Source organism: Halomonas sp. ISL-56 (genome assembly GCF_018612805.1).
Taxonomy (GTDB): Bacteria; Pseudomonadota; Gammaproteobacteria; order Pseudomonadales; family Halomonadaceae; genus Vreelandella.
Map to the genome: position 1 here is coordinate 57,672 of NZ_JAGGRO010000015.1, position 57,129 is coordinate 114,800.

The 57,129-nt window shown below is 54.1% G+C and carries 51 protein-coding genes and 1 tRNA gene (2 of these 52 running past the window's edge); 30 read left to right on the forward strand and 22 right to left on the reverse strand.

Translation table 11 applies throughout. The features are described 5' to 3' along the window. From J7J49_RS12655 to J7J49_RS12665, 3 genes are all read right to left on the reverse strand, one after another. On the reverse strand, positions 1-149 hold the 5' portion of the coding sequence (locus tag J7J49_RS12655) for a hypothetical protein (RefSeq protein ID WP_064232975.1). Its footprint begins 133 nt before the window's first position; the window shows 149 of its 282 coding nt (coding positions 1-149); the start codon lies at positions 147-149; its stop codon lies beyond the left edge, outside the window. Between the two features lie 127 nt (positions 150-276). Further along, the gene (locus J7J49_RS12660; protein ID WP_215093056.1) at positions 277-1,458 is read right to left on the reverse strand and encodes a 1-acyl-sn-glycerol-3-phosphate acyltransferase; all 1,182 of its coding nucleotides are present in this window, start codon (positions 1,456-1,458) and stop codon (positions 277-279) included. 111 nt (positions 1,459-1,569) lie between these two features. Then, positions 1,570-2,499 carry a recombination-associated protein RdgC gene (locus J7J49_RS12665; RefSeq protein WP_064232973.1) on the reverse strand — a complete coding sequence of 310 codons (930 nt, stop codon included), beginning with the start codon at positions 2,497-2,499 and terminating at the stop codon, positions 1,570-1,572. Between the two features lie 142 nt (positions 2,500-2,641). Between J7J49_RS12665 and J7J49_RS12670 the strand changes: the two genes are divergently transcribed. The 8 genes from J7J49_RS12670 to J7J49_RS12705 all read left to right on the forward strand — a co-directional run bounded on the left by J7J49_RS12670 (position 2,642) and on the right by J7J49_RS12705 (position 13,709). After that, positions 2,642-3,091 carry an acyl-CoA thioesterase gene (locus tag J7J49_RS12670; protein ID WP_215093058.1) on the forward strand — a complete coding sequence of 150 codons (450 nt, stop codon included), beginning with the start codon at positions 2,642-2,644 and terminating at the stop codon, positions 3,089-3,091. Between the two features lie 152 nt (positions 3,092-3,243). Next, entirely contained in the window at positions 3,244-6,000 is a 2,757-nt protein-coding gene (gyrA, locus tag J7J49_RS12675; protein WP_064232971.1) for a DNA gyrase subunit A, read from the forward strand. After that, positions 5,984-7,087, forward strand: coding sequence for a 3-phosphoserine/phosphohydroxythreonine transaminase (gene serC, locus J7J49_RS12680; RefSeq protein ID WP_215093060.1), 1,104 nt, complete (start codon positions 5,984-5,986; stop codon positions 7,085-7,087). Before gyrA ends, serC begins: the two co-directional genes overlap by 17 nt. Before the next feature lie 5 nt (positions 7,088-7,092). After that, positions 7,093-8,184, forward strand: coding sequence for a prephenate dehydratase (gene pheA, locus J7J49_RS12685; protein ID WP_035579064.1), 1,092 nt, complete (start codon positions 7,093-7,095; stop codon positions 8,182-8,184). A 5-nt stretch (positions 8,185-8,189) separates the two neighbouring features. Further along, positions 8,190-10,460 (forward strand): bifunctional prephenate dehydrogenase/3-phosphoshikimate 1-carboxyvinyltransferase, encoded by a 2,271-nt coding sequence (locus J7J49_RS12690; RefSeq protein ID WP_215093300.1) that lies wholly within the window; start codon positions 8,190-8,192, stop codon positions 10,458-10,460. Next, a complete protein-coding gene (gene cmk, locus J7J49_RS12695) occupies positions 10,453-11,148 on the forward strand; it encodes a (d)CMP kinase (RefSeq protein ID WP_215093062.1) in 696 nt (231 codons plus the stop codon). The genes J7J49_RS12690 and cmk overlap by 8 nt, the downstream gene beginning before the upstream one ends. 183 nt (positions 11,149-11,331) lie before the next feature. After that, a complete protein-coding gene (gene rpsA / locus J7J49_RS12700) occupies positions 11,332-13,011 on the forward strand; it encodes a 30S ribosomal protein S1 (RefSeq protein WP_008957327.1) in 1,680 nt (559 codons plus the stop codon). A gap of 323 nt (positions 13,012-13,334) precedes the next feature. Beyond that, on the forward strand, positions 13,335-13,709 hold the full coding sequence (locus tag J7J49_RS12705) for a histone-like nucleoid-structuring protein, MvaT/MvaU family (RefSeq protein ID WP_064232967.1): 375 nt from the start codon (positions 13,335-13,337) through the stop codon (positions 13,707-13,709). Between the two features lie 86 nt (positions 13,710-13,795). Here J7J49_RS12705 and J7J49_RS12710 read toward each other — a convergent pair whose 3' ends face one another. Further along, a complete protein-coding gene (locus J7J49_RS12710; RefSeq protein WP_215093064.1) occupies positions 13,796-14,629 on the reverse strand; it encodes a helix-turn-helix transcriptional regulator in 834 nt (277 codons plus the stop codon). A gap of 373 nt (positions 14,630-15,002) precedes the next feature. On the opposite strand from J7J49_RS12710, the gene J7J49_RS12715 reads away from it, so the two are divergent. Beyond that, positions 15,003-15,344, forward strand: coding sequence for a hypothetical protein (locus tag J7J49_RS12715; RefSeq protein WP_064232966.1), 342 nt, complete (start codon positions 15,003-15,005; stop codon positions 15,342-15,344). A 42-nt stretch (positions 15,345-15,386) separates the two neighbouring features. Here the strand turns inward: J7J49_RS12715 and J7J49_RS12720 are convergent, their stop codons facing one another. From J7J49_RS12720 to pilB, 6 genes are all read right to left on the reverse strand, one after another. After that, a complete protein-coding gene (locus J7J49_RS12720) occupies positions 15,387-16,274 on the reverse strand; it encodes a DNA replication terminus site-binding protein (RefSeq protein WP_215093066.1) in 888 nt (295 codons plus the stop codon). A 13-nt stretch (positions 16,275-16,287) separates the two neighbouring features. Continuing rightward, positions 16,288-16,521: a DNA gyrase inhibitor YacG gene (gene yacG, locus J7J49_RS12725; protein WP_064232964.1), complete on the reverse strand. Its 234-nt coding sequence runs from the start codon at positions 16,519-16,521 to the stop codon at positions 16,288-16,290. A gap of 34 nt (positions 16,522-16,555) precedes the next feature. After that, positions 16,556-17,158: a dephospho-CoA kinase gene (gene coaE, locus J7J49_RS12730; RefSeq protein ID WP_215093068.1), complete on the reverse strand. Its 603-nt coding sequence runs from the start codon at positions 17,156-17,158 to the stop codon at positions 16,556-16,558. Positions 17,159-17,239: 81 nt separating this feature from the next. After that, positions 17,240-18,085, reverse strand: a complete 846-nt coding sequence (locus J7J49_RS12735; protein WP_215093069.1) for a prepilin peptidase — start codon at positions 18,083-18,085, stop codon at positions 17,240-17,242. Between the two features lie 48 nt (positions 18,086-18,133). After that, positions 18,134-19,366 (reverse strand): type II secretion system F family protein, encoded by a 1,233-nt coding sequence (locus J7J49_RS12740; RefSeq protein ID WP_215093071.1) that lies wholly within the window; start codon positions 19,364-19,366, stop codon positions 18,134-18,136. A 3-nt stretch (positions 19,367-19,369) separates the two neighbouring features. Next, a complete protein-coding gene (gene pilB / locus J7J49_RS12745; protein WP_215093073.1) occupies positions 19,370-21,127 on the reverse strand; it encodes a type IV-A pilus assembly ATPase PilB in 1,758 nt (585 codons plus the stop codon). A 238-nt stretch (positions 21,128-21,365) separates the two neighbouring features. On the opposite strand from pilB, the gene J7J49_RS12750 reads away from it, so the two are divergent. From J7J49_RS12750 to J7J49_RS12765, 4 genes are all read left to right on the forward strand, one after another. Next, positions 21,366-21,860, forward strand: coding sequence for a pilin (locus J7J49_RS12750; RefSeq protein WP_215093075.1), 495 nt, complete (start codon positions 21,366-21,368; stop codon positions 21,858-21,860). Positions 21,861-21,992: 132 nt separating this feature from the next. Then, the gene (locus J7J49_RS12755; protein ID WP_215093077.1) at positions 21,993-22,421 is read left to right on the forward strand and encodes an anti-virulence regulator CigR family protein; all 429 of its coding nucleotides are present in this window, start codon (positions 21,993-21,995) and stop codon (positions 22,419-22,421) included. Between the two features lie 94 nt (positions 22,422-22,515). Further along, entirely contained in the window at positions 22,516-23,337 is an 822-nt protein-coding gene (locus J7J49_RS12760) for an inositol monophosphatase family protein (RefSeq protein ID WP_215093079.1), read from the forward strand. A 132-nt stretch (positions 23,338-23,469) separates the two neighbouring features. Continuing rightward, a tRNA-Pro gene (locus tag J7J49_RS12765) sits at positions 23,470-23,546 on the forward strand. Positions 23,547-23,753: 207 nt separating this feature from the next. On the opposite strand, the gene J7J49_RS12770 is transcribed toward J7J49_RS12765, so the two are convergent. The 5 genes from J7J49_RS12770 to J7J49_RS12790 all read right to left on the reverse strand — a co-directional run bounded on the left by J7J49_RS12770 (position 23,754) and on the right by J7J49_RS12790 (position 30,232). Continuing rightward, on the reverse strand, positions 23,754-25,247 hold the full coding sequence (locus J7J49_RS12770) for an MFS transporter (protein ID WP_215093081.1): 1,494 nt from the start codon (positions 25,245-25,247) through the stop codon (positions 23,754-23,756). Between the two features lie 56 nt (positions 25,248-25,303). Then, positions 25,304-25,762 (reverse strand): universal stress protein, encoded by a 459-nt coding sequence (locus J7J49_RS12775; protein ID WP_215093082.1) that lies wholly within the window; start codon positions 25,760-25,762, stop codon positions 25,304-25,306. A gap of 72 nt (positions 25,763-25,834) precedes the next feature. Further along, positions 25,835-27,427: an MFS transporter gene (locus J7J49_RS12780; RefSeq protein WP_215093084.1), complete on the reverse strand. Its 1,593-nt coding sequence runs from the start codon at positions 27,425-27,427 to the stop codon at positions 25,835-25,837. A 238-nt stretch (positions 27,428-27,665) separates the two neighbouring features. Continuing rightward, positions 27,666-28,334 (reverse strand): two-component system response regulator NarL, encoded by a 669-nt coding sequence (narL, locus tag J7J49_RS12785; RefSeq protein ID WP_215093086.1) that lies wholly within the window; start codon positions 28,332-28,334, stop codon positions 27,666-27,668. Next, positions 28,334-30,232, reverse strand: a complete 1,899-nt coding sequence (locus J7J49_RS12790; RefSeq protein ID WP_215093089.1) for a type IV pili methyl-accepting chemotaxis transducer N-terminal domain-containing protein — start codon at positions 30,230-30,232, stop codon at positions 28,334-28,336. The genes narL and J7J49_RS12790 overlap by 1 nt, the downstream gene beginning before the upstream one ends. Positions 30,233-30,408: 176 nt before the next feature. Here J7J49_RS12790 and J7J49_RS12795 point away from each other — a divergent pair, with 176 nt between their 5' ends. The 3 genes from J7J49_RS12795 to J7J49_RS12805 are packed head-to-tail and all read left to right on the forward strand — an operon-like array spanning position 30,409 to position 31,809. Then, positions 30,409-30,978, forward strand: coding sequence for a hypothetical protein (locus tag J7J49_RS12795; protein ID WP_251048291.1), 570 nt, complete (start codon positions 30,409-30,411; stop codon positions 30,976-30,978). A 42-nt stretch (positions 30,979-31,020) separates the two neighbouring features. Continuing rightward, positions 31,021-31,413, forward strand: a complete 393-nt coding sequence (locus tag J7J49_RS12800; protein WP_215093093.1) for a ribonucleotide reductase subunit alpha — start codon at positions 31,021-31,023, stop codon at positions 31,411-31,413. 9 nt (positions 31,414-31,422) lie between these two features. After that, a complete protein-coding gene (locus tag J7J49_RS12805; protein WP_215093095.1) occupies positions 31,423-31,809 on the forward strand; it encodes a SirB2 family protein in 387 nt (128 codons plus the stop codon). A 163-nt stretch (positions 31,810-31,972) separates the two neighbouring features. Here J7J49_RS12805 and hmpA read toward each other — a convergent pair whose 3' ends face one another. Further along, on the reverse strand, positions 31,973-33,145 hold the full coding sequence (gene hmpA, locus J7J49_RS12810) for an NO-inducible flavohemoprotein (RefSeq protein ID WP_215093097.1): 1,173 nt from the start codon (positions 33,143-33,145) through the stop codon (positions 31,973-31,975). Positions 33,146-33,303: 158 nt separating this feature from the next. Between hmpA and J7J49_RS12815 the strand changes: the two genes are divergently transcribed. Then, complete coding sequence (locus J7J49_RS12815) at positions 33,304-34,515, forward strand: NnrS family protein (RefSeq protein WP_215093099.1); 1,212 nt, start codon at positions 33,304-33,306, stop codon at positions 34,513-34,515. 6 nt (positions 34,516-34,521) lie between these two features. Here J7J49_RS12815 and J7J49_RS12820 read toward each other — a convergent pair whose 3' ends face one another. After that, positions 34,522-34,968 carry an Rrf2 family transcriptional regulator gene (locus tag J7J49_RS12820; RefSeq protein WP_215093101.1) on the reverse strand — a complete coding sequence of 149 codons (447 nt, stop codon included), beginning with the start codon at positions 34,966-34,968 and terminating at the stop codon, positions 34,522-34,524. 322 nt (positions 34,969-35,290) lie between these two features. On the opposite strand from J7J49_RS12820, the gene J7J49_RS12825 reads away from it, so the two are divergent. From J7J49_RS12825 to J7J49_RS12870, 10 genes are all read left to right on the forward strand, one after another. Next, positions 35,291-39,073, forward strand: coding sequence for a nitrate reductase subunit alpha (locus J7J49_RS12825; RefSeq protein ID WP_215093103.1), 3,783 nt, complete (start codon positions 35,291-35,293; stop codon positions 39,071-39,073). Continuing rightward, positions 39,070-40,632 carry a nitrate reductase subunit beta gene (narH, locus tag J7J49_RS12830; RefSeq protein ID WP_215093105.1) on the forward strand — a complete coding sequence of 521 codons (1,563 nt, stop codon included), beginning with the start codon at positions 39,070-39,072 and terminating at the stop codon, positions 40,630-40,632. Before J7J49_RS12825 ends, narH begins: the two co-directional genes overlap by 4 nt. Continuing rightward, positions 40,625-41,425 (forward strand): nitrate reductase molybdenum cofactor assembly chaperone, encoded by an 801-nt coding sequence (gene narJ, locus J7J49_RS12835; protein WP_215093107.1) that lies wholly within the window; start codon positions 40,625-40,627, stop codon positions 41,423-41,425. Before narH ends, narJ begins: the two co-directional genes overlap by 8 nt. Positions 41,426-41,438: 13 nt before the next feature. Continuing rightward, complete coding sequence (gene narI, locus J7J49_RS12840; RefSeq protein WP_039858452.1) at positions 41,439-42,131, forward strand: respiratory nitrate reductase subunit gamma; 693 nt, start codon at positions 41,439-41,441, stop codon at positions 42,129-42,131. Between the two features lie 138 nt (positions 42,132-42,269). Beyond that, positions 42,270-43,091, forward strand: coding sequence for a peptidylprolyl isomerase (locus tag J7J49_RS12845; protein WP_215093109.1), 822 nt, complete (start codon positions 42,270-42,272; stop codon positions 43,089-43,091). Between the two features lie 48 nt (positions 43,092-43,139). Next, on the forward strand, positions 43,140-43,718 hold the full coding sequence (gene moaB / locus J7J49_RS12850; RefSeq protein ID WP_215093111.1) for a molybdenum cofactor biosynthesis protein B: 579 nt from the start codon (positions 43,140-43,142) through the stop codon (positions 43,716-43,718). Next, the gene (locus tag J7J49_RS12855; RefSeq protein WP_215093113.1) at positions 43,715-44,977 is read left to right on the forward strand and encodes a molybdopterin molybdotransferase MoeA; all 1,263 of its coding nucleotides are present in this window, start codon (positions 43,715-43,717) and stop codon (positions 44,975-44,977) included. The genes moaB and J7J49_RS12855 overlap by 4 nt, the downstream gene beginning before the upstream one ends. Before the next feature lie 53 nt (positions 44,978-45,030). Next, a complete protein-coding gene (locus J7J49_RS12860; RefSeq protein ID WP_215093115.1) occupies positions 45,031-45,438 on the forward strand; it encodes a putative zinc-binding protein in 408 nt (135 codons plus the stop codon). Next, positions 45,435-46,424 (forward strand): GTP 3',8-cyclase MoaA, encoded by a 990-nt coding sequence (gene moaA / locus J7J49_RS12865; RefSeq protein WP_215093117.1) that lies wholly within the window; start codon positions 45,435-45,437, stop codon positions 46,422-46,424. Before J7J49_RS12860 ends, moaA begins: the two co-directional genes overlap by 4 nt. A gap of 157 nt (positions 46,425-46,581) precedes the next feature. After that, complete coding sequence (locus J7J49_RS12870; RefSeq protein ID WP_502793514.1) at positions 46,582-47,373, forward strand: DUF6694 family lipoprotein; 792 nt, start codon at positions 46,582-46,584, stop codon at positions 47,371-47,373. A gap of 115 nt (positions 47,374-47,488) precedes the next feature. Here the strand turns inward: J7J49_RS12870 and J7J49_RS12875 are convergent, their stop codons facing one another. The 3 genes from J7J49_RS12875 to ppnN form a co-directional block, all read right to left on the reverse strand. Continuing rightward, positions 47,489-47,689, reverse strand: a complete 201-nt coding sequence (locus tag J7J49_RS12875) for a hypothetical protein (RefSeq protein ID WP_064232862.1) — start codon at positions 47,687-47,689, stop codon at positions 47,489-47,491. Positions 47,690-47,835: 146 nt separating this feature from the next. After that, entirely contained in the window at positions 47,836-48,570 is a 735-nt protein-coding gene (locus J7J49_RS12880; protein WP_064232861.1) for a sulfite exporter TauE/SafE family protein, read from the reverse strand. Positions 48,571-48,663: 93 nt separating this feature from the next. Beyond that, positions 48,664-50,046, reverse strand: coding sequence for a nucleotide 5'-monophosphate nucleosidase PpnN (gene ppnN, locus J7J49_RS12885; protein WP_215093120.1), 1,383 nt, complete (start codon positions 50,044-50,046; stop codon positions 48,664-48,666). A gap of 241 nt (positions 50,047-50,287) precedes the next feature. On the opposite strand from ppnN, the gene J7J49_RS12890 reads away from it, so the two are divergent. Beyond that, positions 50,288-51,193, forward strand: a complete 906-nt coding sequence (locus J7J49_RS12890; protein ID WP_064232859.1) for a LysR family transcriptional regulator — start codon at positions 50,288-50,290, stop codon at positions 51,191-51,193. Between the two features lie 76 nt (positions 51,194-51,269). On the opposite strand, the gene gcvP is transcribed toward J7J49_RS12890, so the two are convergent. Next, positions 51,270-54,164 carry an aminomethyl-transferring glycine dehydrogenase gene (gcvP, locus tag J7J49_RS12895; protein WP_215093122.1) on the reverse strand — a complete coding sequence of 965 codons (2,895 nt, stop codon included), beginning with the start codon at positions 54,162-54,164 and terminating at the stop codon, positions 51,270-51,272. Positions 54,165-54,261: 97 nt separating this feature from the next. Continuing rightward, positions 54,262-54,651, reverse strand: a complete 390-nt coding sequence (gene gcvH, locus J7J49_RS12900) for a glycine cleavage system protein GcvH (RefSeq protein ID WP_064232857.1) — start codon at positions 54,649-54,651, stop codon at positions 54,262-54,264. 406 nt (positions 54,652-55,057) lie between these two features. Between gcvH and J7J49_RS12905 the strand changes: the two genes are divergently transcribed. Further along, the gene (locus J7J49_RS12905; protein WP_215093124.1) at positions 55,058-56,467 is read left to right on the forward strand and encodes an alanine/glycine:cation symporter family protein; all 1,410 of its coding nucleotides are present in this window, start codon (positions 55,058-55,060) and stop codon (positions 56,465-56,467) included. Positions 56,468-56,613: 146 nt separating this feature from the next. Then, on the forward strand, positions 56,614-57,129 hold the start of the coding sequence (gene gcvT / locus J7J49_RS12910) for a glycine cleavage system aminomethyltransferase GcvT (protein ID WP_215093126.1). The gene runs 597 nt beyond the window's last position; 516 of the gene's 1,113 nt are visible here — the first part of the coding sequence; it begins with the start codon at positions 56,614-56,616; its stop codon lies off the right edge, out of view.

Consider the following 57,129-nt stretch of genomic DNA (forward strand, 5'->3'; position numbering starts at 1 on the left):
GCCATCGCTGCTGGGCTATTACCTTCGGTTAACTGCTGTCTGGCAACCGCCAGCGATTGCTCAAGGATTTTAGGGTCTTGCAGCAGTTTGCGAATAAAATCACGTAGCTCATTGATGACACGTGTTTTCTGAATTTCTGAACCGGACATGGGAACCTCCTCAGGGTCGCAATTGACGACAGCGCCAAGCGAAACCAATCAATGCGTTGACCATAGCATTTTTTCCGCTAACGGGCATGAGTTGCACGGCGTTAAAACGTTAAATTAAAGCGCGGGTTCACAGCGTCAATCGACCGGCCTTGTGCTTAACGGGGTTTGCGTACTGAGCAAGCCAATAGGGGCGTAACGGTTCCGGGACTGCGGCAAGCCGGGCATTAAAGCGATCTCTGTCTTGACGTGTGATCGACTTGCGTGCTACCAGTTCAGGTGATTCGCCCAGCGCCTCTAAGGCTAAATAGTGGCTGGGGAACAGGCGATAGCCGCCAATCACTTGGCGATCAATCTCAGCCGAGACTTCGTCGGGGGTTGCCATATCAGACCCTACCGGCGTGCCAAAATGCAGCCGTACACGGCCTTTGGAGCCGGTAATGCCCGCCACAATCGAACGAATATCCTCAAACTCACTTTTGGCATAGCTGCCTAGGGTGTCGATATCGTGTAGTTCCTGGGCTTTTTGTACATCGCAGGGGTCATATTCGTAGCTAATCGATACCGGTACCAGTTTCAGTTCCGCGATGGCCTCGCCAAACACCATGTCACGCTCGGCGTTACGCCTGGCCATGGTCAGCATCTTAATAATGGCAGGCTCTGTGCGGTCAATACCATTCTTGGCACGCCCTTCGCGCTGGGCCATCCAGATAGAGTGCTGGTCTTCGGTAATGGTGTGGCGAATGTAGGCCGATAGCTGTTGGTACGCGGCGAGCATCGCGCGCTTACCCCGAGCGCTGCGGGGCACAATAAAGCTTTTATTAAGCCGCATTAGGTCGGTGACGTAAGGCTTTTTGAGCAGATTGTCACCGATAGCGATACGTACAGTGTCACGGTTTGCCTGATAGAGCGCATAGTTGACAAAGGCAGGATCCAGCGAGATATCGCGGTGATTGCCAATAAAGAGATAGGCGCCGTCGGGGTCGAGTTTGTCCAGGCCAGTGACTTCAAAGGCGTCTGTGGTGGTGCGAATCATGCGCTCCATATAATGGGCAATGCGCATTTGAAACTCGTAAACCGACGAGACACCTTTAACTTCACGGCGCACGGCACGGCTGGCAAACACACGCGCTAGCGAGGGCGCCCAGCGTGCCATACGCGGAAGCCGAAAGCGGGTCAGCGCATCCAGCAGCTCGTTGTCCCTTGAGAGCCTGGCTAGTACATCGGCCACTTCATGATCCATAAAGGGCCGAATATCGGCCCACGGGTCTGTCTCGGTAGCGGCGGTGGTAGCGTTATTGTGATCAGTCATGCGAACCGTTGGATGATAAGCCGTGTGTGATTAGGACATGTGTGATTAGGACATGTGTGATTAGAAATAGGTATCGATTAATGGCATCGAGGCGAGCATATATAGAACCACTTACTGCGCAGCGGGTTCCCGTTGCGTCTCGCCGCCGAGCCACTCTATCAAGCGCGGAATATCCGTTGATAGCGCCTGGGCCATTAAAATAAAGTCTGTTTCCAAGCGAGCAAGCGCATCATCGCCGTCGTCAGCATGGTCGGCTTCTTCAATCAAGGCATCGCCAAAGCGTAACGATTTCAGCGCCAAATCATCGTGTAACAAAAAGCTTAAGCGACCTTCCAGGCTAATAGCGAGTTTACTGGCTTGGCGGCCGCTCTCTAGCAGTTGCTGAATTTCATCGCTGTCTAAATCGACCTGGCGAGCACGCAGCACGCCATCATCACCTTTGGCTTTAAGCTCAACCTGATCACCCAGCTGCAGATCGGCAGGCCGGCTAGCCGTGTCGCCGAGCCAGGTGGTCATGGCGCGGATAGGTAGCGTTTGTGAGCTCAGTGGGGTGACTTTTAAGCTTCCCAGGGTTTCGCGCAGCAAATCCAGGATGTCTTCGGCGCGGGTGCGCGAGCTGGCATTGATGCCGATCATCTGGCCGCGAGTATCCCACCACAGATCAATTTTCTGGCTGCGCACGAAAGCACGGGGTAATAAATTCTCGGTGACCTGCTCTTTTAGTGCGGTTTTTTCTTTGCGGGTGACTTTGCGGCCTTCGCTGGCCTCAATGTCGGCCACCTGCTCATCGACTTCTTCTTTGACCACAGAAGCCGGTAGCAGACGCTCCTGGCGCAGAGCAGAAAGCAGTCGGTGCCCTTGGATTTCATGAACGAGCTGACCGCCGCCGAGACGTCCTGCGGGTGCCGTCCAGCCCAAGCGCCGTGCATCGGCGTTGCCGAGTGGTTTAGCGGAGTGCTCGTCTAAAGCGCTGGCGAGCGCATCGCTGGATAATTCGGGCGCGTCGTGCAGGCGGTATAAATGCAAGTGCTTAAACCACATGGAGCCAATCCTGTTCAAAAGGTGGCACATTATGGCGAAAGCGGGGCCTTCCTGCCAGCGGCTGCCACTAATCGTCTCTGTTGCACGCGTTTGAAACTTATGTTTGATTGGTCGTTGGCTAATTCATAGAGAAGGAATTGTTATGTCTGCATCTCTTTCACGGGTTCAATTACGTGTTCGCGGTTTTCACTTAGATGGTTACGGCCATGTTAATAACGCCCGCTACCTTGAATTTATGGAGGAAGGGCGCTGGGATTTCTTTGATCAGCACCCTGCGATGATCAAACAGCTCCATCAAGCTGGGCGGGCGTTTGTGGTCGTCAATTTGAATATTGACTATTTGGCGGCGGCGGGTCACGGCGACGACCTGGAGATTATGACCGGGATCGTCGATATAGGTCAGCGCAGTGGTGTGTGTCACCACCGTATTGTTCGTAAAAACGGTGGGCGTAGAGATGGCACCGTTATCGCGCGTGCGGATTTAACCTTCGTATTGCTTGATATGCGCGCCAATAAGGCCGCCGCAATCGAGGGGGAAGTGCGTGAGGCGTTAGCCGGGTTAACCGTGACGAAAGAGGCATTTAGCCCCTGAATGGCTTTGCTGAGCTCCCTGGCTGCCCTTGCTGCTTTTGCGGTGGTATGATGGTTGAGTATTTGCGCGCCGTTCTATGCTAATTTCAGGGCGGTGTTTTTAAGCGCTTTCAACTCTCGCAGTGCCAATGCAGTGCAAAGGATCTGACTTTCATGGGTGACATCGCCAGAGAAATCTTGCCCGTCAATATTGAAGACGAGCTCAAACAGTCGTACCTCGACTATGCGATGAGCGTCATTATCGGCCGCGCGCTTCCAGATGTGCGGGATGGCCTTAAGCCGGTTCACCGGCGTGTGCTGTTTGCCATGCATGAACTGGGTAATGATTGGAATAAACCGTACAAAAAGTCGGCGCGTGTCGTCGGCGATGTCATCGGTAAATACCATCCGCACGGTGATAGCGCGGTATACGACACCATCGTACGTATGGCACAGCACTTTTCGATGCGCCATGTGCTGGTCGACGGCCAGGGTAACTTCGGTTCTATTGATGGGGATAACGCGGCGGCCATGCGTTACACCGAGGTGCGTATGTCGCGCCTCGCTCACGAGCTGCTCGCTGACCTGGAAAAAGATACCGTCGATTGGGTGGATAACTACGACGGCACCGAGCGTATTCCCGCCGTATTGCCTACCAAAGTGCCCAACCTGCTGATTAACGGCTCGTCGGGTATCGCGGTGGGTATGGCGACCAATATTCCTCCCCACAATATGCGTGAGGTGATTGACGGCTGCTTGGCGTTGATCGACGACTACACGCTGACCGTGGATGATTTGATGGAGTACATCCCCGGCCCAGACTTCCCAACCGGCGCGATTATTAATGGTCGCGCAGGTATTTTGTCGGCGTATCGCACCGGCCGTGGGCGTATTTATGTGCGCGCATGCCACACCATCGAGCACCACGACAAAACCGGTCGCGATCACATTATCATCACCGAGTTGCCGTATCAGGTGAACAAAGCGCGGTTGATTGAGAAAATTGCCGAGCTGGTGAAAGAGAAGAAGATTGAAGGCATCGCCGAACTGCGTGACGAGTCAGATAAAGATGGTCTGCGCGTGGTGATTGAGATCAAGCGCGGTGAGTCCGGCGAAGTCGTGGTCAACAACCTGTTTGCCCAGACGCAGCTGCAAAACGTCTTCGGTATTAATATGGTGGCGCTGGAAAACGGTCAGCCACGCACCCTTAATCTTAAAGAGATGCTGGAAGCCTTTATTCGCCACAGGCGCGAAGTGGTGACCCGGCGTACGCTGTATGAGCTGAAAAAAGCCCGCGAGCGTGGCCATCTGTTGGAAGGCTTGGCCGTTGCTATCTCCAATATCGACCAAGTGATTGAGCTGATCAAAGCCTCGCCCAATGCGGCAGAAGCACGTGAAAAGCTGCTCGCCAAAACCTGGCAGCCCGGCCAAGTGACCGCCATGTTAGAGCGGGCCGGTGCAACATCTTGCAAACCAGAAGAGTTGGAAGAGGGCTTTGGTTTAAATGCCGCGGCTACTTCTTATCGGCTTTCGCCTGCCCAGGCTCAAGCGATTCTTGAGCTACGCCTTCACCGCTTGACAGGCCTAGAAACCGAGAAGCTACTCGATGAATACTTAAATATTCTTGAGAAAATTGCCGAGCTCACCGAGATTCTGGCTTCAGCCGATCGTTTGATGGAAGTGATTCGTGAAGAGCTGCACGCGGTGCGTGATCAGTTTGGCGATGAGCGTCGTACGGAAATTCAGGCCAGCCACCTGGATCTTTCGATGGAAGATTTGATCGCTGAGGAAGATATGGTGGTCACCGTGTCTCGTTCTGGCTATGCCAAGACGCAGCCGCTGTCAGACTATCAAGCCCAGCGCCGTGGTGGCCGCGGTAAGTCAGCGACTGCTATGAAAGACGAAGATGTGATTGAACACCTGTTGGTGGCTTCTACCCACGACACCGTGCTGCTGTTCTCTAACCGCGGCAAAGTGTACTGGTTAAAAGTCTACGAAATGCCCAACGCCAGCCGCGGTTCTCGCGGTAAGCCCTTGGTTAATATGCTGCCCTTGGAAGAAGGTGAGGCGGTAAACGCCATCTTGCCGGTGCGCGACTACAACCCCGATAACTACATCTTCTTTGCTACGGCCAAAGGCACCGTCAAGCGCACTAGCCTTGAGCAGTTCTCGCGCCCGCGTAGTGTTGGCTTGATTGCGATTGATCTGGAAGAGGGAGACCGCTTGGTCGGCGCTGCGATTACCACGGGCAACGATCACGCCATGCTGTTGTCGTCCAACGGTAAGGCGATCCGCTTTGAAGAGAGCAATGCCCGCGCGATGGGCCGAACCGCCCGCGGCGTGCGTGGTATGCGTTTGGCTGGCGATGCGGAAGTGATTAGCCTGATTATTCCCAAGAGTCAGCAAATCGACGCCGAAGCAGATGCCGAAGTGGAAATACAGGACGGCGCCCAAGAGGGTATTGCGGCCGGAACCGTTGATGGCCAGATCTACATTATGACTGCCAGTGAAAATGGTTACGGCAAGCGCACGCGTCTGGAAGAATTCCCGCTGCGTGGCCGTGGTGGCCAGGGTGTTATCGCCATGCAAACCAGCGAGCGTAACGGTTCGCTGGTGGCAGCGATGCAGGTGTATGACAGCGACGAGATGATGCTGATCACTGACCGAGGAACGCTGGTGCGTACCCGCGTTGAGGAGGTCTCGACCACCTCGCGTAATACCCAGGGCGTGATGCTGATTCGTCTTGGCAAAGAAGAGAAGCTGGTCAAGACGGTTCGCGTTGACGAGCCCGAGGAGAGCGATGAGCTCACCGGTATTGAAGGAACCGGTCTTGAAGAAGGTAGCCCTGAAGAGGGCAGTCTTGAGGACGCCCAGTCAAGTGAATCATCCGATGACGGACAGGAAGCGGGGACTGATGACACGTCACTATAATTTCTGCGCGGGGCCAGCGGCCTTGCCAGTCGCCGTGCTGGAGCGCGCCCGTGAAGAGTTGTTGGACTACCATGGGCGCGGACTTTCCGTGATGGAAATGAGCCACCGCAGCGATGAATTTATCGCCATTGCCGAGCGCGCTGAAGCTGATTTTCGTCAGCTTCTAGGCGTGCCGGATAACTATAAAGTGCTGTTTTTGCAGGGCGGCGCCAGTATGCAATTTGCCATGCTGCCGATGAACCTGCTGGGGCGGGGCGGTAGTGGCAACTTTATCCAAACCGGCATCTGGGGCAAGAAAGCGTTCAACGAAGCCAGGCACCTGGGTTTCGATTGCCATGTGGTGGCCAGCAGTGAACCCAACGGTCATACGGCGGTGCCAGCGCGTGATGCGCTGCAGGTAAGCGTAGATGCAGCCTATTTGCACTACACCTCCAACGAGACGATTGGTGGTTTGGAGTTTGACTATACGCCCCACGTAAAACGGGCTGATGGCGCTAATGTGCCGTTGGTGTGCGATATGTCGTCGAATATCCTCTCCGGGCCCATCGACGTTAGCGAGTTTGGGGTGATTTATGCCGGGGCACAGAAAAATATTGGTCCCGCCGGTTTAACGCTGGTGGTCGTGCGTGACGACCTGCTAGGCAAAGCCCAGGCCAATATTCCTTCGCTGTTTGATTATCGACAGCTGGCAGATGCGGGTTCGATGGTCAATACGCCGCCTACTTACGCCTGGTATTTGGCCGGTCTGGTCTTCCAGTGGCTGAAAGACGATATCGGTGGGCTGGTGGCGATGGATGCTATTAATCAGCGTAAAGCCGATAAACTCTATGCAGCGATTGATGACAGCGAGTTGTATAGCAACCCGATTGCCAAACATAACCGGTCGCGGATGAACGTGCCTTTTGTCTTAGCCGATGCGGCCCTGGATAAGGCGTTCTTACAACAAGCCGATGCGGCGGGCCTGCTTAACTTAAAAGGCCATCGCAGCGTGGGCGGTATGCGTGCCAGCTTATACAACGCGGTGCCTGAGTCTGCGGTAGATGCCTTGATTGCATTTATGGCTGATTTTGAGAAAACAAGAGGCTAACCATCATGTCCGACACGTCGATCAATCTGGACGAACTGCGCCAGCGTATCGATCAGCTTGATAGCGATATTCTGAACCTGATTAGCGAGCGCGCTAGCTGCGCCCAGCAGGTGGCGCATGTGAAACTGGCTGAAGATAAAGACGCGGTATTTTATCGGCCAGAGCGAGAAGCCCAAGTGCTTCGGCGCATTATGGCGTTAAATAAAGGCCCGCTTGATTCAGAAGAGATGGCGCGCCTGTTCCGCGAAATCATGTCGGCGTGTTTGGCGCTTGAGCAGCCGGTTAAAGTTGCCTATTTGGGCCCTGAGGGCACCTTTACCCAGCAGGCGGCGCTCAAGCATTTTGGTGAAAGCGCGGTTAGCCTGCCCATGGCAGCCATTGACGAGGTGTTTCGTGAAGTCGAGGCGGGCGCCGTGCACTATGGCGTCGTGCCGGTGGAGAACTCCACTGAAGGGGTGGTCAATCACACCCTGGATACCTTTATGGACTCCTCCATTAAAATCTGTGGAGAGGTAGTGCTGCGTATCCACCATCACTTGCTGGTCAGTGAAAACACCCGCCGCGACAAAGTCTCGCGTATCTATTCGCACCCGCAGTCTTTTGCCCAGTGCCGTAAATGGTTGGATGCGCATTTTCCTCATGCTGAGCGCGTGCCGGTTTCATCTAACGCTGAAGCGGCGAAACTGGTCAAAACCGAGTGGCATAGCGCCGCGATTGCGGGTGATATGGCGGCCAAACTCTATGGTTTGGAGCATATCGCTGAAAAAATTGAAGACAGCCCAGATAACTCCACGCGGTTTTTGATTATTGGTAATCAGGATGTGCCCATGGCCGGGGAAGATAAAACCTCGATCGTGGTTGCTATGCGTAATCAGCCGGGTACCTTGCACGCATTGCTTGAGCCGTTTCATCGTCACCAGATCGATTTAACCCGCCTTGAAACACGCCCTTCCCGCACCGGGGTGTGGAACTACGTGTTTTTTATTGATTTTAAAGGCCATCGTGATGAGCCCAAGGTGGCAGCAGTGCTTGAAGAAGTGCAGCTGCGGGCGGCGGATCTACGCGTGCTGGGTTCCTACCCCATAGGCGTGCTGTGACGGTAATGGTCGGCAATACATCAGGTTGTCATGAATCGCGTCTATTGATTGTTGGCTTGGGTTTAATTGGTGGTTCGCTCGCAGCAGCGCTGCGCAATGCAGGCTTTCAGGGGCACATTGTCGCCTGCGACCCTGATGAGGGTGAGATCGCTCGCGGTATTGAAATGGGGTTGATCGATTCAGGCGGCGCCTACCTTGCCGAGCAAATCAATGATGTCACCATGGTGGTGCTGGCGGTGCCGGTGCTGGCTATGGAGAGCGTGATGGCAGGCTTGGCCGACGTGCTGCATAGGGCGTCAGCTGACGTGGTCATTACCGATGTCGGTAGCACCAAAGCGACTATCCGTGCCTGCGCGCAGCGAGTATTTGGCCAAGTGCCCATTAATATGGTGCTGGGGCACCCCATTGCCGGTTCGGAAAAAAGCGGTGTGGCAGCGGCGAATCCGAATCTCTATGTAGACCATAAGGTGATTCTGACACCTGAGCTGAACGTCGATAGTGATGCTTTGCAGCGGGTGCGCAGCCTTTGGAGTGCTTGCGGCGCCGATGTGCTAGAAATGGACGTTGAACGCCATGACCAAGTGCTGGCGCGCACCAGCCATTTACCTCACTTACTGGCTTTTTCGCTGGTGGACACTCTGGCGCGTCAAGATGAGCGGCTCGATATCTTTCGCTACGCCGCTGGCGGCTTTCGCGACTTCACCCGTATTGCGGGTAGCGACCCGGTGATGTGGCGGGATATTTTTATTGCCAATAAGCAGGCCGTTTTAGCCTCCCTGGATGATTTTGAAGCGGGGCTTTCGCGCTTGCGTCATGCGGTAGAAACCGGTGACAGCGATGCGCTGATTGCCACCTTTGATCGGGCCAGCCATGCCCGGCACTATTTCGATTCCTTATTGAACAAAACTAGTTATCAGGCGGAATATTATATGCAACCACAAGGTAAGGTCACCTACCGTGTGCAGCCGGGCGGTCAAGCACAGGGGCGTTTGCGCGTTCCAGGCGATAAATCCATGTCTCACCGCTCTATTATGCTGGGTGCGTTGGCGGAAGGCGTTACTGAAGTAAAAGGCTTTCTGGAAGGCGAAGACAGTCTGGCAACCCTGCAGGCATTTCGTGAAATGGGCGTGGCGATTGAGGGGCCGCATCAAGGTAAGGTCACTATTCACGGTGTGGGTATGCATGGCTTAAAAGCCCCCTCTGGACCGCTCTACGTGGGTAACTCGGGCACTGCTATGCGGCTGTTTTCTGGCCTGCTCGCAGGTCAGGCGTTTGACAGTGAGCTGACGGGCGATGAGTCACTGACCAAGCGCCCTATGGGCCGCGTGGCTGACCCGCTGCGACTGATGGGAGCAACGATTGAAACCGCTGAAGGCGGACGTCCGCCGCTTAAAATTCACGGCGGTGCCGCCCTTAAAGGCGTCGAGTATGATATGCCCATGGCCAGTGCCCAGGTGAAATCCTGCCTGCTGCTGGCGGGGCTCTACGCCGAAGGTGAAACGCGTGTGCGCGAGCCTGCTCCTACCCGTGACCATACCGAGCGCATGCTGAATGGCTTTGGCTATGCGGTTTCACGGGAAGGCGATACCTGCTGGCTTCAGGGAGGCGGTAAGCTAACCGCGGGGCCGATAGATGTGCCATCGGATATTTCCTCGGCGACCTTCTTCCTGGTGGCTGCCGCGATTACCCCGGGCTCAGATATCACCCTTGAGCACGTGGGCATTAACCCAACCCGGATTGGCGTGATTAATATTCTAACCCTGATGGGCGCTGATTTGAGGCTAGAGAACCAGCGGGAAGTTGGCGGGGAGCCGGTGGCAGATATCCGCATTCGTTACGTACCGCTCAAAGGGATTGATATTCCTGTTGATCAAGTGCCTCTCGCCATCGATGAATTTCCCGCGCTGTTTATCGCCGCCGCTAATGCCGAAGGCATAACACGGCTGCGAGGTGCAGAAGAGCTGCGCGTCAAAGAGTCTGATCGCCTTCAAGCGATGGCTGATGGTTTGGCTATTTTAGGTGTGCAGCACACCACAGTAGAAGATGGCATCGATATTGTTGGTAATGGCGATGCACAAAAAGCGAGCTATGGCGGCGGTCGAGTCGATAGTTTAGGTGATCACCGTATTGCCATGGCGTTCGCTATTGCTTCGCTACGCGCTAGTGAGGAGATTTTGATTGATGATTGCGCTAACGTAGCAACTTCTTTCCCTGATTTCGTTGAGTTAGCCACGCGAATTGGTATGGGCGTTAGCGTGGAGGGCGCGCATGACTGATCACGCAGCTATACCGGTGCTCACTATTGATGGCCCAGGTGGTGCGGGTAAAGGCACGATCAGTGGCTTGGTGGCAGAGCGGTTAGGCTGGCATTTGTTGGATAGCGGGGCGCTTTATCGTCTAACGGCTCAAGCTGCAGTTAAGCACAACATCGCGGTTGATGATGAGTTGGGCTTGGCCCGCTTAGCCGAGCAGTTAGATGTGGCGTTTCCGGTAGAGGGTGGTCTGCCTCGCACGCTGCTTGAAGGTGACGATGTTGGCCAAACAATTCGCACTGAGCAAGCCGGCGAACGTGCTTCCCAAGTGGCAGCACTGCCTGCGGTTCGCCAAGCCCTGCTACAGCGACAGCGCGATTTCTGCCAAGCCCCCGGGCTGGTCGCTGATGGGCGTGATATGGGTACTGTAGTGTTTCCCGACGCCCCGCTGAAGATTTTTTTAACTGCCAGTGCCGACGAACGTGCGCGTCGACGCTATCTGCAGTTGCAGGAAGCCGGGGTGGATGCTAGTCTTTCGAGTCTTTTAAAGGAGATTCAGGCACGCGATGCACGCGACACGCAACGCAGTGTGGCTCCTCTCAAGCCGGCAGATGATGCCATTACGCTTGATACCACGCGCCTGAGCATACCGGAAGTGGTTGATCGACTGACCGAACTGCTCGCCCAAAGAGGGCTTGTAAGCGGCGTGTGATTCTCCCTTGCGGCGTTTTTGGATAGGTGTCACGACGTGGCAGGGCACTAAACTCACATCGGTGAGCCCGGTCAGGTCTAACCAGCGTTAACACCTCCAAAGGCTGAGTGACATTAGGCCCGCACTTGCTGGTGGTGCGGAGAAGGCATTTATGCCTCAACAACGTAATTACGTAGGAACACCATGAGCGAAAGCTTTGCTGAGCTGTTTGAACAGTCTCTTAACGACATCAACATGGAGCCAGGCGCTATCGTCGCGGCCCAGGTTGTCGACATTGACGGTGACTGGGTTACTGTCAACGCTGGTCTGAAATCTGAAGGTCAGATCCCTGCGTCACAATTCCGCGATGAACACGGTAATCTAAACATCGCTATCGGTGATGACGTGCACGTTGCGCTTGAAGCCGTTGAAGATGGTTTCGGTGAGACGCGTCTGTCCCGTGAAAAAGCCAAGCGTGCAGAAGCTTGGAAGATTCTGGAAGCAGCCTTCGAGAAAGACGAAATCATTAAGGGCGTCATTAACGGTAAGGTTAAAGGCGGCTTCACGGTCGAAGTTGACTCTATCCGCGCCTTCCTGCCGGGCTCGTTGGTTGATGTTCGTCCAGTTCGTGATACTGCGCACCTGGAAAACAAAGAGCTGGACTTCAAAGTCATCAAGCTCGATCCAAAACGCAACAACGTTGTGGTATCACGTCGTGCGGTTCTGGAAGCAGAGAACAGTGCCGAGCGCGAAGCGCTGCTGGCGACTCTGCAAGAAGGCCAGCAGATCAAGGGTATCGTTAAGAACCTGACAGACTACGGCGCTTTCGTAGACCTGGGCGGCGTTGACGGCCTGCTGCACATTACTGATATGGCGTGGAAGCGTATTAAGCATCCGTCCGAAATCGTTGCCGTTGGCGACGAGATCAACGTCAAGGTTCTGAAGTTTGACCGTGAGCGCAATCGCGTTTCACTGGGTCTCAAGCAGTTGGGCGAAGATCCGTGGGTCAACATTAAAGAGCGTTACCCGGAAGGCATGAAAGTGCACGCGGTCGTCACTAACCTGACTGACTACGGCTGCTTTGCCGAACTGGAAGAGGGTGTTGAAGGTCTGGTTCACGTTTCTGAAATGGACTGGACTAACAAGAACATCCATCCGTCTAAAGTCGTGCAAGTGGGCGATGATGTTGACGTCATGGTGTTGGATATCGACGAAGAGCGTCGTCGTATTTCTCTGGGTATCAAGCAGTGCACTGCTAACCCGTGGGAAACCTTCAACACTGACTACAACAAGGGTGATCGCGTTTCAGGTACTATCAAGTCAATCACTGACTTCGGTATCTTTATCGGCCTTGAAGGTGGTATTGACGGTCTGGTTCACTTGTCTGACATTTCTTGGACTGATACTGGCGAAGAAGCCGTACGCAGCTTTAAGAAAGGCGACGAAGCTGAAGCTGTTATCCTGTCTATCGACCCTGAGCGTGAGCGCATCTCGCTGGGTATCAAGCAGATGGATTCCGACCCTGTTGCTGAGTACTTGTCAGTCAACGATAAGGGTAGCATTGTAACGGGTCGCGTCATTGAAGTTGATGCTAAAGAAGCTCAAGTTGAATTGGCGACTGACGTGATTGCTGTGCTGAAAGCCTCTGAAATCAGTGCTGACCGCGTAGAAGACGCGCGCAATGTGCTGAACGAAGGCGACAGCGTCGAAGCGCGCATTGTCAGCGTTGATCGCAAGAGCCGTCAGATTAATCTGTCGGTAAAAGCGAAAGACCAGGACGATACGCGTCAGAACCTGAAGAAAATGCGTGAACAAGAGCCGGAAACAGCAGGTGGTCCGACCACCATCGGTGACTTGATCAAGCAGCAGATGGGCCAAGACTAATTACCGATTAGTGTTTGGTTCGTAAAAGCGCCGCCCATAAGGGCGGCGCTTTTGTTTGTAGTGATTGGGCGCCTGTAATGGCTCAGAGGAAAGGTTTGCATAGTCGTCATGCGCTATTAGTTAAACTCTTTAAACAGCAATTGAGTTTTAAAAACGATTAGTAATTGGGTGAAATTCAACTAGACTGTTGTCAGTTACTCTTTTTACAGGAATAATGTCCATGCATTCTGAACTAGTGGGTGTCAAGGTTGTCAATTTGCACCTAAGTTAGATCCCATTCAGTTGAACCCCGTTCAGTTGGATACGATATTAAAGGAACCCCGATGTCATTACTTAACGAATATATCCAAAAAGAACAGCAGCTAAAACAGCTTCAAGAAGATTTGCAGCGCTTAGAAGGCGATCAACGTCTCAAAAGCGAGTTGGAATTTAAGGCCAAACTTGAAGCGCTAATGACTGAGTTCGGCAAGCGTCCGGGCGATGTTATTGCCTTATTAGACCCTGCTGCTGACCCGCGTAGTTCTAAAACCACTGCGAGTGGCAATGCGCGTCGTAAGCGCCGTCTTAAAATTTATAAAAACCCCAAAACAGGGGAAGTGATCGAAACTCGCGGCGGCAACCATAAAGGCCTGCGTAGCTGGAAAGACCAGTATGGCGATGAAACTGTCGAGTCTTGGTTGGAGCGCATGGAAGACTAAGCTATCTAGCAACCGGCATTTCTGTACGGAAATGCCGGTTTTTTATTGCTATATGCTGCAGCTGTATTTCAGTGTCGTTCTCACCGCTACCCACTTATTAATGGGATACGAAGTTCTAAATGGTTTGTTTTCCATAATACTTGAGGAGGGTGGCCGCTAACATGGCAAGCATACTGCCTATTTAGTAGATACATGATGGTATGCGTCAAAGCTCCATAAAGATCCGCTAAACTTTCAAAGCATGTGCTCGCGTAGTAATGGGTAGGAATGTCGACCCGCCGGTAGAGAACAGGTAAGGCAATATCTTTGGCATTGTCCGTATCCGCAAGGTATAGACCAATGTCAGTGCGGTAAGAATGAAAAGATTCATTATTAATCGCATTAACTCTATCTGCGAGTATGTCGGGTAGCGCGATGATGGTTGTTGATAGCCGCAGCCGTGCCTGTAGGCACGCTAGCTGAGGATTATGGAAACTGGCATCCCCTAGCCCCTTAATATGTTCGGGAGCTTTGTAGAGACGCATTAGGATCATTTGGCGGCCATTGCTTTTTTCGATGCGCGTGTTAAAACCATAATTGGGCGTCGGGCTGTGGAGAGTCGCTTTCAGTGATCGCCGAAAGTTGCGCGGACTCAACCGATATTGACGTTGAAATGCCCGTGAAAAAGATGAGTGGTTCTGGTACCCGCAACGTATCGCAATTTGCGCTATATTGAGAGGAGTAAGCGCAAGCAGTACCGCCGCGCGTTCCAGCCGCCTTTTTTCACGGTAAGCGCTAGGTGAGATATGAAAGCTTTGGCGAAATTGGCGCCGAACTTGAGAAGACGAATACCCTATGTGATTAGCAAGGTCTTCGATACCGAGTGGCTTATCGAGTGTATCCTGCAGCCAGATCTCAGCTCGTGTCATCGCGTTGAACATTATCTGGCCTCTCATGCGTGAATCGTACAGGTCTTGCTTATCTCGCCTGTAGTGCACTCTCCCAGTGCGTTAGTGTTGGTAACCTAGCTGAAAGAAAAATTTCAGCCTACAGATGAGAATTGGATCTCTATTCAGGCTACTTGTAGGTAATGTTGATGCGAAGCATCGATTAATGAGTTGTCGCTGACTTTGCTGTGTTTGATAAATGCGTTTGTTACCCTCATATACTTATTGATGATGCCTTTATGCTGGCAACTGGGTAGCAAAGGCAAGTTTGCTCGTTATTTTTACGCGTTTGTGCACAGTTTTTGCCAAAAAAAGCTACGTTGGCAGTCATATCGACCATTTCAAGCAAGGTGTAAATGAAACATCGATGAAATATCAAAAGGTTCAAAAGCCGGTAGATGAGCGCGAGAAGCTGCGTAAGTTTCGTGAATTAGACGATGCTTTTGCGCAGGCTCTACGCCAATTAGATGATCCAGAAAGCGATTTTGATATACCGACAGGCCCGCCGGTACGCTCGCTTGCGGCATTGGAACAAGAAGATGTAGAAATCCACCAGAAGGAACAGCAACAAGAGCAGGAGCGTATTTTTAAACAGCGCTTTGAAGCTTTGTTAAGCGAGTACGATGTGGATCATAACGACCTAGCCGAGCTGATAGAAGCTCTGCTTGGCTATGGGATATGGCAGCAGGATGCAGTGCCTGGCAGTTAGCATTCCTAAAATACTGCAGAGGTCTTTGAAGGTGCTTTTATGCTAACGGTAGCGATAAACCCGCAAACTTGGCAAAAACACATCTTGCTCTAATTTTTCATCGCGTCTCCTTGCCCGTGTGCGGGTAGTCGGAGGTTGTGGCGTAGGCAAGTTAATGTGGGGTAGCCGTTGGTCATTGTCAGGCACAAAAATAGGCATAGCGGCATTTAGTGCCCGCCGTGTGTGCCCATCGTCGAGTGGTTCGGTAAAAAACAGGTTTGCCCGCATCAGCGGGGCCTGGGTTTGTACCTGGGCAAGTACTTCACTGCTTGGGATGCCGGCGAGCTTGCGTAGCTGAATACGAATATGCGGCGCATCGGTATCAAGTTGCAAAAGCTTATGTTCAGCTTCTTTTACGGACAGTCGTTTAATAGAGCGACCACTACTGTACCAAGCAAAGCGAATCCGCGAGACTGCCGCGGGTGCAATAGGTAACTGCCGCCAGCTCTGTTTAAGGTGCAATCGGGCAAGTCCGTTGCGGCGTAGCACCTCATCAACATGGGGATGACGTTGAGGTAGGCGGCTTTTTGCATCGCTAAGCGCCTGGGGGAATGCCTGTTTGATATGCTGCAGTAGGTCGCTAAAGCTGGCTTTGGCTTGATTAACTGCGCCTATAGCGGCTTGCAGTTCGTTATTGGCGGCGACTACGGCAATATAATTACGCGTCTCACGGCCATCCTGATCTTGCTCATGCCACATGTCGAATAAGGCTTTGCGCAACCAGTTGTTAGACGGCGTCGTTTGGTGAAAGACCCATGTAGCCGGTTGCTGCTGTTCGTATAGCGAAACAGCGGCTTCGATGGTGTCAAGTAGATGATCAAACCGCTGCTCCAATTGAAGCAGCAGTTGATAGGCCGATGGCGATGATGGGTTTACGTGTGTATCGGCCATGGTCTCAGTGCCTTTAGGTAAGTGGTGCATCCTTGTCGGCTTGCGCCAGCAGCGTTTCTATATCGGCTTCATCCATTGCAGATTCGCCCGATATGCGGTGCGACTCATCTGCCCAGGCGCCCAAATCTAACAGTTGGCAACGCTTACTGCAGAACGGTCGATAAGTGCTTTCTGGCAGCCAGGGCACGCGCTTTGAGCACTGCGGGCAATTAACTTCTAGTGGGGAATCGTTTGCAGGGCGAGCCATAAAAAACTCCAATTGCGTTAACAGGTGCGATATCTCAGTCGTTAAGCGGTAGACGGTAGCGTTCATCAAGCCGTGCCACTTGTTCCATCATGCTGGCGTGGTCACCGCTGTTATCTATTACGTCATTTGCTTTGGCTAACCGTTGCTCGCGGGAAAGTTGGGCGGCGAGAATAGCACGCACCTGGCTTTCACTCACCCCATCACGCTGTTGGGTTCTTGATAATTGTAACGCTTGTGGCACGTCGACCACCACCGTGCGGTCCACTAGCGCATTTTGACCCGACTCAAACAGTAACGGTGACACAAGCAGCACATAGGGAGCGCCCTGGGTTTTGAGTCGCTCTAGATGCTCCAATAGTCGCTGCCTTATTCGGGGATGCGTCACCGACTCTAACCACTGCCGCTGTGCTGGATCGTTAAAAATAATCTCGCGTAGAGCGGCACGGTTAAGCGTGCCATCCTGGTGCATGACCTGATCACCGAAGCGATGCTGGATGGCTAACAGGGCCGGTTCTTCAGGCAAGACTATTTCTCTGGCAACATCGTCGGCATCGACCCAGGCGGCGCCGAGTGTTTCAAAGGCGCGAGCAACGGTCGATTTACCCGACCCAATGCCACCCGTTAATCCGATAATCATTTTCTGCCTCGCTTAGCCCACTTTTACATAGCTGAGTTTATATAGCTGAGTTTATATACCTCAGCTTTACATCGCTTATTTTTACATAAGCAGGCTGAGATATAGCGTCATTATTTCATCACCGACTAATAACGCCACCCAGCCAGCGAGTGCGAGAAAAGGCCCAAAGGGAAACGGTGTGCCGCGCAGGCGAGGTGAGTAGGCCTGGGCAATCAACCCAACAAAGGCCCCAAGCCCTGCGGAAAGTAGCAAAATCAGCGGTAAAAAACTCCATCCCAGCCAGGCGCCCAGCGCTGCCAGCAGCTTAAAGTCGCCGTAGCCCATTCCTTCCTTGCCAGTGGCTAGCTTGAAGAGCCAATAAAAACTCCACAGTGAAAGATAGCCCGCCATTGCGCCTATCACGGCATCCTGCAGCATGAGTGGCTGGAAGAGGAGCTGAAACACCAACCCCGCCCAAAGCAAAGGGAGGGTGATCACATCGGGTAGTAGCTGGGTACGGAAGTCAATGACAGCGAGCACCAACAGCATTAGGCAAGCGCCGTAAATGAAAAGCGCCTCTGACGTTAGCCCATGGAGTGAGAATACCGCTATGGCCAGTAAGCCGCCGGCTACTTCGACCAGTGGGTATTGAACGCTGATAGGTGTTTGACACGCAGCACAGCGCCCGCGCCGCTTTAACCAGCCAATTAGTGGCAAGTTGTCATGCCATGCAATAGGCGTTTCGCAGCGTGGGCACATAGAGCCAGGCGCAGCTAAATTAAAGCGCGGTGAGTATTCGGCGCTAAGTTCAAGTGCTTCGCGGGCTTCGTTACGCCAGCCACGCATTAGCATCACCGGAAGTCGTGTGATTACCACATTCAAAAAGCTGCCTAGACAGAGCCCAATTAATAGCACAATCAACCACACAATAATGGGAGGGTGGTGCATGTCGCTCCTTAGATTTCATTAAATTAGCGCTGTTTACACGTTTGAATCTTAGAGGGCAGAGCCCAAGTCAAAGATGGGCAAGTACATGGAGACCACTACCCCGCCTACCAGAACGCCCAGTACCACAATAATAATTGGCTCCATCAGCGAGGTGAGCGCATCAACTTTATTATCGACTTCTTCTTCGTAGTAATCGGCAACACGATTAAGCATGTCATCAAGCGACCCCGCCTCTTCACCGATACTGACCATTTGAATCGCCAAAGGGGGGAAGCGGTTGGTCATCCGCATGGCGAAGTGTAGTTGTTGCCCGGTGGCTACGTCTCGGCGCGTTTGTACTACCGCGTGTTCGTACACTTTATTGGCTGTAGCACCCGCGGCGGTGTCTAAGCCTTCAACGAGCGGGACGCCAGATGCAAAGGTGGTCGCTAACGTGCGCGAAAAACGTGCGATCGCCGATTTATGCATAATATCGCCAATGACCGGTAACCGAAGCAGCAGTGCGTGCATACGGTAGGCGACATTAGGCGAGTGCTGAATACTTATCTTGAGTAGCAACACGGTGGCAACTAGTGCGCCGAGTGCCGCTAGCCAATAACGCTGTGCAAGCTCGGATACATTAACGGTCATCTGGGTCAATGCAGGTAGTTCAGCATCAAAGCTATGGAACATACTTTCAAATTCAGGCACCACTTTAATCAACAGTAACATGGTCACTGAAATGCCAATCGTCATCACGGCGGTGGGATACCAGAGTGCCTTTTTAACCCGCGCCTTCAGCGACTCAACTTTCTCTTTATAGGTCGCAATACGATCGAGCATTTGATCCAATGTGCCTGACTGCTCGCCAGCACTAACTAGGTTAACAAACAGCCGGTCAAAGTGTTTGGGGTGACGGTGCAATGCATCAGAGAAGCTGGAGCCCGACGATATATCGCTCATCATCTGTTGAACCAGGGCAACCATGGCAGGTTTTTTGAGGCTCTCTGCCACCACTTGCAGCCCCTGTAATAAAGGAATGCCAGCGCGAATCATGGTGGCCATTTGGCGTGAAAAGACCATGACGTCGTTGGCATTAATACGGCCGCTGCCGCCCAGGTTGCCTTTTTTACTGATCCGGCGAATAACAATGTTTTGCTTAGTGAGTTCAGCGGCTACTTCGGCTTTACTGCGGCCAATCATCTCACCGCTTAGCGGTCTATCCTGTGGGCCTTTACCGATCCATTTCCAGCGCGCTAGCTTGATGGCGGAGGTTTGGCGTCGGCGTATCGTTTTAGCCATGCCTTACTCCTTGCTCACTCGGTTAACCTCTTCCAGACTGGTAATGCCCTGCATGACTTTCAATAATCCACTGCGGTGAAGGCCTGTATAGCCCTCCTTACGCGCTTGTTGATCAATATCTAAGGCGTTGGCATCACGCATGATCAGTTGTCGCATTGCTTCGGTAATCGGCACTACCTCATAAATGCCAACTCGACCTTTATAACCGTGGGTACAGTGCTTGCAACCTACCGGTTTATAGATAGTTGCCTGATGGATTTCTTCGCTGCTGAAGCCTTCTTTACGCAGTGCCTCGTGGGGAATATCACTGGACTCTTTGCAATGTATACATAGTTTGCGAGCCAGACGTTGGGCAATAATCAAACTAACGGCGCTGGCGATGTTAAACGAGGAGACGCCCATGTTAGCCAGTCGAGTCAGCGTTTCTGCCGCTGAGTTGGTATGCACTGTGGAGAGCACCAAGTGGCCAGTCTGGGCAGCTTTAACAGCAATTTCGGCCGTCTCGAGATCGCGAATCTCGCCTACCATGACCACATCAGGGTCTTGGCGTAGAAACGCCCTTAGCGCATTGGCAAAATCGAGGCCGATTTTAGGCAATACATTCACCTGATTGATACCCGAGACTTTGATTTCAACCGGATCTTCGGCGGTGCAAATATTGCGTTCCACTTTATTCAGAATATTAATGCCGGTATACAACGAAACGGTCTTGCCACTGCCAGTGGGGCCAGTGACTAGAATCATGCCTTGGGGTTGTTTTAGCGCGTGCTCATAATGGCCCCGTTGCTCGTCGGTAAAGCCCAGTTGCTCAATACCTAGCTGCGCGGTGGTAGGGTCTAATATCCTCAGCACCAGCTTTTCGCCATAAACGGTAGGCAGTGAGTTAACCCGGAAATCGAGAGAGTGGGTGCGGGAAAACTTAAGTTTTATTGCCCCATCCTGGGGCAGGCGGCGCTCGGAAATATCGAGGCGCGCCATGATTTTTAGCCGGGCTGCGATACGGTTGCGCATGGCAAAGGGTGGGCGTGCCACTTCGATTAGCATCCCGTCAACACGGAAGCGAACCCGGTAGAGGGTTTCGTAAGGTTCAAAATGGATGTCAGAGGCGCCCCGGCGGATTGCATCTAACAGAATTTTGTTCACAAACTTAACAATGGGCGCATCTTCATTATCCTGAGAAGATTCTTCCAGCGGAATTTCATGACCATCGTTATTTTGCACGCCGCTCAACGAATTAACCGTATTATCCAGCTCACCGAACTGATCAAACATGCCACGCTCGTTTTGAGCAAGGTAGCTATCGAGTGCGACCATGATTTGATCAACGGGAGCGAGGATGCCTTCAACACTAAGACCGGTCGCAAACTGTAATTCATCCAGTTGAGTCAACGTGACGGGGTAGGGCACTGCAACCGTCAGACGATGACCGTGGCGCGCTAATGGCAGTACGTTAAGGCTCTGCAGCACTTTAATGGGATAGTCCGAAGCGGGTGGGAGTGTCGTTAGTTTCACTGCCTCTAGGTCGATGACCGGTAGCCCGTACTCCCAACCAGCCGCCAGTGTCGCTTTACTAGGGACTACCAGACCGCTTTCAATGACATGCTGAAGTAACGATATTTCCAAGTCCGCGGCGGTGGTTTCCGCCGTGGCGGCCTGTGCGTCGGTTAACAAGCCGTGCTTAACCAAGCGCTGGGCAATGCCAAGCAGGCCACCACGCGCAGTGGCGTGTCTTAACGTTGACTCGAAGGAGGGCTGGCTCATCAAACAACCTGTTTTACATCGATATAAGCGTCTTACCTGTACCATAAACTAATGTTTATCGGCATTGAATGGCTTGTTATGCCATTTCGCTAAAGTGGTCGTCAACTAAGCTGGTACGCCAAAAGAGCGTGTTGTAAAAACACATCACGTAAGCTAGTGTAATCCTAATAAGTTTTAACTCTTTGTGAGAAATCTCCAGCCTTACAAAGACTTACTTATTCCCTAAGGAGATGCCTTCATGCCGAGTGCCGCACAAGCTATTGCACAGAACACCAAACAAGACGGTTTCACTCTGATTGAGCTGATGATTGTTATCGCTATCATTGGCGTTCTGTCGGCTGTGGCGGTGCCGCAGTACCAATCTTATATTCAGCGCGCCGAAGCGACATCCGCATATTCCACTTTGAAATCCCTGCAAACAGGATTTGATACTGCGGTGATTTCTGGGGTGAATCCTTCTGACGAATTTCAAACAGAGGATGGAGATGATGCGTTCGTAGACTATGTCGGCTTTAATGAAGATGATCTAACGGGTGGAAATACCCTCACTTATTCAGATTTAAATACCAATGCCCCTACAATTACCTTTAACTTTGGATCTATAGGCGCAGCTGCATCTGGTGAAGACAGTGCATCAAACACAATGTCAGTCACTAGAGAAGCGAGCAGCGGTAGTTGGATTTGTGAAGCAACTATTCCTGAGAATATCCTGCCACGCGGCTGCCAAGACTAAACCGGTAAAAAAGTAAGTCGCCAAGTTTGCTTTTACTTTCCAACTGCTCGTTGGAGCGCCTGTTTTGTTTCCATACTTCCTACGCATTTGTTCTTTACACTGAAAGCTCTGACCTTAAGCGAGGAGCTTACAGTGAAGCCTACCAACCTGATTGCCATAAGCGCGCTTGGCGCATTGCTACTCAATAGCGCCGCCTTCGCCCAGCCTGACCATGCCTCGGCTCACGGTGCCCGTGATAAAGGCCAGGAGCATGAATCTAACCGAGCTAGCCAATCCCACGATGAGCGGGTTGACTTGCCACGCATCAACGAGCGTGAACTACGTCAATTGCTGAGTCGGCATGACGCACCACGAGCAGAATCGTTGCCGCCCGGTATTCAACGCAACCTTGAGCGTGGCAAGCCCTTACCTCCGGGTATCGCCAAACGTTTTGACGGCCAGCTAGCGTCTCAATTGCCGCGCTACCCAGGCTATGAGTGGGAGCGTGTTGGCGCCGATGTGGTGTTAATTGAAGCGGCCACACGCATCGTTGTGGATGTGTTGGTAGACGTATTGCGCTAACCAAGATCATCAAAAGTCGGTTTGACTCGAAAATTACATCTGGGCGGCTTATGGTAGAGACTCATAGCATCATCGCGTTCTAAAGGGAGATTCAATGAGCGACCATACACTAGCCGCGCGTCTTGAAATTACTATCGCTATTGCTGAAGAAGCAGGGCAGATGATTATCAAGGCGCGGGAGCAGCAGGACTTTGCCCAGCGCTTAAAAAAGGATAACGAGCTAGTCACCGATGTGGATGTGGCCGTGGACAAGCTGATTAGTCAGCGCCTGGAAGAGCACTTTCCCGGTGAAGCGCGGCTGAGTGAAGAGCTTGCCCCCGAGAGCGCTGTGCATGAAGCGGCGCCGAAACTGTGGGTGGTGGATCCCATTGATGGCACGGTTAACTTTGCCCAAGGGCTTCGCCACGTAGCGGTTTCCATTGGCTGGATGGAAGAGGGCGTCGCCAAGGTAGGCGTTGTACATGCACCGTTTTTAGGCGAAACCTTTAGCGCTGCCGAAGGCGCCGGGGCTTATTGCAACGGTCAACCTATACAGCCCAGCAGTGCAGATTCTCTGGCGGACACCCTGGTAGGAACGGGATTTCCCTACCGTAAAGAGGAGCGTAAGCACCTTTTAAAGCGATTAGAGGCTGTTTTATTTGAGTGCCAAGATATTCGTCGTAATGGGGCTGCGGCGCTCGATATATGCGATGTGGCCTGCGGTCGACTGGATGCTTATTACGAGAGTGTCTCGCCCTGGGATTTCGTTGCAGGTTGGGTTATTGCCCGCGAAGCCGGCGCACGAGTTGGGCACTTATACCCTGTGCCCCCAGCGGTGCCTGAAGACATTTACCCGGATCATTTAATTGTAACGGCTCCAGGTGTATATGACGCCATGGCCTATTTGTTACTTGAGGCGGATCAACGTAAGTCATAAAGGACGATGAGAGCCATAGCGGTGTGTGACAAATACTTGAAAAGAAAGCGCTATAAGGGCTTTTCATTTATGCAAGAAACCGCTAGTATACGCACCGTCTTGAGGCAAAGATGTAGCGGCCAATAAAGACAGCGGAGCGTGGCGCAGCTTGGTAGCGCGTTGCAATGGGGTTGCAAAGGTCGCAGGTTCGAATCCTGTCGCTCCGACCAAAAATTATTAAAAACCGCCGATTTGGGTAAAACCAATCGGCGGTTTTTATTTGAGATAAAAACTGGCTTACGCCTTTCAGCCACGTCACCTCTTCAGCTTATTCTTAGTCGCATTAGCAAAGACTGACCTCTCCATGTTCGTCATTACACATCCACCAGGTCTAAGCGACCTGGAGTGTGTCTGTTAGTTAAAAATAGCCTGAACGTTCAGCGCTTGGCACCCTGCATTGCCTGCTCTTCGATATCTCTATCGACCGAAGAAACATAGTACTCGTCGTCAAAAGCGCCCTCCGGCTCCTTGAGCCATACCAGGCAGATCAGCCAGCTAATGAAAGCGCCAGTGGCGATGATGTAGAAGAACTGCGACGGAGTGACAAACGTAAAAATAGTCAGATAGACCACCGCGCCGACATTACCGTAGGCGCCGGCCATGCCCGAGATCTGCCCGGTGATGCGGCGCTTAATGGAGGGAATGATACCGAAGGTCGCTCCCTCTGCGCCTTGTACGAAAATCGAGGTGCCGATGGTCACCGCAATGGCCAGAATGAGCGGCCAACTCGAATTGAGCATGGCCATCAGCAAGAACCCAACGCTAATGCCAAACATGTAGCACAGCATGACGAAACGGCGATTGCCCATACGGTCGGATACCATGCCGCCCATCGGGCGCGCCACCAGATTGACGAAAGCGAACGACGCAGCGATCAGGCCAGCCGTTGCGGCATTGAGCCCCCAGGTCTCCTCAAAGAACATGGGCAGCATCGACACCACCGCCAGTTCCGCGCCGAAGTTGGCAAAGTAGGTGCTGTTGAGCGCGGCCACGCTATTAAATGAGTATTTATCATCCTCGGGTACTCCCTTGCGCAGGATTGGCAGGTTGACCCGCAGAATCTGTACGATCTGGTAAATAACGATCGCCACGATGACTAAGTAAGCGACGAAGGCACCGGTGACCGATAAATAGCCCATATACTGAATACGCCAGACCAGGATGGCGAGTACGCCGACCAGCGGGATCGTCCAGATGATCAGCTTGATCATATCGCCCCAGGAGCTCACTTCCATGGCGGCGGATTTGCGTGGCTTACGGTGAGCCTGGGCGTCCGGGCCATCGGTGATCGCGAACCAGTAGTAAACACCGTAAGCCGCCATAACAACCGCACTTTGCGCGATAGCCCAGCGCCAGCCATCGGGGCCGCCATACATACTCAGGGCGATGGTCGGCAGCGACATGGCCGCTACGGCGGAGCCGAAGTTACCCCAGCCAGCGTAGAAGCCTTCGGCGAAGCCGATGTCCTTGGGCTTGAACCACAGCGCTGTCATATGGATACCGACCACGAAGCTGGCGCCAATCGAACTCAGCACCAGACGCGCCACAAGCAGCTGCGTCATGCTGTTGCCGAAAGCAAACGCCAACGCCGGTATCGACATCGTCACCATAAGCACCGAGAACACCCGACGTGGGCCGAACCGATCCAGTGCCATGCCAACGATTATGCGCGCGGGAATAGTCAAGGCGACGTTGCAGATGGCGAATAGCTTGAGATCGTCCGTGGTCAGCCAGTCGACGCTCTTGAGCATGCTCGATGCGAGCGGCGCCATGTTGAACCACACGTAAAAGGTAATAAAGAAGGCAATCCAGGTCAGGTGCAGGGCCCGGATTTCAGGGCTGCGAAACTTGAATACAGCGGAAACTTTCATGGTCGTATCGTCCTATGTCCCGATGGGGGTATGTCCCAAAGGTGGGTAGAGGCTGCTCAAGGGCTGGGTAGGATCAACAAGGGACACTCGGCGCGCCGAGCCAGAAACGAGCTGACGCTGCCGAAGGTCATGTAATCGAGTTCGTCGACGAAGTAAGTCAATGACTTGGCGATAATGCCGCCGTCCGGCTGCTGGCTATGGCGGGCAATCACCAGTAGGTCTGGCGAGAGTTTGCGGGTGGCCTGAAGCAGCATCTTGCGAGCGTCCCCCTCGGCGAGAAGCTGCTCGGCTTGGAAACCCTCGCCAGTTGCAAACGCCACTCCCTCCTGAAGGTGCTGTTTCAGCTCGTCCTGCTCCTGCTGAAAAAGCGTTTCGTTGTTATCGGTGGCATCGAGTGGATTCTCCACCACACCGACCAGTACCAGCAGCGGCTGGTTGCAGCGGAACATGTTGACGACCTGGGCGAGTGCCAGCTTGGCGTTCCGAGAACCGTCATAGGCAATCATGATTTTCATGGTGTCCTCCCGCATTGGGGTAGGGGGGTAAGACCCGGAGCTTGGCTCCGGGCGTAAACACGCAAGCCGCACTCAGGGGTTCTTAACGTATGCACCCTTGCGTAGGTAGAACCACCAGTTGATGACGAGGCAGATAGCGTAGAAGACCGCAAAGCCGTACATGGCAAATTCAGGTGTGCCGGCCTGGATTTGCTCGCCCATTACCCGCGGGGCGATGAAGGCGCCATAGGCCGCGACGGCAGAGGTCCAGCCAAGTACCGGGCCTTTCTGCTGCTGATCGAAAATCACACCGATGCTGCGGAAAGTGGAACCGTTGCCGATACCACTGGCGGCGAATAACACAATGAATAGCAGCAGGAATAGCCAAAAGAATTGATTTGGATCGGTGGCGTTATAGGCCTGCATCATCACATAGCCGGTGGCGATGGAGACGACCACCATGATCGCAGAGATTATTTGGGTAACGATGGAGCCGCCCACTTTGTCGGAGATCCATCCGCCTAACGGGCGGATTAGAGCGCCCACGAAGGGGCCTATCCAGGCCCAGGTCAAAGCGCTGGGCGCCTCGGGGTTGGCCACGCGAATCAGCGTGCCATCGGCAGTTGCTTCCATCATGTTGCCGAAGATGACGTTGATGGAGAGAGGCAGGGCTGCTGAGAAACCGATAAAGGAGCCGAAGGTCAGGATGTAGAGAATGGTCATTGACCAGGTGTGCTTGTTGGAAAATATCGCGAACTGCTTCTGGATATTGGGCTTGATGTCGCCAGGAATCAGGCGCAACAACACAAGGGTCAGAACGATGGTTAGCGGCAGGGCAATCCACATATTAAGCCAACCGAGCGCCAACATACCGATGACGGCGGTCACCATGCCGACGCCGTAGAGGCCTAATATTTTGCTGAAAGCCGCCAGCGGCGAACCCGGGTTGGGCGTAATAGTGCGAAGATTGTTCATGCCGAACCAACCGGCGAACGCTAATGGGATCAAGAACACGAGCCAGATAAAGCCAGCATTCTGGATCCAGGTATCTGTACCGGCTTCGATCCGACCGATCAAGGTACCGCTGGCGCTTTGCAACTCCATTGGAGAACCGGCAATCGCGCCGAAGACGCCGACGGTCATTACCAGCGGGATCACAATCTGCATGGTAGTGACGCCGAAATTGCCCAGGCCCGCATTCATGCCCAGGGCGTAACCTTGCTGCTTGCTGGGATAGAAGGTGGAAATATTGCTCATCGAGCAAGCGAAGTTGCCACCGCCGATACCGGACAGCAGTGCCAACGACTGGAATACCCAGAACGGCGTGCCAGGATTTATCAAGGCGATACCGGTGCCCGCGGCGGGGATCATCAACAGCGCGGTGGTCAGGAAAATAGTGTTACGCCCGCCAGCGATGCGGATCATGAACGATGCTGGGATGCGCAGCGTGGCACCCGCTAGACCGGCAAGCGCCGTCAGGGAAAATAACTGGTTAACCGTGAACGGAAAACCCAGGTTCTGCATTTGGGTGGTGATCATTCCCCACATCATCCAGACAGCGAAGCCCATCAGCAGGCTGGGAATGGATATCCATAGGTTGCGGTTGGCGATGTGCTTGCCTTCCTGTTCCCAGAATTGGGCGTCTTCGACATCCCACTTCTCAATGTCGGTGTTTCTCTTGCTCATGGCGGTTTCCCCTTGGCATCAAACCTTTCTGCACTTAGCAGTTAGAAGGCAAGATACGCTTGAGGAAGAAATGGGGGAATAGGTGCAAATAGCAGTAAAATCAGCGACATACCTCTTGAGAGGTAGTCGCTAAAAGGCCCGGATTGATTGATTTTAAAGACAAAAAATCGAGAGGGGGTAAAGGCGGGTCAGAGCAAAAGTACTCTGGGAGTCTTTGGAGGTATCCACACAGAACCGATTAGTGATCGATACCTTCCTGGACTGCCCAGACGGCGGCCTCGACACGTGAGCGTAAGTTGAGCTTCTTGAGTAGGTGTTTAACGTGAACCTTGACCGTGCCTTCGGTAATATCCAGCTTGCGCGCGATGAGCTTGTTGGAGAGTCCGCCAGCAAGCTGTTGCAGAATTTCGCGTTCACGCTGCGTTAGGCTATGTATATCAGGGGTCGTGGGGGCATTGCGCTGATTACGCAGGGCTTCAGCGAGTAGGGCGGTCAGGCTCTCGCTGATCACCATACGGCCCAGGGCGGCCTGACGCAGTTGGCGCACCATGTCTTCGGGCTCCATATCCTTTAGCAGGTAACCATCGGCACCGGTGCGCAGTGCCGCGACAACGTCATCCTCATGGTCGGAAACAGTGAACATCACCACGCGGCCGCTATAGTTGGCTTCGCGAAGGCGCCGCAGCGCTTCCAATCCATTAACGCCAGGCATGTTTAAATCAAGTAACACCAGGTCAGGCTCAAGTTTGAGGGCCAGTGCAATGCCCTCTTCGGGATCGCCCGTCTCGCCAACCAGTTCAAGGTCGTCTTCTAGCTCAAGCAACTGAATCACACCGCGCCGTAGTAGTGGATGGTCGTCGATAATCATCAGACTGGCAGGTGTGTCTTTGGCGGTGGTCAGCGTCATTAAGAAGTCCCTGTACCTAAGTGAGAGTCGGAGGCAGCCGTAACAGGCTGCTGCTGAATTAAGCGAGCGGTCAACGGGGTAAAGTCTACCTCAACACTGGCTCCTCCGGTGGGGCGATTGGTGATGCTCAGTTGCCCATTCAGGGTAGTGGCACGGTCGCGTATGATCACCAAGCCGTAATGCATTGGCGGTGAGCCATCGTCTTCCAGGCCGATGCCGTCATCCTCGATACGCACTAACAAGCGGGCATCGGCGAATCGTACGGTGACCTTAGCCCAATGGGTTTGGGCGTGTTTGTGGGTATTGGCCAGTGCTTCACGAATGATCTGCAGTACGTGAATTTCTTCATTGGGGTTAAGCAGATAAGGCGGCACATCGTAGTCAAGTTCGACCGTGGCCTCCATACGCTGGCAGAACTCATCGACGGTCTGGCGCAGGGCAAATTGCAGCCCCGGCCCCTCAAGCTTGAGTCGGAAAGTGGTGAGTAGCTCACGCAGTTGACGGTAGGCGCTGTTCAAACCGGTACGTAGCTCGTCGAACACCGCAGACTGCGCCTCTCGGGTTGCCTCTTTTTGCTGCATGCGTTCGAGTCGGGCGACCTGCATCTTTAGGTAAGATAGTGATTGCGCCAGAGAATCATGCAGTTCCCGCGCGATGATGGTTCGTTCGTTGATCAATGTGACGTGCTGCTGCTCTTCGATACGCCGCTGCAGGTAAACCGCCGTGGCCAGCTGGTCGGCTAACATGGTGAGCAGGCGACGAGTACTATCGTTGAGCCGCTCCTGGGGATACCACACTTCCAGGGTGCCTAGCAGCGTATCGCCTACGCTGATCGGTAGCAGCAGGCATTGCGACTGGTTATTGGCCACCAGATCCAGGGGGCGAGGATCAATCAGGCAGGCATGACAATCCTGATCGCGGCAGTACTCAGGGCGGGTACGCGAATGCGTTTCCAGTACCGGCATTGCGCGTTGATCGAAAGGGTCTTTTAATGAAAGGCGTATCGGCCCGATATCCAGCAGCTTTTCCAGTTCGCGCAGCATGGGGGCTGCGCTAGAACAGAGGTCGTTACCGCCGCCATACAGCGTGCGACTGGCATCGTGCATCACCCGCAGCGCCTGATTACTGCGCTCAAGCTCCTGTTTCTTGCGTGATATCTTGTCTTCCAACGCGGCGTAACTTGTTGCCAGCTCGGCAGACATCTTGTTAAAGGTATGGCCCAATAATGCCAGCTCGTCGCTACCGCGGAGCTGTGAACGTGGCTTGAAATTACGCTGTGCCGCCTCCCGGGCCAGTACCATAAGTTGGCGCAAAGGCACTACCAGATTGTAGCGAACATCGTAGAGAGCGATGGCGACCACTATCGCAATCAACACTAAAAAAAGCACTTGCATCATGCCCAGCAGCCGCACCTTGGCCTCAGTGCTTTGCTCCAGGTAGGTGACTAGCATCTCGATGTCATTGACCATCGCAACGATCATCGCTTCTAGCGTATCCAGGTCAAGCGCTGCAGCGGTGGGCGGTGCTTGTAGTGCCGGGCGAAGCGTGTACTGCCAGTAGGTTTGAAGTTTTTCCAGTTGACGGCGACGCTCGTGACGATCATCAGCGGGGATCGTTTGTTGTAGCGTCGTGCCATGCAAACGCTGATCGAAACGCGTTATCAGCTCTTCGAGCTGCTCTTCACTCGTCTCTTCAGGGGCATACTCCAGGCGCTGCAAGGCCCCTAATATCTGATAAGCATTCATGCGTAATGAGCCAGCGACATTGATCGCGGCCGCGTCGCCACGGCTGCTGTTAGACATTGCCATGGTCAGGGTGATGCTAATGAGTGCCATACCGCTAATGGCAAGCAGAGACGCAATGATGCGAGCAACCAGGGAGCGTTGAAGTAATTTCATGGCAGTTCCGATAGCGCGGAAGGGGTAAGAGAGTGTGACAGTGTCTGCATCTTGATACGAGGGCTATTCCTTTGGAGTTAGTCGACCTACCTCCAATGTTTTTTGACCTACGTCAGGTATTTACCGACAATTCTGGCATGCCTTCAGATGTCTTAATACTTTCGCTGGGAAACGTCATGCCACCACCCGTGCCGCCTCCCACGTTGGAGACATCAACACAGCCAGTCAATGGTTACCAGTTACTGGTAGCTATGCTTTTAATGCCACTGGCAAGCGCATTGGCGGTGGCTAGCTGGACACTTTACGCACTGCTCGCAAAGCAATCCCTCTATGTGCTGATACCGTTGAGTAGCGGTGTGCTGCTGGCCTGGCCGGCTTGGTATTTCGCCACGCGGGGCGACACCTGTCGCTTGATGCAGTGGCTTTTGCTGGGGCTCGCACTTGCGCTGGGTGGGTTTGGAGTGGCAAGCCGTCCGTGGGAGTTTTTGTTGGTGGGGGCCGGACTTGGGCTGGGAGGTGCGGTGGTTACAACTGGCATCGCCCACGCCAAAGGCTGGATGCCTGATCGCTGGGTGCTTCTTCTTGTAGCCTTGTGTCTCGCTTTAAGCGCAGGCGTAGGGTTTTCCTTACGGATGACGCCTCTGGTAGTACAAGCCTATGGCTGGCGCGCAGCGCCACTCAGCCTCTTGATCCCGCTGTTTATGATAATGCTGCTGTTGTGGCTTTTCGTAGAATCACCCGAGTAACGCCACCTACTAATCTTCCCGGCTAGGGATAAGGCCCATTATATGACCATAGCGACGTTTGCCGATTTACTGCAGGAAGCGCATAAACAACCTAAACCCCAGCGCCTATTGTTTGTGTTCGTTCGCGCAGAACTGCCCGATTTTCCCGATGCTGAGCAGCGTCGTCGCTTCGAACAGGGCGAAGGTGGGGTGTTGGTGCCGGTGATATGCGTAGACAAATCGACCAAAGAACTGAGCAGCATGTCGGCCTTAGTCGAAGAGTCTCGCCGCACCGAGATCGAATGGGATCTGGTGTTCGCTGCGGCCATGGATGACCCAAAGGACGAAGCCGAGGTTGAACGGCAGCTCCAGCGCATGATGGAGTCACTGCAAATGGGTAATATCACTTCTTTTCTTGCCTTCGATCCACACGGCGATGCGGTTAATGTCGGCTAGGGGGTGACCATGGAGCACTATTTTCTCATCAAACACCTGCACATGACCGCCGCTGCACTGAGCATTACACTTTTCGTGGTTCGCGCCTGGTGGTCGGTGCGGGAAAGCCCGCGACTCCACGCCCGTTGGGTCAAGATACTGCCCCATCTTATTGATACGGCCCTGCTGGGGCTGGGGGTAACCTTGATGGCGCTACTCTCCGTATGGCCCTGGCAGCTTCCCTGGCTTGGTGCCAAACTGCTGGCGCTGTTGGCCTATATCGGTATTGGCAGCATTGCGATTAAGCGCGGGCCAACGCCCAAAGTGCGTGCCGTGGCCGCCGTCGTAGCGGTGGCCATTTTCGCCTATATGGTGGGGGCTGCTATGCGCCACAGCTCCCTTTCCTGGCTGGCCTAATATATTAGCCTTATCCATTTTTAGTGAGCGCTATGGTGTCTCTAGAAATGGATTGGGCCGATTATTGCAACATGTTCAAGTATTGGCGCAGTATTTCGTCATAGCATCTAGATAGGTAGCTCGGAAATGTTCGCCCGGAAATGTTAGCCCTAATCGCCCATTATCAAGCTGCGTCGAGCGGGCGGGATGGGCCAAAATGCTCGAAGTGGCGGCGATCCTCGTCAATGCCCAACTCAGACAAGGCGCTGTTAATCGCCGTCATAAATCCTTGGGGGCCAACGAAATAGCAGCGTGCCTTGAGATCAGGCAGGTAGTGAGCTAATAAGCTGCGGTCGATACGACCAATATGCTCGGCTTCGTTGCCGTGTTCATGGATGCGAACGGCTTGAAGGCGTTGAGGATACTCGCTTTTTAGCGCCTCTAATTCCTCTTTAAAAGCCTGATGCTCGGCATCCAAGGCCGCGTGTAGATAGGTGACCTGCCGTCCAAGGGACAAAGCATGGCGTGCCATGGGGAGGAGGGGCGTTTGACCAACGCCGCCGCTAGCAAGTAGTAGAGGCTCATCACCCTCAACCAACGTAAGGTTACCTGCTGGCGGTAACAGCTCCAAGGTGTCGCCTGGTTGTAGGACATCATGGAAATGGCGGCTGACTTGGCCCTGTTCTTCACGTTTGATCGAGATTCGATAGCTTTGGCCATTAGGCGTGTCCGAGAGGCTGTAGTGTCGATAGACCAACTCGCTGTTTATAGTCAAACGTACGCCGATATACTGACCGGGCTCATGGTTCGCCACGCAGCCGCCATCCTCGGGTTCCAGAATAAAAGAACGGATTAACGTACTTTCCTGTCGGGTGCTGGCAATCTTGAAACGGCGTGTGCCCCGCCAACCGCCTGGGCGCTGCTCGAACTCACGATAGCGTTGGTCTTCAAGGTCAATGAGTAGGGCGGCTAGCTCATTGTAAAGAGCGCCCCAGGCATCAGCGATTTCTGGTGTTACGGCATCACCGAGTACTTCTCCAATCGCCGCCAGCAGACACTCACCTACAATAGGATACTGTTCGGGAAGAATACCTAGCGAGACGTGTTTGCTGACCACAATATCCAGGGTGGCACGCGCTTGAGCAGGATTGCTGCGAAGTTGGACATAGGCCAACACGGCGCTGGCTAGGGCACGAGGCTGGCCGCCACTTTGCTGATGAACCTCATTAAAGAGCGGTTTGACCTCTGGATAGCGGGTAAACATCAACGGGTAAAAGCGCTGGGTAATTGCATTCAGGTGTTCTGCAACAACAGGAGCGGTCGCGTTGATTAGTGTTTCTTGCTCATTAGTTAGCAATGTCAATCCCTCGGCATATTAAGAAGTATTTCATATGAATCTTAATGCCGTGAGTCTATAAATGCTAGCCATAAGATGTATTTTTGATACATGTCATGGTCTGCGTTGATAGCTAGGCGCACAATCATATTTCCAAGTAATTTAGTCGGGATTACGCCATGCCAATGACCACCTCATCCGAGCCTGCTTCAAAACGTGAGCATCTGCCATTAATGCGTCTGGCTTTTAGGCCTTTTTTTCTGCTGGCTGCGCTGTTTAGTGTGGCGTCCCTATTAGTATGGCTAGCCTTCTGGCACGGCCATATTTTGCTGCGACCTTATGGCGGTTTGGTGTTCTGGCATCAGCATGAAATGCTGTTTGGCTTTGCAGCGGCTGTGGTCGCAGGATTTTTACTCACTGCTGTACGTAACTGGACAGGATTGCCGAGTTTAAATGGCTGGCCGCTACTGGGCGTGGTGGTGCTGTGGCTATCGGCAAGGATACTGATGGCTTTTCCCATGGGGTTGTCTGGGTGGCTGCTGCTGACGGTTGATCTCGCGTTCCTGCCGGTCGTCGCTATCGTTATGGCGCACCTGGTGATCACCGCAAAGCGTTGGCGCAACTTGGTCTTTATACCTGTGCTGTTGCTGTTTGCCATTGCTAATCTGGCGATGCACTTAGGAGTGATGCAGGGTGACGCCGAGTTAATTCGCCAAGCTGCCTACTTAGCCGTGCTGTTAATCACACTGATGATGACCGTCGTTGGCGGGCGTGTGATTGCCATGTTTACCGCTAACCGTTTGGGACGAACCAAACCTGACCCTATTCCTTTACTAGAAGGAGTGACGCTGGTTAGCACGGCTTGCGTAGTCGTGCTGCAGCTGGTCGTCATGCTGGGTGTTGTCATGCCTACTTTATTACTGGGTGGGGTGATGCTGTTAGCGGCGCTGGCTAATAGTATTCGTATGGCGCGCTGGGGTGGGCTGCACAGTTGGCGAGAACCCTTACTTTGGGGATTGCACGGTAGCTACGCCTGTATTCCGCTAGGGCTTGTTATGTGGGTCTTGGCACTCATGGGGCTGATGCGCGCAGAACTTGCTATACACGCCCTGACTATTGGGGGCATGGGCACTATGATGCTGGCCATGATGTCTAGGGTTTCGCTAGGTCATACGGGCCGCCCCATACGCACTTTGCCGGGTATGGGTGTGGCGCTAGGCTTAATGCTAATAGCCGCCTTAGTGCGCTCACCCGTTTTGGCGTTATTTCCCCAGATCACCCACTGGACTTACACGCTGAGCATTATCTTCTGGTGCGTGGCCTACGCAATATTCCTAGTGCACTACACTTGGCCGTTGATGCAGTCGCGAGTCGACGGGCAGGATGGCTAGGGAGTGCTAGGCGCTGACGGTAGGAATGCGCATAAGTTGCGCCAATTGAGATTGTTGACTGCCCAGCAGGTCGGCCAATGTGAAGTGGTCGAGTACACCTAGAAATGCTGATAGTGCGTCATTAAGTATCGGTTGAAGGCGACATGCCGGCGTAATGATGCAGGCATTGTCGCTATGAAAGCACTCCACTAGCGCCATGTCATGCTCCATCTCGCGTACTAGCTCGCCTAACCCAATAGTGGCGGGGGCACGTGTCAGCAGTAGGCCGCCATTCTTGCCACGAATAGCGGTAACGTAGTTCTTTTGACTTAGCTCCTGAACAATTTTCATCAAATGATTGCGTGAGATATTAAACGTCTCGGCAATTTCATTAATCGTAGAACGCTCCTCTCCCTTGGCCGCAAGAAAGATCAATACGCGTATCGAATAATCAGTGAATCGGGTGAGGTGCATGGAGTGCGCTTTGCTCCGAAGTAATCCAACTATAAAAAGCATGTTGTATGAATGTTCAGTGAGTTGCAATGTAAACGTGGTTGAAGCCCTGCAAGCACATCTGGTTTTGCAAAAGTCAGCCCTCGCGCACGCTGTAATTCACGTTGTTATTTCAACAGCGCCAACTGTCTATTCCTTTACGTTGGCCGCTCTATCACCTTGTGGGTAGATAGGGTGTATATGGAGGTAATCACGCAGTAATCCGCTGTTCGATCGCGCAGAATCCACTCCATGGAACCCGCCTGACGGGTATGCAAATTTCCGAGGAGCCTGGAGATCGACCATGAGTCACTTCATAGATCGGCTGAATTTCTTCCGCAAGTCCCGCGAGCCTTTTGCCAACGAACACGGCGAACTACGCAGCGAATCCCGCCAGTGGGAAGATAGTTATCGTGCCCGCTGGCAACACGACAAAGTGGTACGCAGCACCCATGGTGTGAACTGTACTGGATCTTGCAGCTGGAAGATCTACGTTAAGAACGGTTTAGTTACCTGGGAAACCCAGCAGACTGACTATCCCCGCACACGACCTGACCTGCCTAATCATGAACCCCGGGGCTGCCCACGCGGTGCCAGCTACTCCTGGTACATGTACAGCGCCAACCGCCTTAAGTATCCATTAGTGCGCAAGCCGTTGCTGGCGCTATGGCGCGAAGCGCTGAAGGCGCATCCTGACCCGGTCGACGCCTGGGCGTCGATTGTCGAAGACCCCGCCAAGACCAAGCAGTACAAGCGTGCCCGCGGTATGGGCGGCTTCGTTCGCGGTAACTGGGACGAGCTCAACGAGCTGGTCGCGGCCTCTAACGTTTACACCGCGAAGCAGTACGGCCCCGACCGGATCATCGGCTTCTCGCCGATTCCTGCCATGTCGATGGTCAGCTACGCCGCAGGTAGCCGCTACCTGTCGCTGATTGGCGGCGTCTGCATGAGTTTCTACGACTGGTACTGCGACCTGCCACCCGCCTCACCGATGACCTGGGGCGAACAGACTGATGTACCCGAGTCAGCGGATTGGTACAACTCTGGCTACATTATCGCCTGGGGCTCTAACGTGCCCCAGACGCGTACCCCGGATGCCCACTTCTTTACCGAAGTACGTTACAAGGGCACCAAGACGGTTTCGATCACCCCGGATTATGCCGAAGTCTCCAAACTGACCGACGAATGGCTGTCCGCCAAACAGGGCACCGATGCCGCTTTGGCGATGGCCATGGGCCACGTGATTCTCAAGGAGTTTCATCTTGAGAACCCCAGCGCTTATTTCACCGACTATGTGCGCCGCTATACCGATATGCCCTTCCTGGTGGAACTGGAAGTGCGTGAAGATGGCAGCTTTGCGCCGGGTCGCCAACTGCGTGCCAGTGATTTCGATGCCGCCCTGGGCCAGGAAAACAATCCCGAGTGGAAAACCGTTGCCTGGGACGAAACCCGTGACCAGCTGGTGGTACCACGCGGTTCCATCGGTTTCCGCTGGGGCGAAACCGGCGACGAAGTGGGCAAGTGGAACCTGGAATCGCTGGACGCCGCAGGCACCGAGATCAAACCGTTACTCAGTTTAGTCAATCACCACGATAGCGTCGCGAGCGTAGCGTTCCCGTACTTCGGTGGCATCGAGCACGAGCACTTTGAACACGTCAAAGGAGCCGGTGTTGGCGCCGCCGATGACCTACTGTTCCACAACTTGCCCGCAAAGCGGCTGAAGAGAGCCGATGGCAGTGAGATGTTGGCAGTCACCGTTTTTGACCTGATGTGTGCCAACTACGGTATCGACCGTGGCTTTGCCGGTGACGGCGAAGATGATGGCGCCACCTCGTTTGACCAGATTCGTCCCTATACCCCCGCGTGGCAGGAGAAAATCACCGGCGTCCCAGCAGAGCAGTGCACCCGCATTGCCCGGGAATTCGCCGATAACGCCCATAAAACCAACGGTCGTAGCATGATCATCGTCGGTGCCGGTATGAACCACTGGTACCACATGGACATGAACTACCGCGGCCTGATCAACATGCTGGTGATGTGCGGCTGTATCGGTCAAAGCGGTGGCGGCTGGGCCCACTATGTAGGTCAGGAAAAACTGCGCCCGCAAACAGGCTGGACGCCGCTAGCCTTTGGTCTTGACTGGCAGCGCCCGCCGCGCCATATGAACTCTACCTCGTTCTTCTACAACCATTCTTCCCAGTGGCGTTACGAGAAGCTCGAGATCAAAGAGATCCTGTCGCCGTTGGCCAAGGCTGAGGATTACCCCGGCAGCCTGATCGACTTTAACGTGCGCGCCGAGCGTATGGGCTGGCTGCCATCGGCGCCGCAGCTTGGAAGCAACCCGCTGCGCCTGTCGAAAAAAGCCGCAGCCGCAGGGTTGTCGACCGCTGACTATGCGATTCAGCAGCTTAAGAGTGGTGAACTGCGCTTTGCCGCGGAAGACCCGGATGCACCAGAGAACTTCCCGCGCAATATGTTTATCTGGCGCTCCAATCTGTTGGGCAGCTCCGGTAAGGGCCATGAGTACATGCTCAAGTACCTACTGGGGACTCGCCACGGTATCCAGGGCAAAGACCTGGGCGACTTCGGCGGCCTGAAACCCGAAGAGGTCGTGTGGCGTGACGAGGCGCCGGAAGGCAAGCTCGACCTGCTGGTGACGCTGGACTTCCGCATGTCCACCACCTGCCTCTACTCGGATATCGTGCTGCCTACGGCGACCTGGTATGAGAAGGACGACCTTAACACTTCTGACATGCACCCCTTTATTCACCCGTTGACTGCCGCCACCGATCCGGCTTGGGAGTCGCGCAGCGACTGGGATATTTACAAGGGCATTGCCAAATCTTTCTCCAAGGTGTGCGTAGGCCACCTGGGCGAGGAGACCGATCTGGTCACGCTGCCGATGCAGCACGACTCGCCAGGAGAATTGGCCCAGCCAGCGGTGATGGATTGGAAGAAGGGTGAATGCGCGCCGATTCCCGGCAAGACCATGCCAGCGCTGATTGAGGTCAAGCGCAACTATCCTGAAACCTATGAGCGTTTCACCTCCGTGGGGCCGCTGCTGGAAAGTATCGGAAACGGCGGCAAGGGTATCGCCTGGAATACCGATGCTGAAGTGGAGCTGCTGGGCAAACTCAACCATCGTAAGTTGGATGGCCCGCATAAAGGCCGCCCGTTGATCGACAGCGCTATTGATGCCGCCGAGATGATTTTGACCCTGGCCCCGGAAACCAACGGCGCCGTGGCAGTAAAAGCGTGGGATGCACTCTCCAAGATTACCGGGCGTGACCACACCCACCTGGCGAGGCCCAAGCATGAAGAGAAGATCCGCTTCCGCGATATCGTCGCCCAGCCGCGCAAGATCATCTCCAGCCCGACCTGGTCTGGCCTTGAGGATGAACACGTCTCCTATAACGCCGGTTATACCAACGTTCACGAGCTGATTCCCTGGCGCACCGTGAGTGGGCGTCAGCAGTTCTATCAGGATCACGCCTGGATGCGCGCGTTTGGTGAAAGCCTGCTGGTCTATCGCCCCCCCATCGATACCAAGGCGGCCAAAGGCTTTACGCTTCCCGCCGACAACGGCTTTAAGAGCAAAGCGCTGAACTTCCTCACACCGCACCAGAAGTGGGGCATCCACTCCACTTACTCGGACAACCTGCTGATGTTGACGCTTAACCGCGGCGGCCCGGTGGTTTGGCTCTCCGAGGCGGATGCCGCAGAGATCGATATCGAGGACAACGACTGGATCGAGGTCTACAACGCCAACGGCTCGATTGCCGCGCGGGCTGTGGTCAGCCAGCGGGTCAAGGCGGGCATGGTGATGATGTACCACGCCCAGGAGCGCAATGTGAACGTCCCAGGTTCCGAGATCACCGGCACCCGGGGCGGGATTCACAACTCGGTCACCCGTGTCTGCCCCAAGCCTACCCATATGATCGGTGGCTACGCGCAGCTCTCTTACAGTTTTAATTACTACGGCACCGTCGGCTCAAACCGCGATGAGTTCGTGTTAGTGCGCAAGATGAAACACGTTGACTGGCTGGATGGTGAAGGCAATGACAGCGTTCAGGAGGCCGTGAAATGAAGATTCGTTCCCAGGTAGGCATGGTTCTCAACCTTGACAAGTGTATCGGTTGCCACACCTGTTCGGTGACCTGCAAAAATGTCTGGACTAGTCGGGAAGGCATGGAGTACGCCTGGTTCAACAACGTCGAGACCAAGCCCGGCATCGGCTATCCCAAAGAGTGGGAGAACCAAGCCAAGTGGAAGGGCGGCTGGATGCGCCGTAACGACGGCCGGATTGAACCGCGCATTGGTGGCAAATGGCGGGTGTTGGCGAATATCTTCGCCAACCCCGACCTGCCCGAAATGGACGACTACTACGAGCCGTTCACGTTCGACTACCAGCACCTGCATACCGCCAAGATTGGTGAGCACCAGCCGGTGGCGCGTCCCCGCTCGCTGATCTCCGGCCAGCGCATGAAAAAGATCGAATGGGGCCCCAACTGGGAAGAGATCCTCGGTACTGAATTCGCCAAGCGGCGCAAAGATGCCAACTTCGACAAGGTGCAGGCGGATATTTACGGCCAGTTCGAAAACACCTTCATGATGTATCTGCCGCGCCTCTGCGAGCATTGCTTGAACCCCACCTGCGTGGCGTCCTGCCCCAGCGGTGCGATCTACAAGCGGGAAGAGGATGGCATCGTTCTCATCGACCAGGACAAGTGCCGCGGCTGGCGGATGTGCATCTCCGGCTGCCCCTACAAGAAGATTTACTACAACTGGAAAAGCGGTAAATCCGAGAAGTGCATTTTCTGCTACCCACGTATCGAGGCCGGTCAGCCGACCATCTGCTCCGAGACTTGCGTGGGCCGTATTCGTTATCTCGGTGTCCTGCTTTATGACGCTGACCGCATCGAGGAAGTGGCAAGTTCGCCGGACGAGCGCGACCTCTACCATCGCCAGCGCGAGATCTTCCTTGATCCCAATGATCCGGAAGTGATTGCCCAGGCTAAACGGGATGGTGTCCAGGATAACGTCATCAAGGCTGCCCAGGCCTCTCCGGTCTACAAGATGGCGATCGACTGGGGGCTGGCGCTGCCGCTGCACCCGGAATACCGCACGCTGCCGATGGTGTGGTACGTGCCGCCGCTGTCGCCGATTCAATCCGCCTTTGATGCCGGGCATGTGGAGTTTGACGGCGTCCTGCCCAAGATTGAGTCGCTACGTATCCCAGTGAAGTACTTGGCCAACCTGCTGACCGCTGGCGAAGAGGAGCCCGTGGTGTTGGCGCTCAAGCGCTTAATGGCAATGCGGGTCTATATGCGCGGCAAGCACGTGGAGGGCGCCCCCAATGCCGAAGTGCTCGATGCCGTAGGCTTGAGCGTCGCCCAGGTAGAGGAGATGTACCGCTACCTGGCGATTGCCAACTATGAGGATCGCTTCGTGATCCCCACCAGCCACCGCGAGATGGCCACCGAAGCCTTCCCCGAACGCGGTGGATGCGGCTTTACCTTTGGTGATGGGTGCCACGGTGAGAGCCAGCCCAACCTGTTTAATGGCCGTCAGCAGACCAGCGTTTTGGTAAAACCGGTAGAGGTCTTCGACCCGCAGCCACAACTTGAGGAGTCGCGTCATGACTGAAGCCGCTATCCAATCGCCGACCCCGGTAGAGACGTTGTTCGAGCCGCTGCAGGGCATGCGTAGCCTACGCGTACTGGCCCGCCTGCTCGATTACCCGACCCAGGAACTGCAGGACGCCTGCGGCGAACTCATCGAAATTCTCAATGCCGAGCGCCGCCTGGGGGCGGCTCTAAAATCGTCGCTAATGGCGTGGTGTCAGCGTCTTCAAGAGGGCGACCTGCTTGAGCTGCAGGCCGAGTATGTGGCGCTGTTCGATAAGGGACGAGCTACCTCGCTGCTGCTGTTCGAGCACGTTCATGGTGAATCCCGTGATCGTGGTCAGGCCATGGTGGATCTTATGGCTGAGTACAGCGCGGCCGGTTTTGAGCTGGATGCCCGCGAACTGCCCGATCATCTACCGGTGTTCCTTGAGTACCTTTCCATGTGCGACGAAGCCGAGATCGGCCGCTGGCTGGGTGAAATACGCCATATCCTGGCGCTGCTCACCGCTCGGTTGGAAGAGCGGGGAGCGGATCACGCCCTGGTGCCGCTGTCACTACTGGCATTAATTGGGGCCGAGGGCGATGTGGAGGAGCATCGGCCCCAGGTCAAGAAAGAAGTGCCTGATAACACCCCCGAAGCCTTGGACGCTGTATGGGAAGAAGAAACGGTGCGCTTCTCGGCAACCTCTGACGAGGATTGCGCGCTGCAGTCTGCTGAAGGACGCCGTCTTGCTGAACGTAAAAATTCCGTCAAGAGCGAGGCTGTTCGCATTATGCCCGCTGCCTCAACAACCTCTTCTGCCAATCGTTAATAGGAGAACCGCCATGTATGACGCGATTGCGCATTACTTAACCCATCTGATCTACGGTTACTACCCCTATCTCGCGGGCACGGTGTTCCTGCTTGGCAGCCTGCTCCGTTTTGATCATGGTCAGTACACCTGGAAGACCGGTTCCAGCCAGATGCTGTCATCCAAGAACATGCGCCTGGGCAGCAACCTGTTCCATATCGGTATCATTGTGATTTTCTTTGGCCACCTTGTGGGCATGCTCACACCGCACTGGGTTTATGAACCGTTCCTGCACGCCGGTACTAAACAGCTAGTGGCCATCGTGGTGGGCGGTATTGCTGGCGCCATGTGCGTGGTGGGCGGTGCCATGTTGCTCTATCGGCGTCTGGCCAACCCACGTGTAAAGGCGTCGTCGAGCATGATGGATACCTTGATCCTGGGCTTGATTGTCCTGCAGGCGTGCCTTGGCATGGTGACCATCATCTTCTCGTTGGGCCATATGGACGGTGAGATGATGTTGACCCTCTCCAGCTGGGCGCAGTCCATCGTCTTCTTCAGCGGCGGCGCGGCGGACTATATGCAGGAAGTGTCGTGGATCTACAAACTGCATATTTTTATCGGCCTGACCATCATCCTGCTGTTTCCATTTTCGCGGCTGGTGCATGTGTGGAGCGCGCCGTTTGGTTATGTTACCCGGCGTTATCAGCTTGTCCGCCGTCGTGGCTAAAAACTGGCTTATGCTCGGCCATACGTTGTTGGAGATCGGCTCAAAATGCTCATTTACAAACTCGTAAACTCCGCTTTTTCTCCGATCTCCGCCTAGTCTGGCCTTCGCACGCTCAGTTTTATATAGAGGAGAAATAACATGCAGATGATTGATATCGAACAGCTACCTGGGGGAGTTGCTCCGCCCCCAGTACGTGTCGGCGACGCCAGTATCGATGAGGTAACGATTGCATTAGAGATGCAGTATCACCCCGCCGAAACGGCGGGGGAGGCTCAGCTTCAGGCGGCTCGTGCGTTGGTGGTCAGAGAGCTGCTGCGCCAGCAGGCTAACGCTCTGGGCCTACTGTCGATGCAGGAAGCTACCGAAGCGCAAGAGGATGCGGCGATTGCTGCTTTGCTCGAACAGGAGCTTGAGGTGCCTGAGCCGGGAGAGGCAGACTGCCGCCGCTTTTTTGACACCCACCGTGAGCGTTTCAGCGAACCGACCCAGTTACGCGTTCGGCATATTCTGCTCGCCGCAGCGCCGGATGACTCCTTGGGTCGCGACGAAGCGTACCAGCTTGGCGAAAAGCTGCTTGAAGAGCTTCAGCAGATACCCGAACGGTTTGCTGAATTTGCTCAACACCACTCCGCGTGCCCTTCAAAAGAGCTGGATGGTGATTTGGGCTGGCTAGTGTCGGGGCAGACCGTTGCGGAGCTTGACCGCGCTTTGCAGCACTTGCCGGAAGGTCTACACGAGCGCCCTTTGGCGTCTCGCTATGGCTGGCACGTGGTGAGTATTGACGAGCGCCGTGAAGGCCGGGCGTTACCTTTCGATCAGGTCATCGACCGAGTGCGCCATAGCCTACGGGAACAGGCAACTCGACGGGCGTTGCGCCACTATTTACTGGCGTTACAGAGCGATATAGGCGTCGAAGGAATTGTCCTGGACGACGATGCTGGCGGCAGTTTGATGCAATAGCTTGAGGCAATAGCTTGATGCAATAGTAAGGCTAAGAGGAGAGGCTTGATGTCCCATGTTTCTATAGATGCACTTTTCGCTCCGCTTGGCATCGCGGTGCTAACGGTTTCCGATACGCGTGGATTCGATGAAGATGGCAGCGGTGACCTGCTGGTTAAACATCTAAATGAAAGCGGCCATGTCCTGGTGGAGAGGCGCATCGTTGTCGATGATATCTACCAGGTTCGCGCCGTGGTCTCGGAATGGATTGCGCGAGCAGATATCCATGCGATTCTGGTTAATGGCGGCACTGGTTTTACTACCCGAGATACCACTCCTGAAGCTTTGATACCTCTTTTCGATAAAGCAATTGAGGGATATGGGGAGCTATTTCGGCACTACTCCCTGAAGGCGATCGGCACTGCGACGATTCAGTCCCGCGCCGTAGCGGGGGTGGCCAATCAAACGATGGTGTTTGCGATGCCTGGCTCGCCTAAGGCGTGTGCCTTAGCGTGGGACAGAATTATCTCTTTGCAATTGGACGCCCGCACTCGTCCCTGCAACTTTGCCGCCATGGTGCTCCCTTCAGTGACCCCGTGCAGCGGACGTCACGAAGCGAGCCTTTCCAGTGAGGTGGAGCGCTTATGAACTGTCAATGCGCTGACTTAGTAACCCCCGGCTTATTAGATCTATTTGAGGCACGCCAACGGCTTATTGACGCAGCCACGCCCATCAATGCAGTAGAAAATGTCACCCTTGAACAGGCGGCGGGGCGGGTATTGGCAGAGACGGTTGTCGCGCCTCTCGATATGCCGGGGGTGGACAACAGCGCTATGGATGGCTATGCGCTGCGTCTAGCTGACTACCAGGCCGTACCTGATAGGACTGGTTTGCCGGTTCTTCAGCGCGTACCTGCGGGGGCAGGGGTGTTGCTGCTACCTGAAGGGGGCTGCGCGCGTATTTTTACCGGCGCGCCGGTGCCGGTGGGGGCTGATATCGTGGTACCGCAAGAGCGGGTCACCCTTGATCAGCGCGGGCATATCCATCTTGAAGGTAAGCTATCAGCAGGCGCTAATATTCGCCGTCAAGGCGAGGAGACCCACATGGGCACCCCGCTACTTGCTACAGGTGAGTCTCTTGATGCTGCATCCATTGCGCTGCTGGCAAGTCATGGAATTAACACGGTGTCCGTCAAACGGCGCCTGCGGGTGGCGCTGCTCTCAACCGGCGATGAGCTGATTGCCCCAGGCACGGCGCGATCACCAGGGCAGGTGTACGACAGCAATCGCGCCATGCTTAACGTGCTGCTCGCGCAAGCGCAGTGCGATGTGCTGGATCTGGGCGTCATCGCGGATTCACCGCAGTCACTGCATCAGGCCTTTGAACACGCACAAGCCGTTGCGGATGTGGCGGTGTGCAGCGGAGGCGTGTCGGTAGGTGAGGAAGATCACGTGCGTTCGGTAATAGAGCAGCGCGGCGGGCTACATTTACATGGGGTCGCCATGAAACCAGGAAAACCCTTTGCGTTCGGCTATCTAGGTGCGGCGCCTTACTCTTCCACTCCGTTAATCGCGCTGCCGGGCAACCCAGTGGCGTCCCTGGTGGGCTGGCAACTGCTGGCGCTGCCGTTTATCCATGCCATGCAAGGTAGAAGTGTCGCTGCGTTGCAGAGTTATCCTGTTAAGGCAGGCTTTTCTCAGCGCGGCCCCAGGGGGCGTTGTGAGCTGTTAAGGGTGGTGCTGGACTGGGCAAGAGAGCTGCCGGTGGCGCAGTTAGCGGGTGGGCAGGGCTCGCATATGCTCAGTGCGGCGAGCCAGGCCCACGGCTATTTAATGGTACATCCTGATACCGACGTGGCGGAAGGGAGTGCCTACCACTACTACCCCATCAATCAGTTCGCCGTTTGAAGCGTTTTTTTAGTTAGTGGCCGCTGATGACGTCTGTTTCTATAGGAGAGGGTATGTCTTCACATCACAAACCTCGCACACTGATTTATGCCTGCTCCGGCTGCTCTGATGTAGCGCAACTTGCCAATAGTGTAGCCCTTCGCCTGGATCATGCAGGAGCAGCAGAAATGTCCTTTATTGCCGGTGTCGGGGGCGGCGTGCCGGGCCTGGTGCGCAATGCCCGTTCCGGGCGTCCTATCGTGGCTATTGATGGCTGTCAGATGCACTGTGCTAGTTTCTGTCTCTCCCAGGCGGGGGTGATTCCCACTGAGCATGTAAAATTGTATGAGAATGGACTCCGCAAGCGGCGAGGCCAATTTTATGATGAGCAAACCATCTCCGACGTCACCGCAGAGGTGAAAGGGCTCATTGCCCGGCTGCCTGTTAATGCCAGTTCCCAGGTAGAGGAGCCCGCAGAATGAGTAAGTTAGTCGATGGCTATGGCCGGACGGTACGTTACCTGCGCATCTCGGTGACTGACCGCTGTGATTTCCGCTGTGTTTATTGCATGGCGGAGGAAATGACCTTTCTGCCGCGTGCCCAACTGCTTACCCTCGAGGAGATAGCTGAGCTGTCGCAAGCATTCGTCGAGCTGGGCGTAGAGAAAATCCGCCTGACCGGTGGTGAGCCGTTAGTACGCCAAGGGGTGCTAACGTTAGTGGAAAAACTCGGTAAATTGGCAGGCCTGGGCGAACTGGCCATGACCACCAACGGCTCTGGACTGGTCAAACATGCCAGCGCTTTGCGACAAGGCGGACTTAATCGGCTCAATATTAGCCTCGATTCGCTCAAGCCAGAGCGCTTTAAAGCCTTGACCCGTACGGGCGATCTTAGTCAAGTGATCGCGGGTATTCGCGCAGCTCGCCAAGCGGGTTTTGATTCCATCAAACTTAACGCCGTATTACTCAAAGGGCGTAATGATGACGAAATCCTCGACCTGGTAAACTTTGCCCGGAATGAGGAAGTGGATATCAGTTTTATCGAAGAAATGCCGCTAGGTGCTATCAGCGAGCATAACCGTGGTGAAACCTTTCTTTCCACCGATTCGGTGCATGAGACTATAGCGCAGCATTATCAACTCTTACCCACCACCGAGACCACCCTGGGGCCATCCCGTTATTATCGTATGGCAGACAGCCAATCGCGGATTGGCTTCATCTCTCCCCATAGCCACAATTTCTGTGGCGCCTGTAACCGTGTTCGGGTTACGGCGGAAGGGCGGCTACTCCTTTGCCTGGGTAATGAGCACTCGGTAGATTTACGCGCCGTCATGCGCCGTTATCCGGGGGATACCCAGCGGCTTAAGACCCGCATTGTGGCGGCAATGAAGAAAAAGCCAGAGCGGCACCACTTCACCACGGATGGGGATGTTCAAATAGTGAGGTTTATGAATGCAACAGGTGGGTAAGACGATTAGGTCAATGCTCTTAACTACCTAGTTCTAAACTACCAGGGGTAGTGGTTAATTGCGCTTTCCGTTAAGCTCCTCAGCAATTTTTATCTGCCTGCTTTGAGGTGATTGTATGTGGAGCCTAAGGCTGTCTGCAATATCACTATCAGTACTGATGATAGCTGGTTGTTCAGATCCCAAAATTGACACTAGCTCCATGCCTGCGTCGGTGGTCTCCGTTGAGGAAGTGCGTAACTCGTTGCCCTCTTATAAGCGCGATGAGTTTGATCAAGGGTTGATCATCATCGCCACATCGACGTCGTTTAACGGTATCGATATTCTCAACCCTCACCGCATGAATGCCGCTGAGATCGCCGAAACAGCGAATACGCAGATGCATGGGTTAACGGGGGATCAGGTGATCCAGCGTGCCGATCAGATTCTGCGCGAGCGCCGGTCACGCGAACGTGAGCATGCAATTCGTACCTTAAAACGGCTGGAAGAGAGGCGCGCAAAAGCCGCCAGCGACCAGCAGCAGTTAGCGCGGTTTACCATTGATAGCTCTCGCTATTACATTGGCGCAAGCCCTTATGGCGCCCCGGAGCCTGTGATTGATCTTGAAGTGACCAATAGCACGGATCAGGCCATTTCTGAGCTTTTGTTGAGGGGCGTTGTGACTAGCCCAGATCGCTCAGCGCCGTGGGTGGATGAGTCTTTCTACTACGTCGTGCCTGGTGGCATTGAGCCGGGACAAACGCTGGCGTGGAGCCTAGCGCCTAATCGCTTTGGCCCATGGGGAAATGCTCAAATACCCAGCGATGCAGAATTGACAATCACCTTGAAAGGGCTGAAGGGGCTTGACGAGCAGCCATTGTGGGACTCCCCTGAGCTAACGGAGCACGAGCTGGCCAGGCTTGAGCGTCTGCGGGAGGAGTATGGTGGCGTTGCCCTTTCAGGTGTGAAATAAGTCTAGTGTGGTGTGAGTGCTGCACAAGCTAAAACGCCCTATCGGTTATCCGATAGGGCGTACGCATCGTTAAGATAGCTTCATTTATTAGGCTGCGTTAAATCAGCGAGGCTACTTACTCTTTGGCTTCATGGTCGGCGAGGGCGGCAACAATTGCCTCTTCCCACTGTCCTTCGGTTATACCCCAATGCTCCATTTCTGCCTGGTCAGCGCCGCCTTCCGACGCCTCGCGCAGCTTATCGACGCTGCTGCTTTCATAACAGTGCTTGGCGAAATCTTTGGTTTTTACATCTCTTAGCTGGTTAATCATCGACATGTTGAGTTCCTTTCAAGGTCAATTGTGAGGTAATGCCCACTCAGTGTAGCTATTCTGGCCACTTTTACCTGACTTGGTTCCCAACATTGTTTAGCTGAAGTGATAGAAAGACGTGAGAAAAAGAGTAGAGAAGGCTTTCCGTGGGGCTAGCTGGCTATCAGTGTATCGATAAAAATCTTACCGGCGATGCTCGCTAGCAGCAGCATAACCAAATTATCGAACCAGCGATGGGGCAGCCGATTGCCCAGGCGAGCGCCTAGTGGCATGGCGGCGAGTATCACCACAAGGGCAAGGATACTAAACAGAAAGCGTTCTAGGGTTAAAATACCTGTGTTTAAAAGCGCCGGTATTTGAACGATGGTAATGGCGACGAAGAAAACCGAGATTGAACCAATAAATACGTCACGCTTTAACTGCATCGCATTGAGAAACGTAACTGAAGCGGGCGCTGACATGCCTGCCGCACCTTGAAGCACGCCAGCGAGTAGCCCAATGGGAATGACTAGTCGCGCAGCGATAGTAAAAGGGAGGGCGATGCGACGTTTCATCACTTTGATGATCAGGTAAACCACGATCACTCCTGCGACACCCAGTGACAGTACATCGGGAGATAAAACCACTAATCCCCAAGTGCCCAGCACAATGCCTAGCCCGCCAGCAATGGAGAACGCTGCCAAGAAGCGCAAGGGTAATAAGTGGCGTCGATATTGCCATACCTGTAAGGCATTGCTAAATAGGTTAGGCGCGACTAGTAAGGCGATAGCGAGTTGAACGTCGTACAGCATGGTGAGAATGGGCACGACAATAACCGGTACGCCTGAGCCGATGGCCCCTTTGACGATACCTGCGACTAGCAGTGCTATAAACGCAATTAATAGCATAAGGCTACTCGATCCCTTTAACGCACAGCTGTCACTCAATCGGCAACTGTGCGTATTGTTCATTCAGGATTTAGCGCTGTTATTTCAGTACAGTTATTTCAGTACATAGCAGGGCACATAATGTTGGCCATCGAGCTTCATGCGACCTTGGGCCACGAAAGAAGTGAGGAGCTCATCTAGACGCTGCATCAGTTCGGGCTCTGCAGTCAGCACAAACGGGCCATGAGCTTCAATGGCACGGATACCGGGTTCTTTGACATTGCCTGCTACGATCCCTGAGAAAGCACGGCGTAGGTTAGCGGCGAGCTCATGGGTGGGTTGCTGGCGGTGTAGTGCTAAGGCACGCATGGCGTCATGAGTTGGCTCAAAGGTAGCCTGAAAATCACGCGCAATGGTCAATCGCCAGTTGTAGTAGAAAGCATCCTGATGGGTGCGGCGGAACTCAGCGATTTCATCGATACCGTGACGCATGGTGCGTGCCACCGCGACGGGATCGCCAGTAATAATGGTGTAGTAGCGGCGAATTTCTTCACCCAGGGTATACACCAGGAACTCGTCAATCTTTTGAAAATAGGCGGCAGAGTTGGCGGGGCCGGTGAAAATTAACGGGAAGGGAATATCCTTGTTGCTGGGGTGCAGCAGAATACCCAGTAAATAGAGAATTTCTTCCGCAGTGCCGACTCCTCCGGGGAACACGATAATGCCATGGCCTAGGCGCACAAAGGCTTCTAAGCGTTTTTCAATGTCTGGCATGACCACCAGCTCATTGACGATGGGATTAGGCGCTTCGGCAGCGATAATGCCGGGCTCTGAAATACCTAAGTAGCGACCTTCCTTGCGGCGCTGCTTAGCATGGGCTACGTTTGCGCCCTTCATGGGGCCTTTCATTGCGCCAGGGCCACAGCCCGTACAAATATCTAAATCGCGCAGACCCAAGTGGTAACCCACATCTTTGGTATATTCGTACTCTTCCCGGGAGATAGAGTGACCGCCCCAGCACACCACCATGCTAGGGTCGCGGCCGGGTTTTAGCGTGCCCGCTTTGCGCAGAATATGGAAAACTGCGTTGGTGGTGCCTTCTCCGGTGCTAAGGTCGAAACGATTGTGGTGTTGAATCTCGTTGTAGACGTAAACAATATCGCGAATGACCGAGGATAAATGTTCGCGGATACCGCGGATCATTCGGCCATCAACAAAGGCTTCGGCGGGCGCGTTAGTTAGCTTTAAGCGAATGCCACGGTCTTGCTGCAACACTTCAATATCAAAATCTTTATAGGCTTCTAAAATAGCCAAGCTATCGTCGCTGGGATTGCCGCAATTGAGTACTGCCAACGCACAGCGCCGAAGCAGGTCATGTAGACCGCTTTGAGACGTTTTGTGCAGCCGATTAACTTCATGCTGAGAGAGTACTTCGAGGCTTCCCTCGGGGGAAATGATACTGGAAAGGGTGGCGCGAGGTTGAACGTTTTCGGTCATTAGCGGGGCTGTCCCTAATCGTTTGATGTCTTTTGGCATACTACCACGCCCAAGCGGCCGGTACAGCGCAGCGGATGGCTCGCCTGGCTGTGCTATTATTAGGCATATTTTATAGAACGGCGGCAATAGCGCTTTTTGTAATTTTTGTTAGTTACTAAATTTTAGTTACTAAACTGTTGCCTAAAGCGTGTTCTCACAGAGGGCTGCTAAAGACCGTTATCAAAGACCATGGCGCTTCACTATGTTCAATGCCCACTATTTTCGTACCTTTATCACGCTTGTTGAAACAGGCAGCTTTACCCGTACGGCGCAACGCTTAGAAATGACCCAGCCGGGCGTAAGCCAGCATGTACGCAAGTTAGAAGACTATTTAAATAAAGAGCTGCTAGAGCGCAAAGGGCGCAGCTTTACACTAACTGAGTCGGGGCGGCGTGCTTACGATTACGCTTTAAAGCTATTTGCTGAGCATGAGCAGTTCCGTCACGGGTTAGACGATGACTCCTTGGATAGCGGCGACTGTCGCATTGCTTCGCCGGGCAGCGTTGGCCTGATGTTTTATCCGTACATATTGGGGCAGCAGCAAATGCACCCTAATTTAACGGTCAACTATAGCTTTGCGTTTAACCACGAGATCGTTAATGACCTGCTCGAAGGGCGTTATGACATCGGAATAGTCACCGAGGCAATGCGCCACCCTGAACTTAATTGCTCTATTTGGCATGAAGAGCCGCTCTGCTTGGTGGTACCTGCAGATTTTGCAGGCAGCACGCTGTCAGATTTAATGGGCATCGGCTTTCTCAATTATTACGACGGGATTAACCACGCCAATGCGTTGCTGCGCGCGAATTACCCCGACGAGTTTCGCTCCATGACCCATTTTCGTCATCAAGGCTTTACCAACGAAGTCAGCATGGTGCTGGATGCCGTGGCCAGGGGGTTAGGCTTTACCGTGGTGTCGCGACTGGTGTTGGAAACCTCACCCTGGCAGCGCCAGGTAAAAGCGCTGAACTTGCCCAATGCGGTCAATGAGGTGCTCTATTTGCTGCGTCGCCGTGACTCGGTGCTGCCCAAGCGCTACGAGAAGCTGTTAGACGGTTTTCATGCTCAGCGTCTACAAGAAAAAACGCCCCTGGTGCCGTCTAATTGAGAAGGCACCAAGGGTGTTCTTGTTACTTACAGCGCTATTTAAAGCGCTATCGCTTCATATCTTGCCAGCTATGCCGTTAGTCACGATATTCATCGATGCTGGGGCAGGAGCAGATTAACTGACGGTCGCCAAACACGTTATCAACACGGTTAACGGCTGGCCAGTATTTAGACGCTTGGACAGCTGCGGTCGGGAAAGCGGCCAACTGGCGGTCATAAGGCCGCTGCCAGTCGCTATCCATTAGATCCGCTTGGGTATGCGGCGCATTGACCAGCGGATTGTTATCCAACGGCCATTTGCCGCTCTCTACCCGGCCAATCTCTTCTCGTATGGCAATCATCGCATCGCAGAAGCGGTCAATTTCATACAGTGACTCAGATTCGGTCGGTTCGATCATCAGAGTGCCCGGCACCGGGAACGACATGGTCGGAGCGTGGAAACCGTAATCCATTAAGCGTTTGGCGATATCCTCCTCGCTAATCCCTGAGGCCGCTTTGAGCGGACGAATATCGATAATGCATTCATGGGCAACCGTGCCGTTCTGACCGCGGTAGAGAATCGGGAATGACGCTTCCAAACGCTTGGCAATATAGTTGGCGTTTAGGATGGCAAGCTCGGTGGCTTCACGCAGACCGCGGGCGCCCATCATCTTAATGTAGGCCCAGGAGATCGGCAGAATAGAGGCGCTGCCGAAAGCCGCTGCCGAGACCGCACCGCTATCAGTGTTGACGCCATTGATCGGTGTTACCACATGGTTGGAAACGTAGGGCGCAAGGTGGGCTTTAACGCCGATAGGCCCCATGCCCGGGCCGCCGCCACCGTGGGGAATACAGAACGTTTTATGCAGGTTAAGGTGAGACACATCGCCGCCAAAATCGCCGGGGCGGGTTAAGCCGACCTGGGCGTTCATATTGGCGCCATCGATATACACCTGACCACCGTTGTCGTGAACAACCTTGCACGCTTCGCGCACGCTGGTTTCAAACACACCATGGGTGGAAGGATACGTCAGCATGATGGCTGAGAGCTGATCGCGATGGTGCTCGGCTTTAGCGCGTAAATCAGCCATGTCGATATTGCCGTTTTGATCACACTCGACCACCACTACTTTCATCTGCACCATGGCTGCCGAGGCTGGGTTGGTGCCGTGGGCGGAGCTGGGAATCAAGCAGACATCACGATGACCCTCACCCTGGGCCGCCTGGTAGCGGCGAATTGCCACTAAGCCTGCGTATTCACCCTGAGCGCCGGAGTTGGGCTGCATCGAGAGATGATCGTAACCGGTGACTTCGACCAGGAAGGCCGAGAGCTCGTCGATCATTTGGTGATAGCCAGCTACCTGATCGCGGGGTGCGAAGGGGTGCAGATGCGCAAACGATGGCCAGGAAACGGGGATCATCTCGCTGGTGGCGTTGAGCTTCATGGTACAGGAGCCGAGCGGAATCATTGCATGGGCAAGCGACAGATCCTTATTCTCCAGACGCTTCAAGTAGCGCAGCATTTCGGTCTCGCTGCGGTAGCGGCTAAAGGTGGGATGACTCAAGAAGCCGCTTTCGCGCTTACAGGCAGCGGGAATGCCTGTAGCGCCGTTAGCCACTACCTGCTCGTCCAGAACAGCAACGGCCAGACCGTACTCGTCACCCAGCAGTACGTCAAACAGCGTTGCTACGTCGCGGGCGGTGGTGGTTTCATCCAGACTGATGCCCACATCGCCATTGTCGAAGTAGTGCAAATTAATATCATGGGTCATGGCGCGGCCATGGATCTTGCCAGCGTCAATGCCGGTCAAGCGCAGTGTATCAAACCAGCTATCATGGGCGAGCGTTATACCTGCCTGCTTGAGGCCTTCGGCAAGCAGGGTCGCCAAGCGGTGAACGCGGCCAGCAATTTTGCGCAGGCCTTCAGCGCCATGATAAGTGGCGTAAAAGCCGGCAATGTTGGCCAGGAGCGCCTGGGCAGTGCAGATGTTAGAGGTCGCTTTCTCGCGGCGGATATGCTGCTCGCGGGTCTGCATCGCCATGCGCAGCGCCGTGTTGCCACGGCTATCTTTGGAGACGCCGATGATACGCCCAGGGATCGAGCGCTTGAGCTTGTCGGATGTAGCAAAGAACGCCGCATGGGGGCCGCCAAAGCCCATGGGTACGCCAAAGCGCTGGGAGTTACCCACCACAATATCCGCACCGAGCTGACCGGGTTCTTTAAGCAGCACCAGACTCAAAAGATCGCTGGCGACACAGGTCATGATATTGCGCTTAGCCGCGGCGCTTAATAGCGGTGCCAGATCGCGCACTTCACCACTGGCGGAGGGGTACTGTACAAGCGCCCCAAAGACATCGTGGTTGGCCAGCTCTTCCGCAGGCCCGGTGATTAACTCAAAGCCAAAGAACTCAGCGCGGGTTTTGACCACGTCCAGCGTTTGCGGGAAAACGTCGTCGGCGACGAAAAAAGCGTTGGATTTGCTTTTCTTATTGCCACGCTTACACAGCGCCATGGCTTCGGCGGCGGCGGTGGCTTCGTCGAGCAGCGATGCATTCGCCAGCTCCATGCCGGTTAAATCCATGACCACTTGCTGGAAGTTAAGCAAGCCTTCCAGGCGGCCTTGAGAAATCTCAGGTTGGTAGGGGGTGTAGGCCGTGTACCAGCCTGGGTTTTCCAATACGTTGCGCTGAATCACCGCGGGCATATGGGTGCCGTAATAGCCCTGGCCAATATAGCTCTTAGCCACGCGGTTCTGCCGCGCTAGCTGGGCTAGGTACTCTAGTGCTTCTGCTTCGCTGCGCGGTTCATCAAGCGCTAGCTCGCGGCCAAGACGAATATCGCTCGGCACGGTCTGTTCAATCAGATCTTCCATGTGCTGCATGTTGAGCGCTTTTAACATGGTGGCCACGTCATCTTGACTGGGACCATTATGGCGTTTGATAAAAGCATCGTGATCGGCCAGCTCGGCCAGACGGCGTGTTTCAAGAGACATGAAGAAGATTCCGGACGTTAAGAGAGAACCGTGCAGGGCGTTAGGCTAAGAGCCCACCATAAAGGGCAGGCTCTTAAATATGATTTAGTTCCCGCCTTTAGTCGTCAGCGCTTAGCGTTGCTTGATAGGCATCTGCATCTAGCAGGCCATCAAGGGAGTCACTGTCTAAGCGCACTTTCATAATCCAGCCACCTTCATAAGGCGCTTCGTTGACCGTTTCGGGGGCGTCTTCAAGGGCGTCATTGACTTCGATGACTTCGCCAACAACCGGCGAGTAAAGATCAGAAGCGGCTTTGACCGATTCGATAACGCCAAACTCTTGACCTTTGCTTAGCGCTGTACCTACTTCAGGCAGTTCAACAAACACGACATCACCTAGCGCTTGCTGGGCGTGATCAGTAATGCCTACGGTAACTGTGCCGTCTTGATTATCCAGCACCCATTCGTGGCTTTCAGCGTAACGGAGATTGGCAGGAAGATTGCTCATGATGTTTTCCTATATGAAACAGTTTTCTGGGCCCGAGCATACTAACGGTTGTCGCTCGCCTTGGCGAATAGTGGCTAGGGCAGGACGAGCCAATAAACAAGCATGTTAACGTGTTTCCAATCGGAAACAAATTTCTTCGTTGCTCCATGGTTAACCCTTAGCCGCAAGCTATTCAGGTGATGTAGCGCAGGGTTTGCGCAGGGTAGAGAGTTGTGAAAAAAGCGGTATCCTCTATGCGCAAGCGACATCACCCTAGATGCTTGCTAAGTTTATGGTGTAAAACATTCACATCCTATGCTAATCAGCAATAGCGACGTCAGATATAACCAAGATGTGGTAACCGACCAACACTACACACCACCATTGCATACCAATAATTGCATACCAACAAAGCGAGGAAATGAACATGGAAGCATTAACTAGCCTTTTAGGGGCAATCAACGGCGTGGTCTGGGGGCCCGTCATGTTGATTCTGCTACTCGGTGTGGGGATTTACCTGCAGCTTGGCTTGAAACTGATGCCGATAAGAAAGCTCGGCATGGGTTTCAAGCTAATGTGGGCGGGCCGTGATGCAAAACCTGGGGTGGGTAAAGCAGCGCCAGCCAAAGAGGGTGACGAAGGTGAAATATCGCCTTTTGACGCCTTGATGACCGCGCTCTCTGCGACCATCGGCACCGGTAATATTGCCGGTGTTGCCACGGCCATTGCATTAGGTGGCCCCGGCGCTGTGTTTTGGATGTGGATTACCGCACTGGTAGGGATGGCTACTAAGTTTGCCGAAGCAGTGCTGGCCGTGCGTTATCGTGAAACTGACAGTACGGGTTTCCATGTGGGTGGGCCGATGTTCTACATCAAAAATGGCCTGGGTAAAAAGTGGCTATGGTTGGGCGGCCTATTTTCATTCTTTGGCGCCGTCGCTGCCTTTGGCATCGGCAATACCGTTCAGTCCAACTCTGTTGCTGATGCTATGGACGCCACCTTCGGTGTGCCGCACTGGCTCACGGGTGTGGTCATTATGGTGTTGGCGGGCGCGGTGATTCTGGGCGGTATCAAGCGCATTGCTAAAGTAGCGGGCAAGCTGGTGCCCATTATGGGCATTGCCTACGTAGTGGCTGGCCTGCTGGTATTGATCATCAATGCCGGGCAGATCGGTGAGGCCTTTGGTTTGATCTTCTACTACGCTTTCAACCCCATGGCGGCGGCCGGTGGTTTTGCCGGAGCGGCGGTTATGGCGGCGATTCGTTTTGGTGTGGCGCGCGGTATTTTCTCTAATGAAGCGGGTTTGGGTAGTGCGCCTATCGCGCACGCGGCGGCAAAAACCAAAAATCCGGTGCGCCAGGGCCTAATCGCGATGCTGGGTACCTTTATCGATACCATTATTGTATGCACGATTACCGCGCTGGTGATTTTGACCTCAACGGTATGGATTGACGGCGAAGCCGGTGCGTCGCTAACAGCGCTCTCGTTTGACGCTGCACTGCCTGGCTTTGGTAATCAGATCGTGGCAATTGCGTTGGCCATTTTTGCCTTTACCACCATCCTAGGCTGGTCATTTTACGGCGAGAAGTGCTGCCAGTTCCTGTTTGGCACGCGCTCAATTATGATCTATCGAGTGCTGTTCGTACTGGCCATCCCGCTGGGCGCTATCGCGCAACTAGGCTTTATCTGGCTCATGGCGGATACCTTCAACGCCATGATGGCGATCCCGAACCTAATTGCCTTGGCACTGCTTTCACCGGTAGTCTTTAAGCTAACCAAGGACTATTTCGACGGCAAAGACGTACTGCCGGGTGAAGAGCTGGATCACGATCAATAATACCCGCAGCGTGTTAATAAGCGCTGTAGGTGAAGACAAGACGTGAATAACAGTAGAGTCGGGAAGACACTTAACCAGTGGCTTCCCGTTCTCTTTTTTAAGCTAAGCATTTTTAAGTTAACAATTTTTAAGTGAGGAATGCCCCCATGTCCGAATTAAAGCAAACGCCGCTGCACGCGTTGCACCTTAAGCTGGGTGCCAAGATGGTGCCTTTTGCAGGCTACGATATGCCGGTGCAGTATCCGCTGGGGGTCAAAAAAGAGCATGAGCACACCCGTCAAAAGTGCGGCCTGTTTGATGTCTCCCATATGGGGCAGATTAGTGTTTCTGGCGATAATGTGGCCGAGGCCCTAGAAACCCTAATCCCCGCTGATTTGGTGGGGCTCGAAAAGGGCGCGCAGCGTTACGGGCTCTTTACCAACAACGAAGGCGGCATTCTTGACGACCTAATGGTGGTCAACGCAGGCGATCACTTCTATTTAGTAGTGAACGCGGCCTGTAAGGATCAAGACCTGGCGCACCTACGCCTAAATTTGGCATCAACCCATACAATCGAGCCGTTAGATCGTGGCTTGCTGGCGCTGCAGGGCCCCCAGGCGCGGGATGTCATGCAGCGGCTTTGCCCTGAAGCCTGTGAGCTGGTGTTTATGCAGCATGGACGT

What these genes read in the sequence shown, in the direction of transcription:
- J7J49_RS12775 (WP_215093082.1), bottom strand. Translation starts at nt 25,762, where the DNA reads ATGAAAATCATGATTGCCTATGACGGTTCTCGGAACGCCAAGCTGGCA.
- moaB (WP_215093111.1), top strand. Translation starts at nt 43,140, where the DNA reads ATGTCCCATGTTTCTATAGATGCACTTTTCGCTCCGCTTGGCATCGCG.
- cmk (WP_215093062.1), top strand. Translation starts at nt 10,453, where the DNA reads ATGACTGATCACGCAGCTATACCGGTGCTCACTATTGATGGCCCAGGT.
- J7J49_RS12845 (WP_215093109.1), top strand. Translation starts at nt 42,270, where the DNA reads ATGCAGATGATTGATATCGAACAGCTACCTGGGGGAGTTGCTCCGCCC.
- J7J49_RS12740 (WP_215093071.1), bottom strand. Translation starts at nt 19,366, where the DNA reads ATGGCTAAAACGATACGCCGACGCCAAACCTCCGCCATCAAGCTAGCG.
- J7J49_RS12710 (WP_215093064.1), bottom strand. Translation starts at nt 14,629, where the DNA reads ATGTTCAACGCGATGACACGAGCTGAGATCTGGCTGCAGGATACACTC.
- J7J49_RS12870 (WP_502793514.1), top strand. Translation starts at nt 46,582, where the DNA reads ATGATAGCTGGTTGTTCAGATCCCAAAATTGACACTAGCTCCATGCCT.
- pilB (WP_215093073.1), bottom strand. Translation starts at nt 21,127, where the DNA reads ATGAGCCAGCCCTCCTTCGAGTCAACGTTAAGACACGCCACTGCGCGT.
- J7J49_RS12815 (WP_215093099.1), top strand. Translation starts at nt 33,304, where the DNA reads ATGCCAATGACCACCTCATCCGAGCCTGCTTCAAAACGTGAGCATCTG.
- J7J49_RS12750 (WP_215093075.1), top strand. Translation starts at nt 21,366, where the DNA reads ATGCCGAGTGCCGCACAAGCTATTGCACAGAACACCAAACAAGACGGT.
- rpsA (WP_008957327.1), top strand. Translation starts at nt 11,332, where the DNA reads ATGAGCGAAAGCTTTGCTGAGCTGTTTGAACAGTCTCTTAACGACATC.
- gcvP (WP_215093122.1), bottom strand. Translation starts at nt 54,164, where the DNA reads ATGTCTCTTGAAACACGCCGTCTGGCCGAGCTGGCCGATCACGATGCT.
- J7J49_RS12670 (WP_215093058.1), top strand. Translation starts at nt 2,642, where the DNA reads ATGTCTGCATCTCTTTCACGGGTTCAATTACGTGTTCGCGGTTTTCAC.
- narI (WP_039858452.1), top strand. Translation starts at nt 41,439, where the DNA reads ATGTATGACGCGATTGCGCATTACTTAACCCATCTGATCTACGGTTAC.
- narJ (WP_215093107.1), top strand. Translation starts at nt 40,625, where the DNA reads ATGACTGAAGCCGCTATCCAATCGCCGACCCCGGTAGAGACGTTGTTC.
- narL (WP_215093086.1), bottom strand. Translation starts at nt 28,334, where the DNA reads ATGACGCTGACCACCGCCAAAGACACACCTGCCAGTCTGATGATTATC.
- J7J49_RS12860 (WP_215093115.1), top strand. Translation starts at nt 45,031, where the DNA reads ATGTCTTCACATCACAAACCTCGCACACTGATTTATGCCTGCTCCGGC.
- J7J49_RS12780 (WP_215093084.1), bottom strand. Translation starts at nt 27,427, where the DNA reads ATGAGCAAGAGAAACACCGACATTGAGAAGTGGGATGTCGAAGACGCC.
- J7J49_RS12875 (WP_064232862.1), bottom strand. Translation starts at nt 47,689, where the DNA reads ATGTCGATGATTAACCAGCTAAGAGATGTAAAAACCAAAGATTTCGCC.
- pheA (WP_035579064.1), top strand. Translation starts at nt 7,093, where the DNA reads ATGTCCGACACGTCGATCAATCTGGACGAACTGCGCCAGCGTATCGAT.
- J7J49_RS12665 (WP_064232973.1), bottom strand. Translation starts at nt 2,499, where the DNA reads ATGTGGTTTAAGCACTTGCATTTATACCGCCTGCACGACGCGCCCGAA.
- J7J49_RS12735 (WP_215093069.1), bottom strand. Translation starts at nt 18,085, where the DNA reads ATGCACCACCCTCCCATTATTGTGTGGTTGATTGTGCTATTAATTGGG.
- J7J49_RS12795 (WP_251048291.1), top strand. Translation starts at nt 30,409, where the DNA reads ATGCCACCACCCGTGCCGCCTCCCACGTTGGAGACATCAACACAGCCA.
- J7J49_RS12890 (WP_064232859.1), top strand. Translation starts at nt 50,288, where the DNA reads ATGTTCAATGCCCACTATTTTCGTACCTTTATCACGCTTGTTGAAACA.
- J7J49_RS12720 (WP_215093066.1), bottom strand. Translation starts at nt 16,274, where the DNA reads ATGGCCGATACACACGTAAACCCATCATCGCCATCGGCCTATCAACTG.
- J7J49_RS12825 (WP_215093103.1), top strand. Translation starts at nt 35,291, where the DNA reads ATGAGTCACTTCATAGATCGGCTGAATTTCTTCCGCAAGTCCCGCGAG.
- coaE (WP_215093068.1), bottom strand. Translation starts at nt 17,158, where the DNA reads ATGATTATCGGATTAACGGGTGGCATTGGGTCGGGTAAATCGACCGTT.
- J7J49_RS12880 (WP_064232861.1), bottom strand. Translation starts at nt 48,570, where the DNA reads ATGCTATTAATTGCGTTTATAGCACTGCTAGTCGCAGGTATCGTCAAA.
- ppnN (WP_215093120.1), bottom strand. Translation starts at nt 50,046, where the DNA reads ATGACCGAAAACGTTCAACCTCGCGCCACCCTTTCCAGTATCATTTCC.
- J7J49_RS12805 (WP_215093095.1), top strand. Translation starts at nt 31,423, where the DNA reads ATGGAGCACTATTTTCTCATCAAACACCTGCACATGACCGCCGCTGCA.
- J7J49_RS12905 (WP_215093124.1), top strand. Translation starts at nt 55,058, where the DNA reads ATGGAAGCATTAACTAGCCTTTTAGGGGCAATCAACGGCGTGGTCTGG.
- J7J49_RS12660 (WP_215093056.1), bottom strand. Translation starts at nt 1,458, where the DNA reads ATGACTGATCACAATAACGCTACCACCGCCGCTACCGAGACAGACCCG.
- yacG (WP_064232964.1), bottom strand. Translation starts at nt 16,521, where the DNA reads ATGGCTCGCCCTGCAAACGATTCCCCACTAGAAGTTAATTGCCCGCAG.
- narH (WP_215093105.1), top strand. Translation starts at nt 39,070, where the DNA reads ATGAAGATTCGTTCCCAGGTAGGCATGGTTCTCAACCTTGACAAGTGT.
- J7J49_RS12770 (WP_215093081.1), bottom strand. Translation starts at nt 25,247, where the DNA reads ATGAAAGTTTCCGCTGTATTCAAGTTTCGCAGCCCTGAAATCCGGGCC.
- J7J49_RS12790 (WP_215093089.1), bottom strand. Translation starts at nt 30,232, where the DNA reads ATGAAATTACTTCAACGCTCCCTGGTTGCTCGCATCATTGCGTCTCTG.
- J7J49_RS12705 (WP_064232967.1), top strand. Translation starts at nt 13,335, where the DNA reads ATGTCATTACTTAACGAATATATCCAAAAAGAACAGCAGCTAAAACAG.
- serC (WP_215093060.1), top strand. Translation starts at nt 5,984, where the DNA reads ATGACACGTCACTATAATTTCTGCGCGGGGCCAGCGGCCTTGCCAGTC.
- moaA (WP_215093117.1), top strand. Translation starts at nt 45,435, where the DNA reads ATGAGTAAGTTAGTCGATGGCTATGGCCGGACGGTACGTTACCTGCGC.
- gyrA (WP_064232971.1), top strand. Translation starts at nt 3,244, where the DNA reads ATGGGTGACATCGCCAGAGAAATCTTGCCCGTCAATATTGAAGACGAG.
- J7J49_RS12800 (WP_215093093.1), top strand. Translation starts at nt 31,021, where the DNA reads ATGACCATAGCGACGTTTGCCGATTTACTGCAGGAAGCGCATAAACAA.
- J7J49_RS12715 (WP_064232966.1), top strand. Translation starts at nt 15,003, where the DNA reads ATGAAATATCAAAAGGTTCAAAAGCCGGTAGATGAGCGCGAGAAGCTG.
- J7J49_RS12820 (WP_215093101.1), bottom strand. Translation starts at nt 34,968, where the DNA reads ATGCACCTCACCCGATTCACTGATTATTCGATACGCGTATTGATCTTT.
- J7J49_RS12690 (WP_215093300.1), top strand. Translation starts at nt 8,190, where the DNA reads ATGGTCGGCAATACATCAGGTTGTCATGAATCGCGTCTATTGATTGTT.
- J7J49_RS12760 (WP_215093079.1), top strand. Translation starts at nt 22,516, where the DNA reads ATGAGCGACCATACACTAGCCGCGCGTCTTGAAATTACTATCGCTATT.
- gcvH (WP_064232857.1), bottom strand. Translation starts at nt 54,651, where the DNA reads ATGAGCAATCTTCCTGCCAATCTCCGTTACGCTGAAAGCCACGAATGG.
- J7J49_RS12855 (WP_215093113.1), top strand. Translation starts at nt 43,715, where the DNA reads ATGAACTGTCAATGCGCTGACTTAGTAACCCCCGGCTTATTAGATCTA.